Below are 57,671 nucleotides of genomic sequence, written 5' to 3' on the forward strand. Positions count from 1 at the left end.
CACCCACTGCAGTGGGCGACAGAAGCCAAAGGGGTACACCGAACCATCAAAGCCACTGTCAGTAAAACAATGATTCAACCCAATGGGCTGTTGCGCTTGGTGTTTAAGCTGCCCCAGACCAAACCCTTCAGTGAGTTAGATCAGTCCAAAGACGAGCGGGTGGTGGGGATGGCAATCAGTGGCATGAAGTTGAACCCAATGAATTGAATTGACAAAAAAGTGGCCTCAAAATCGTCGATTAGAAAAAAACTTAAAAAAACAAAAATAAATTGACCGAAAGCCAGAATCTTTGCGTTTATAATCATAACAATCCATCGTAATGGTGGCTTAATCAATATTATACAGAGGAAAATTACAATGAAATTATTAAAAGTTACAGGAACATGCGCCTTATTGGGTTTGTCTTTGAACGCTTTAGCGGGCGGTACATGTCCTGATCCAGCTGTTGCTTGGGATACAACTAACCAAGCCAATGGTGGTACATATGCAGTGACTGAAACCGGTGCTGCTGGCACAACATGTGCCTTGGAAGTTCAGCAAGGTCCTAACAACAATGGTATTGCCACGGTTCGTGACGACATGGCTGCAGCTGAGCCTAGCTACCGTTTCCGTTTCTACTTCGAAGCCGATGATTTTCTGACTACTTCTACAGTAGGTGCACAACGTTTCAAAGCATTCGTTGCTGGTAACAACAACAACTCAGTCGACCCAGCCATTGATCCACGTGCGCGTCCTGCTTTGTTACAAATGTTCATCGTTGGTACTGCTGAAGGTGCTCGTTTAGGTGGTTTCTGTCGTGACTTCAACTCAACTGGTGCACGTGCCCGTTTTGGTGATGGTGCTAACCCAGGTACAGTTGCTTTGCAAGCTGGCTGGAATGTGATCGAAGGTGAAGTCCAAGTAGGTGCTGGTGATGGTGCTTGTCGTCTATGGGTTAACAATGACACAGAAGCTTCTCCAGATTGGGAACAAACTGGTATTGACAACGATTCAATGGAAGGTGTGATTCGTGCTAACTTAGGTTCTACAGGTTCAACGCAGCGTTTTGCTGATGACTTCGGTACTACAGTTATTCGTTTTGACGAATTTGAATCACGTCGTCAAACATTCATTGGTTCTATTCCAACTCCATAATAGATTCCAATCAATGAAATAATAAAAAGGCGGTTCTAAACCGCCTTTTTTCTTGCCTATGTCAGATAAAAAAGTCACAGTGTTTGTTGGCGGTGCCCAAAAGTCAGGCACACGTTCGGTCACAGAGATGTTCCGTAAGCTGCCTCAAATTGCTGTCCAGCAAAGCAAGGAAGGTCATTTTTTTGATCGCGATGAATGGTTCGATGAACTGCGACCAAATGCAGTGGCCTTACAGACTTATCACGATGACTTTAAGGTAACAGCTCAAACTCATTTCCTCTGCGATGTTTCACCTGATTACATTTTTCGCAACCAAGCTGTGGCAAGAATTCATTGTTATAACCCACAGGCCAAATGGATTCTGCTTTTAAGAAACCCCATAGACCGCGCATTTTCAGCATGGAATATGGAGGTCAATCGCAAAACGGAAAATTTAAGTTTTGAAGCGGCTTTAGAAATGGAGTTATCAGGACAAAGTGACAGCCGGTCACACGACCGATTTGCTTATATCGGCAGAAGTCGTTATCATCAACAATTGGAACATTTGTGGCGCTTTTTTCCCAAATCACAATGTCATATTTGGCCGGCCGAATGGGTGTGGGAAAATCCAACACAATCAATTTACCAAAGCCTTTCAGCACTGGGTATTTCAGGGCTGCAAACCACTCAGATGAAGCACGTACATAAGGGCAAATACCGCAACCAAGCCACTGCTGTTGCCAACGATATATTGCAGCAAGAATTGGCCTTTGAGATGAACCACCTGCATCAGTTGTTGGGTTGGCATCAAAACCCTTGGATGACAGAGTAATAAGCCATGCAAACCCTACCTTTTTATATCATCATCACGCCGCGTTCATTAAAGTACCTTAAATTCGCCGTATGGTCATTACAGGTCCGAAAAGACATGACAGTGATCCTGGTCGCCAATGGATTGGATCAAACAGAGTCAACCGATTTGACTCTGTTTGCAGAACAAATAGGTTGTGACTTGATTAATTTGCCGACTAAAAAAGTCATGTCGCATGGTGCCTCGTTGGACTATTTATTGGCTCAACACAGTGCCCCATGGTTTTGCTTTTGTGATTCAGACATCATTTCACACGACGATGATGCTTGTGATATCTATCCTGCATCAGAATTAAAAGCGATTTCATCTTGTGACGCCATGTTTTGGGATGACAGTGAAGTCAAAGGTGTGCTCGGCCGCTGCAACAAGTGGCCAGATGGCAGTCCCAATATGGCTTCTTTTTTCTGTGTGTATGAAACCAGTACCTTAAAAAGGGTAAGAGCAAAGTATGATATAGGTTTTGATAACATCACCTACAATCAAATTCACTCAACTGACCTTCGTCAGCTGTTGTTAGGCAAGGGCATCAATGAGCAGAGCAGGAAGTTGGACACCGGCAAAGCCCTGACTGCAGCCATGGAGTTAGAACAAGTTCCGTTCGAGCATAAAAACATCGCCAGCTTGTTGCATGTCGGTGGCTTAAGTTCTTGGATGTTGAATGGCGACAGGAAGTTGGTACACAGTGCTTATCACTTAACTGATGAAGACTTGTATCAAATTGCCGGTGCTGATTCATGGCTGTTCAACCTTAACTCACAACGCGAACCAGAGCATGCCATTTTTTATCTGCGAAGACAGCAAAGATTGGCAGCTGCCAGGTACTGTTTTCAATTAATTTCTCATCATGTTGACCATACTCCCATGCCCACTCATGACCTCTCAGACCAAGATTTCATTGCTAAAATCGGTTTAATATCTGATGCCATAGGGCGTTATTATCAGGAGTTTCCGTGAACGTTCATATAGTCCATTTGCCACATACTTTTCCCTATCTTTTGAACCTGTCTTTGGCTTTTCATCAACACGGCTTTGAGCGGGTAACTTTGGTGGCTAACGGATTTGATCAACAGCAGTTCCAACAGTTGCAAGAACTAACAGCAGCATATGATTTTGTGCGCTTACTGGATATCCCCTCCAAGCGCATTTTAAGTCATGGACAAGCATTGAACCATGCCTTTGCTGTCAGCGATGATCGGTATTTCTGTTTTGCCGATCATGACATATTTCCAACCCAAAACTTGGCAGATTTGATAGGCGAGCATACCGCAAAACATGATGTGGTCTGTTTTGGTGATCGGCCTGAAAATACAGCCGTCGATTACAAAGGTTTTGCGGCATCAGCGACCCGCACTCAATCCGGGACTCCGCTGGCAACTTCGTTTTTCTCTGTTTATAACAGAGCCGCTACAAGTGCGGCCATGGCACAGCAAAATATTGGTTTTGAGCAATATTTTCGCCGCAGCCAAATGCCAGGTAATTGGGCTAAACATCCTGATATTGCTATGTTGAAAGAACCGTTTTTGGTTGATACTTGTAAATTGTTGTCGCTGGTAATGCATCAAATGGACTGCTCTGTGTCACACCTGGGAGAAGGCTATGTTTGTCATTTAGGTGGCCTTTGTGGTGCCATTAACCGATACACCAACAGTGGAAAAAAACAGGTAAAAATATTTTCGATTAATGATGTCCCTAATGAAAATGAGCTGCATGAATATTATCAATTACACCAAAAGCGTCATCCTAAAGTGATGGAAATCAAACGTGCCATCTCAGATTATGCCCTACAATTATTGATAGCCCATCAGGGTGGTAAGGAGTTGCCCCAATTCCAGGTTGAACATGAAATGATCCGTTCTGCAGTGACAAGTATTGAACAAGAAACGGCGCTGGTTTTCAAATCAACGCCGTTGTTGTAAATTTGGCAGGGCGCTGAATTAAAAGCTGTCTGGCCCTTTTCTTTGAGTGATGGGCTTTGTGCGGCGTTTCTTTTCCAAAACCACAATACTGTCAAAATAATGCATGCCAGCAATATTTTCGGTGTAATAATTTGGCTCTAAGTCATCGTTGAATCGCTTGTGCCAACCGTGCATGTAGTCAATCCAATTCTTGCTGTACTCAACAAATGTATCTGGTTTTTCCAGGCCACCACCATGCTTCTCAGAGTAACTGGTGTGTAAGTCTTCAACAATGTAAAGCCCACCTTCTTTCAGTCTTGGAAACATACACTCAAAAGTGACTATTTGTTCATGCATGTGGTGACCACCATCATCTAGAATGATGTCGAATTCACCAAACTCATCGTGGATTTTGTCATGGGTTTCAACATCACCTTGGTCGCCAATTCTGATCACAATGCGATCCTCTTCCAAAGCTTTGCAGCGGTCTTTGATATCTACACCGACGATTTGTGATTTTTTATGAAAGTACCATTTCCACATTTGTAATGAACCACCGTGACCAATGCCGTATTCCAACATTTTGATAGGTTTATTTCGGTAGGGCCTCAGATAGGTTTCATAAACAGGAAAGTAGTGTAACCATTTACTGATTCTTCGGTGTTTTCCATTGGTAAAAAAATCAATCAATTTTTTCTCAAACATGGTTGTTTCTCCTCTCCTGGGCAGTGTTGCAATAAACAGTTTTATGATTGTCTTAAAGCGGGTTAGATCAGGTCAGTTTATCACCTTGATTTTTTGGGTTTTTGTGTTGCAGTTATAAAATCATACCACAACCAAACACCCCAGTAGTTTTAAGACGTTGCGCGAATTTTAGCAGCCTCAAAGGGTTTTACCCAGAGATTTTAGGTGAATTCAGAACAAAATAACAGATAACAGAAAAAAGCCACGCCGCAGTTCTGCTTTTAACCGGCACGGTGCTTATTACTATTGATAGTTGTGTTCAATTTTTGCCACAAAGCTTCAGTTTCAGCTTTAATCCATTTAATCTGCTTGGTGCTGAATGGCGGGTAACTGATTTCTTCTGGGGCCGATGCTGAAATACTGAAAGATTTTTCTCGACGTAATAACACGTTTTTTGACTCCAGAGAGCCGCCTTTTTTGAATTCATCGTCCATACAAGTTAACTGCTCAAATGGTAAGGATATTTGTTGCGCTGATTGTCCTAATGTCGAGGCAATTTGTTCTAAGTGGTGTTGTGGTGACTCACAGAATTGTTGGTAGTTTATGAACATGTCTACGTGTTCAATGTGTTGCAGTAAAAATTCAAAAACAGCCTGCCACACAGCGACAATTTGTTTCAATGCATCTTCATCAATCAGTTTTTGCCAGTTGTTGGGTTTGACCCCCCACCAAAAGTCAGCAGCGGACTGTTTTTCTCGGTAAAGCTTTTTGGAAAAAGAATAAATGTTAGCAACAGGCTCGCGCAGTACCACCACGATTTTGCATGTGGGAAAGACTTTTTTAAGCCACGGCAGTCGGACGATTAAGTTGGGGTTTTTATTCATCAAAACAGGTGTTTTAACTGCGGCTCGTTTAATCTTTAAAGTCAACAATTCATGTTGATCAGGTGTGAAGTCATCGGCTAACATTTGATGTCCCTTTTGACCCAAGTGTTTTTGGTAAACAGTACCACATGGTGCTGAGGAGGGATTGGTAACTGGGTCATCGCCCCAAAACAACTTACCTTCAGGCAGGAATGGGTTTTCTATGAACCCTTGAGCCATAAGTACCCTGTTCAGTAACGAAGTCCCTGATTTTTGGATGCCTGTGACAAACATGAGTTTCGGGTTCATTTCAGGGTCAGTTTTTTTATCTGAGTATTGGTTCATTAATTACTGTATTGAGTGCCATGCTTGGTCTCAGTGCTTGGCTTTTGTTGAATAATTTCATTCACACCTTGTTTGAGGTTTATTAGCGGCGACCACTGGGTTAAGCGCCTGAATTCGCTGGCATCAAGAACGGCCTCTTTGACGTCACAGCTGCGTCCCCTTGAGTTTGTTATTTGTGCTGTTTTTCCTAAGTTTTCTTCAATTAAACCAATTAATTGGTTGATGCTGGTACCGATACCGGTTCCAATGTTGAATGTGCCATTCAATGTAGTGGCTTCTATTGCTGCACAAAAGGCAGCTGCAATGTCTCTTACATGTATAAAATCCCTCACCACTTCGCCATCACCCCATATGTTTACGGTTATGTTTTGCTTCAGTGCTGAGATAAAAAAAGGAATCAGTCCGGTGGGTGTCAGATTGGGAGCAAGGTGTAAACCATAGGCATTACCGATGCGTAAAACCACCGGTAAAGTGGCAGTTCCTCTGCTTAATAAGTTCAAATACTTTTCACTGGCCAATTTTGCGATGCCATAAGAAGAGATTGGCTCAGTGGGGCAGCCTTCAGTCAAGGGTGATTTGCTTGAGTTGCCATACACTGAACCGCCACTTGATGCGAAAACTACTTTGCTGACTCCAATATCAATTGCCAAGTCGAACAAAGCGGCCGTAAACGCCAAGTTTTCGGTGATGTCCTTTTGGTAACTTTGGCGGTTGTCATTGGGCACTTGAGACCAGCCCAAGTGGATCAATACATCCCCCTGATCTAATGAAGGAGCAACCGCAGAGGCGTCACTATATGGGTACTCAATGACTTTTTTGAGGCAATTATGGTTCAGAAGCCCTTGGGGTATTTGTTTGATGCGCGATGAAGAGTCAAGCAAAATGACCCTCTGGTTGTTCTGTGTCAATTGATGAGCAATATGCAATCCCAGAAAACCAGCTCCCCCTAAAATAACTACATTGTTGGTTTTTGAATGAAAAAGGTTGGTTGTTTGGGGGCTTGACATAAGTTAATGGGTTAAGTGAATTTAATTGTAAAGACAACCACTGCAAAAATGGTGCTTATGGGTTCAATTATAACCTTAATCCTGCGAAATTTATCGAAAGATGCTATGTAAGCACATGCCACATCTGGATTATTTATGGTCTCATGAGTTGGCATTCGATTGTCGAGGACTTTGATGTATACTACTGCAAGCCAACCAATGGGTTTCAACTTAATCCAATGGCTGCGTTATTTGAACTTATTTATTTGTCATTCACAACACAGGAAAACAAGCTTCATGAGTGAAGTAAAGCACAAAACAGCTATTTTGTTGGTTGTTGAGAAAGGCTATATTGAACATCAAGCCAAATTGTTGGTTGAGTCTATTCATACTTTTTACGGTGGTGATAAAGCCACACTTGATGTATTTTCTTTCTCCCCCAGAAAAAACTTCAAGCCTGATGCGTCCACCTATGAGTTCTTGTCACAATATGTTACCCATCACTTTGATGAAAATTTAAATACCGAGTTTGAAGAGTTCCCATTGATAAATGGTCACATCGGAGCCAGCTTTTTTGAACAAAATTTTCCAGAATACAGCCAAATCATGTTGCTAGATACCGACACGGTATTCTTACAAGATTTTGATTTTTTATTACAGCAAGCAGGCAGTGGCTTGTATCTGGCCCCAGTGGATAACAAAGGTGTTGGTTCGTCAGGAGTGGCAGATGAAAACCATGCCTTTTGGCGGCAGCTTTATGCTTTTCTTGCTATTGATGAGCCCACCAGTAAAGTGGTCACTACAGTTGGTCAGGACCGAATCTGGCCTTACTACAATGCAGGCTTTGTTTGTGCCAGAGGTATACCTGGTTTTTATACCCAATGGCTGACTTACTTCAAAACGATATATGCATCAAATATTCGCAGTGTTTTTACTGGTAAACATGGTTCAAAATCAATATTTTTAGAGCAAGTGGCCTTGGCCTTGACCGCACAACAACACCGGGAATCTATTATTGATTTACCCAAAAGTATCAACTACCCCATACCATTTCACCCGCGTTTGAAGCATCGATCAGATGCTTTGGCCTTGTCTGATTTGGTGCACCTCCACTACCACCGATGGTTTCAACACCCTGGGTTTTTGACTCACATTGCTACGCCTGAGGAAATGAGCACAGAAAGTATCAAGTGGCTCGCTGCGCGCTTGCCTTTATCGCCGCGCATCAACGACCCCTTTAAGTGTTGATTGTTTAAATCAAACCTTAGCGGCACTGAGCACTGCTCAAGAACCCTGCAATCAGTTACAATAAGTGATTTGAACAGACCTTATATTCATGCCCAATAAAACCCTTTACCTTGTTGATGGTTCGTCCTACTTGTTCCGCGCCTTTTTTTCACCCGGCTTGAATCGATTGAAGAGTAAAGACGGCCACCCCACAGGCGTGATGTATGGCGTGACCAACATGCTACAACGGATGTTGGATGAATATGATCCTGAACACATGGTGGTGGTATTTGATGCCAAAGGCAAAACCTTCAGGCACGACATGTACCCAGAATACAAAGCCAACCGACCGCCCATGCCGGATGACTTGCGCATGCAGTTGCAGCCGACCAAGGATCTGATCAAGGCGTTGGGTATACCGATGCTTGAAGTGCCGCATGTAGAAGCCGATGATGTGATTGGCACATTGGTAAAAAAAGCAGAAAAACTGGGTATTGAAACATTGGTCTCTACCAGTGACAAAGATTTAGCACAGTTGGTCTCTGCACATGTGACGCTGGTCAATACCATGTCTGACTATGTGATGGACGAGGCCGGTGTGGTTGAAAAATTTGGTGTAGAGCCTGACCAAATCATTGACTATTTGGCGTTGATTGGTGATTCTTCTGACAACATACCAGGGGTCAATAAAGTAGGACCAAAAACCGCGGTCAAATGGCTTGAGGAATACAAAACAGTTGATAACATCATTGCCCATGCCGATGACTTCAAAGGCAAAGTAGGTGAATACCTGCGAGAAGGCATTGAACAACTTAAATTATCCCGTGAACTGGTGGTGATTAAAAAAGACTGTGATGTTGATTACCAAGTAGGCGATTTTGAATTGCAGGCCAAAGACGTCAAAAGCCTGAATGAGTTGGGCAATAAGTTTAATATGAAACGGTTTGCCGAATTGTCAGAGGAGGATGCAGCGGCTGATGAACCCGCAGAAAAAATTGAATATACATGTATTCAAGACATGGATGAATTAGGCCAGTGGCTGGAAAAAATTAAAAAAGCCGGGTTGGTGGCATTTGACCTGGAGACTGACTCACTGAATCCAATCGGCGCTAACATCATTGGCCTGTCTTTTGCTTATGAAGCAGGTAACGCAGCTTATGTGCCCATTGCACACGAACAAATGAACCAAGACAGCAAAGCAGAGCAATTGGATTTAACAGAAGTTTTGGCCTTGGTCATACCGGTGCTGCAACAAGTTGATGTGGTGGGGCAACACTTTAAATACGATTTAAATGTTCTGTCTAATTATGACATCAACCTAGACAGTCAGAAATTCGATACCATGCTTGAGTCATATGTGCTTAATGCTTCGGCTTCCAGGCATGATATGGACTCCTTAGCCGACTTCTATTTGCATAAAAAAACCGTCAAATATGAGGACATCTGTGGCAAAGGGGCGAAACAAATTCCATTCGCTCAGGTCGCCATTGAGGATGCCACACATTATGCCGCTGAAGATGCTGACATCACTTTACAGCTACACCAAGAACTTTGGAGCCAGTTAGAAAAAGCGGATCAAGCCAAAGTTTTTACTGATTTAGAAATGCCTTTGGTACAAGTATTGGCTGGTATGGAACAACGAGGTGTGCTGATAGATCGCACAGAACTGGCCAAACAAAGTAAACACCTTGCACATGCCATGAACAAGCTACAGCTGAAAGCTTATGACATAGCCGGCAAAGAATTCAACCTTGGTTCGCCCAAACAATTACAGGTGATTTTATTTGAAGAGCAGGGCATCCCAGTATTGAAAAAGACCGCCACTGGACAAGCATCGACGGCAGAGGATGTTTTACAGGATTTGTCAGCGGACTATGAGTTACCAGCGGTGATTTTAGAATACCGCTCATTGAGTAAATTAAAGAGCACTTACACCGACAAGTTGCCCCTGGAAATCAACGACAAAACGGGTCGGGTTCATACCTCTTATCACCAGGCCGTTGCAATCACCGGCCGCTTGTCATCGTCAAATCCAAACCTGCAAAATATTCCTATCAGGACAGAGGAAGGCCGCAAAGTACGCAAGGCCTTTGTGGCACCAGAGGGGTGGCAGTTGATGGCTGCTGACTATTCTCAAATTGAATTACGCATCATGGCGCATCTGTCACAAGATGAAAATTTATTAAGGGCCTTCAACGAGGATGTTGATGTGCACAGTCAAACCGCTTCACAGGTTTTTGATACGCCACTGGATGCGGTCAGTGGCGAACAACGCCGTGCAGCCAAAGCAATTAACTTTGGTTTGATGTATGGTATGAGCGCATTTGGTTTATCGAAACAACTGCATATCGGCCGCAAAGAAGCCTCTAACTACATGAAGCAGTATTTTGCTCAATACCCCAAAGTCAAAGGATTCATCGATTCAGTCAAAGAGCAAGCGGCTGAACAAGGCTATTTAGACACATTATTTGGTCGCCGATTGTACTTTCCTGAAATCAATAACCGCAACGCCAGGGTTCGTTCTGGTGCTGAACGAGCAGCCATCAATGCGCCGATGCAAGGCAGTGCCGCTGACATCATCAAAAAAGCCATGTTGGCAGTTGAGGACGCAATCAAAACAGCTGATGACATTCGTGTCATCATGCAGGTACATGATGAATTGGTGTTTGAAGTGAAGCAGGGTGTGGCAGAAAAATGGGCCAATAAAATCAAAACAGTGATGGAATCAGTGGTTGAGTTGGATGTACCGCTGGTGGTGGATTATGGCATTGGTGAGAACTGGGACGAGGCCCATTAAAAGTTTGTTGCAGTAACGTTCGGCCTACATGGATGTTAGTCTGCCGCTTGAGCAGGGAGGCGTAAGCAGCCTTTTTATTTATTGGTGTTAACCTATGAAGCGGAAGCTTGTTGCTTGAATAAAACATTCAAACCTTTCCTTACCCTAAGGGGGTGCGACAAGTGCCCTTGAACACCTTAAAAGGCAACAACCTGTGGCAATGAGCTGCTGCTGTGTTGAATTCAACCTGTGATTACTTGTGGCTTGAATATTTTAAAAAAAGTGTTGACACTGTTTATTTATTCACAGTTGTTCATTGGCGTGTCACAAAACAAGAATTTAGCCAAATACATTCGGCTAATACATTTAAAAAATCTCATAACCTATTGATAAATATGGGATATGGTTGCTGGTTAATTATTAACCACATCGTCCTTCGGTCAAACAGGTAAAGACTCAAACCAGAAAAAACCAAAGTTATTAACAAAGTTATCCACAGCTTTTGTGGATAAGTGAAATTTTTGTGAAAAGGAATTGTTATGGTATTTTATTAACTAATCAAAAGTCAGGTACATGCGCACGGCCAGTAGCACGATGAGTAATGCAAACACCCGCTTCAGCAACATAACTGGTAGCTGATGGGTGAGGTTGGCACCCACAGGAGTGGTGAGTAAACTGCCAGCTGAAATGGCTAAAGTGGCGGGCCAATAAATATAGCCCATGCCGCCATTGGGTAGCTGGCTGTTGTTGATGCCTTGCATCACAAAAACCATTGAGCTGGCCAGTGCTATGGGCAGGCCGACACTGGCTGCAGTCGCAATGGCCTTTTTGATATCAATTCGGTACCAATTGAGAAAAGGCACGGTCAATGAGCCGCCACCAATCGCAATCATTGCTGAAAGCCAACCGATGATGAAACCAGCAGGCATCAACTTAAAGCGACTCAATGCTTTGGGTTGCTTGGCCTGAGGTTTAAAATCAAGCAGCATTTGAGCAGCGATCAGCAGCATCAAGCACATGAATATGATGGCGATGGCACGGGAATTAATTTGAATCACAAAATAACTGGCCAGCGCGCTGCCCAACAACACCATAGGGCTGACTTGCGCGGTGATGTTCCATATGATAGCCTGGTGTTTTTGGTGGGTATGAATACTGAGTATGGATGTAAAAATAATGCATGACATGGAGGTTGCCAATGCCATGTGCACCACCACTGCTGGGTCATATTGTTGCCACAGAAAATAACTGGTCAATGCCGGCACCATGATGGCGCCACCACCGATGCCTAACAAACCAGCGAAAAAACCAACCACCAGTCCCAGAATCACTAACAACGACAGTTCAATCATGCTGAGTTAATTTGTTTTGATGGTTCAAGCATGAATTAGTGGAGTCGGGTGATTTAACGTTTACGACCGAACAAAGTGTTCCAGATGGCATTGACGGCCTTTGTTGTTAATCTGCGTTGTATCGATTTACCCAATTTAGTTGCAAATGAATCGGCCGGTCGTCCGGGTCTGCGTTTGGTTTTTGCTGCTTCAGCTTTTTGTGTTGCTGCATCCAATCGAGCCTGTTCTTTGGCTTTTTGTTCGGCCAATTGTTTTTTCCGCGCGATTAATTTTTCATGCGCAGATTCACGATCCAAGTTCTCATCGTACTTGCCCCCAACTGGAGAACGAGACATGACCACTTTCCTTTCAGCATCAGTTGCTGGTCCCATGCGGCATCGTGGAGGTGCAATTTTAACCCGTTCAACCACCGCCGGTGCGCCTTTGGCTTCTAAGGTCGAAACCAACGCCTCACCCACGCCAAGCTCAGTGATGACATCGGCTGTTTTAAAGGCTGGGTTTGGACGAAATGAATCGGCCACGGCACGAATTACTTTTTTATCTTTCGGCGTATAGGCACGCAGTGCATGTTGTACCTTGTTACCCAGCTGGCCCAAAATGTCCTCTGGGATGTCGCCCGGTGATTGGGTACAAAAATAAACCCCAACACCTTTTGAGCGAATCAGTCTGGCCACTTGTTCAATGCGTTTGAGCACCTCTTTGGGAGAGTCTTCAAATATCAAATGAGCCTCGTCAAAAAATAGGATGAGTTTGGGTAAAGGTAAATCACCCACTTCAGGTAAGGTTTCAAATAATTCAGTCATCAGCCAAAGTAAAAAAGAAGCATACAACTGTGGCTTCATCATCAAGTCCCTTGATTCCATGATGCTGATGATGCCTTTGCCTGACATGTCCTGTCGCATCAAGTCTGACAAGGCCAAAGCGGGCTCACCAAACAGTTCATCGCCACTTTGTGATTCTAAGCTTAACAAGCGACGTTGGATGGCGCCAATGGATGCATTGGTAATGCGCCCATAGTTTGTTGATATTTCTTTGTGGTGCTCACCCATGAACTGTAACAGTGACTTGAGGTCTTTTAAATCCAACAAAGCCATGTCATTTTCTTCGGCGTACTTAAAAGCCACCGCTATCACACCTTCTTGAACATCAGACAGTTCCAGCAATCGACTCAAATACATGGGGCCAATTTCTTGGATGGTGGTTCTGACAGGGTGACCATGCTTTTTGAAGATGTCCCAAAAGATTGTGGGAGAGCCTTCATAGCGGTAGTTTTTTATGTTCAGTTCTTTGGCACGATTATCTAAGAATTCTTTTTGTTTGCCAGCTTGTGACAGGCCAGACACATCACCCTTGATGTCAGTGATGAATACCGGTACGCCCAGTGCTGAAAAGTTTTCAGCCAAAACCTGAAGGGTAACTGTTTTTCCAGTACCTGTGGCGCCGGTAATCAGACCATGTCGGTTGGCGAAATGGCCTAAGATTTCGGTCGGTTTTTTGTCCGCCCCTTGGCCTTGTCCAAAGTGAAGTTTTTTTACGCTTTCATTCATGCTGTGTATTTTCCCTTCAGCCAGTTAAAAACAGCCACCATGCCCAGCGCCTCACCGCCTTCAGTGCCGCCGGTGCGATCGCCGAAGTTCCAGCCATAAGTGTCGATATGTACCCATGGAATATCAGCGCCAACAAAATGCTCTAAAAACAACGCAGCAGTGATACACCCACCTTGGGGCAATGATGCTGAATTATTGAGATCTGCTATGGATGATTTAATGTATTTTTTATAACTTTGCTGTAAAGGCAAAGGCCAAGTCTCATCATGGCTGATTTGGCCATTAGCGAAAATCTCATCACTGATTTCTTTGCGGTTACTGAAAATTGGAGTAACGGTGGGGCCCATGGCTACTCGAGCGGCGCCAGTTAAAGTGGCGTAATCAATAATTAATTCAGGTTCGCCTTCGCTGGCATAGGTCAATGCATCAGCCAAAATAACCCTTCCTTCGGCATCCGTATGGCCAATTTCAATTGTTTGACCAGAACGGGTTTGGGCCACATCGCCTTGGCGGTAAGCGCTGCCTGATACTGCATTCTCTACCGCAGGGATTAACACTTGTAAGCAAACCGGTAAATCATGGTCAATGATCAGTTGGGCCAAGCCCAGTACATGCGCGCCACCGCCCATGTCTTTTTTCATCCAACGCATGAATTGTGCGGATTTCATGTTATTGCCGCCGGTATCGAAACAAACGCCTTTACCTACCAAAGATATTTTAGGGTTGTTTTCATCACCCCAATTTAATTCAATTAATCGTGGTGCTTTGTGGCTGGCACGACCGACTATATGAATGGATGGGAAGTTTTCACTGAGCAATGAGTCACCCACAATTTCAGTGAATGTTGCATGGTTTTCTTTGGCAAATTGTTCTGCATAATCAGACAGTTCAGTTGGTCCCATGTCATCAGCAGGTGTGTTGATTAAATCACGCACCATACTTGTGGCTTTGATGGTTGCGAGTTCGGTGTGATAGGCGCCTTGGTCTTTAACAACCAAAGTAGGGGCTTGTTTTTGATTCAAATACCGATCAAAACGATAACTGCCAAATCCCCAGGCTAAAATTACCGCCTTAATCACTTCTTCGGTGTCACTTTCTACATGGTACTGACCATCGGGAAATGATTTACATGCATGACAAAAATCATAAGGGTTCAAGTCGTCACTGACCAGCATATAAACTTTGCTGATGCGGCCACTTTTTTTGCGATCGACGATTATATTACCAACATCTTCACCTAATTTTTGTTGGCTGGCTACAGCTCGTAAGAATTCATTTTGTGCGGCCAGCCAGGTCTCATAAGTGCTTTTTATGATGGGTATGATGGGTGTGGTTTGTTGGTCGTTTGCGGTGCTGATGTAGTGTGTCATGCGCTGATTATCATTGAATGTCAATTGATTATACTGAAGCTGAGGATGAATATCGACACCGTTGTATATTGTTCACAAATCCGTGTTAATTCAGGCTTGGTAGATCATCTTTTGGTGCGGTATGTCATCCTCTAAATAGAATTCGCCGGTATTAACATAACCCAAGTCTTGGTAGAAGCGGCTGAGGTAAGTTTGTGCTGAGATAATGATGGGTTGATCAGCATAAAGTTTCTTGGTTTGCACCGTGGCTTGTTGCATCAGTTCTTTACCTAAATGTTGTGCTCGATGTGCTTGATCCACCACCACACGACCTATGCTGACGTGGTTGTTGCCACATTGTTCGGGTTTAAGTATTCTGGCGTAAGCAATAATTTGATCACTGTCAGAATTTTTGAACAGGTGTAAAGCGCCTTGATCCAGATCATCCATGTCTTGGTAAGCGCAGTTTTGTTCCAACACAAAAACGGCACTGCGTAAGCGCAGAATTTGGTACAACTCAATATTTGATAAAGCGCTGAAGCCTACCAATGAATAGTGCTCAAGATCAGTCAAGATGGGTTGCCTTGTAGTGGTGATTTAAATGCAGTTTCATAATCGCTTCAATTTGAGGCGGTGATTTTAGGGAAATGTTTGGCCTTAAGTTGAGTATTCAATGGCTTTTGTTCCATGGCGGATTCAATCAAGTTCATGGTTAACTGCACCGCACCGCGGTTTCTTTTGACCAATTCATAAGCGGCTTGCCCCATTTTTATTCTGGCTTCTTGGTTCTCAATCAAATACTCCATACTGCGAATGATGTCATTGGCGTCGTGCACTGTTTGAGAGCCGCCACAATCATTGAGGATTTGGGTGATTTCAGTGAAGTTGTGGGTGTTGGGCCCAACCAACACAGGCAATGAAAAAACCGCAGCCTCAAGCACATTGTGTCCGCCAATGTTAGCAATTGAACCGCCAACAAAAGCAATGTCAGAGGAGGCATAGAACTCAAGCATTTCGCCCATGGTATCGACCACAAAGACATCGCCTTCAATGTCAACCAATCCATTCTCGCTGCGTAATTGGGTGTTGAAACCTTTTTGACGGCAAGCTTGGGTGGTGCTTTGAAAACGTTCAGGGTGCCTGGGCACAATGACTAACATCAGTTTGGGGTGGCGCTGTTTCAATACGGCATAGGCATCCAAGACTTCAATTTCATCATCTTGGTGGGTGCTGGCCGCAATCCAAACCAGTCGAGAGTTCTGGTAGTGATCACGAATCTCTTGGCCTTTTTCGATGATGGGATCTTCAATGATGATGTCAAATTTAAGTGAGCCAACCACGAAAATCTTTTCAGGATAACAGCCTAATTGAATCATGCGCTTGGCATCGGTGATGGTTTGTGCCGCGACATAAGCGGTATCATTGAATGCTTTTGCTGCAAGCGATTCGACCCAGCGATAGCCTTTCATCGAGACTTCAGACAAGCGGGCGTTAGCAACCACAATGGGTATGTCTCTTTTTTTACAAAAGCGGAATAAGTTTGGCCAAATTTCAGTTTCCATGATGACCGCTAAATCAGGTTTGGTTTTGCGCAAGAACCTTTTAACTGCGCCTGGTAAATCATAGGGCAAATAAACATGAAAGACTTGATCGCCAAATATCTGTTGTACACGATCAGAACCTGTTGGTGTGATGGTGGTCAGTACAAAGCAATGGTCTTGGTATTTTTCCATCAAAGCTTTGATCAATGGGATGGCTGCATTCACTTCACCAACAGACACAGCATGGACCCAAATCGATTTGGTTTTGAATTTGGGTGATTTAAACCAACCAAAGCGCTCATGCCAACGTTGCAGATAGGCCTTTGTTTTGATGCCACGAGTGGCCAATCGAATTAACACCAAAGGCGTCAATATTGTGGTGACTAACGAATAAAACCTTGAACGTAACTCCAGTTTCATTTTTTTACCGCCATGGCGCGTTTAAAGCAAAGGTCGGTGTATTGCTTACCCCAAGCTTTCAGGCAAAATATCAACGATCGCTTATGACAAGCGGCATACAAGTGAACCATCACAGACATAATTATTTTGAAACTTTCTTTTTTGTGGCCTTTTTCTTGGCTTTTTTAGTGGTTTTCTTGGTCGTCTTCTTAGTGGTTTTTTTCTTCGTGACTTTTTTCTTAGTCACTTTCTTCTTCGCCACCTTCTTTTTAGCGACTTTCTTTTTGCCACGTTTTTTCTTCTCTGGTGCGTTGGCTATGATTTCAATACATTGTTCATGTGTCAGCGCTTTGGGGTCTTGGTCTTTGGATATTTTGCCATTTTTGTTACCGTCGGTCACATAGGGTCCCCAGCGACCATTCAAAACTTGAATGCCGTCATCAAAGGTCTGTATGATTCGATTGGCGTCGGCAATTTTCTTTTCTTGAATCAGTACCAAAGCTTCTTCAAGCGTGATGGTGTAGGGATCACCTTGGTCTTTTTTGATGCTGACGAATTTGTTGTCGTATCTGACATAGGGACCAAACCTACCAATGTTGGCTGAGACTTTCTCACCCTCTTTGGTCTCTCCCAAATCTCTGGGTAAATCAAACAGGGCCATGGCCTCATCATAAGTGATGGTGTCAAGCTTTTGTCCCGGAAGCAAACCAGCAAACTGTGGTTTTTCCTCATCATCTCGGGTGCCTATTTGCACGAAAGTACCGTATTTACCAATCCTTACTGACACTGGTTTGCCGGTTTTGGGGTCAGTACCTAACTCTCTTTTATACTGTGCCTCATCACGTGAAACCGTCTCTTCTTTTTCTTCAACCAACTTGATAAAAGGTTCCCAAAACTCCTTCATCAATGGCTTCCATGCTTTTTCACCACGTGAAACGGCATCGAGCGCATCTTCTAATCGTGCGGTGAATTCATAATCAACATAATCTTTAAAATGAGCTTCTAAAAATCGAGCAACCACTTTACCGACATCAGTTGGAATGAATCGTTTGGCATCAAGCTCAACGTAATCACGGTTAAGTAAAGTTGAAATGATGCTGGCATATGTTGATGGTCGGCCAATACCAAACTCTTCGAGTGCTTTGACTAATGTAGCTTCTGAATACCTTGGAGGCGGTTCAGTGAAGTGTTGGACGCCGTTGATTTCTTTGACTTCGACCACATCGCCTTTTTTCAAATTAGGCAGGTGTTTTTCTTTGTTTTTGTCCTTTTTCGCATCATCCAGGCCTTCTTCATAAACTGACAGGAAACCTTTGACCAGTATGGTGGAGCCAGATGCGCGTAGGTTGTGCCCATCACCGAATGTGAAGTCGGCTGAAACTGTGCCAATAGTGGCATTGATCATCTGACTGGCAAGGGTTCGTTTCCAAATCAAATCATACAAACGAAACTGGTCGTTGTCTAAAAACTTTTTGATTTCCATTGGCACCAGCTTGGCAGATACGGCACGGATGGCCTCATGCGCCTCTTGGGCATTTTTTGATTTACTTTTATAATGATTAGGTGCTTCAGGTACCAGTTCATTGCCGAACTTTTCTGCAATGACATTTCTGATGTCACTGATGGCGTCATTGGCTAAATTTAATGAGTCTGTTCGCATGTAAGTAATGAGACCCTGACTTTGACCATTGATTTCCATACCTTCATAAAGCTGCTGTGCTATTTGCATGGTTTTACGTGCGGTGTAACCCAGTTTGCGGGCAGCTTCTTGTTGTAGCGTTGAGGTGATGAAAGGCGCTGCTGGTTTCCGTTTTCGTTCTCGTTGGGTCAGGGCTGTCACTGTCAGCTGCTTACCCGCCTGTTGACGCAACTGCGTCAAAGCTTCATCAGCATCCTTCTGGTTGTTGATGTCAAACTTCTTGAGCTTGTCACCGGCATAAATATTAAGGTTTGACTCAAAGGCTTCATTGCCTAAAGCCATTTGTCCGTGGATGGTCCAATATTCTTCTTTTTCAAACGCAGCAATTTCATCTTCGCGTTGCACAATCATACGCAAAGCAGGTGATTGTACCCGTCCTGCTGACAGGCCTCGGCGGACTTTCTTCCACAGCAAGGGAGATAAATTAAAACCAACCAAGTAATCCAAGGCACGACGTGCTTGTTGGGCATCAACCATCTCAATAGAAATTTCTCGGGGGTTGGCCACGGCTTCTTGAATCGCTGATTTGGTGATTTCTGAGAACACCACACGCTTGACGTCTTTGCCTTTCAGTAACTTGCGGTCTTTGAGAATTTCAACCACGTGCCAAGAAATGGCTTCTCCCTCACGATCCAAATCGGTTGCGAGATAGATGGTGTCGGCTTTTTTTGCAGCCCTTACTATGGCGTCAATGTGCTTTTTATTTTTTTCTACATCAACGTATTTTAATTCAAAGTTATTTTCTGGAATGACCGCGCCGGTTTTCGCCAACAAATCACGAACATGGCCGTATGAGGCCAGTACTTTGTGGCCTTTGCCAAGGTATTTTTCTATGGTCTTTGCTTTCGCAGGTGATTCTACTATCAGTAAGTTTTCAGCCATGTTTCAGTGTTCATGATCGACCGGTGGATCAAACATCAAACTTTCCATAGAAGCAAAGGCTTGTTCCTCATCCGGTTGTGAAAATAAAATAATCAAAGCGAGCCATTGTAAATCATCCACGTCAATATTGTCAGTATTTAGATTGAGCAAACCATTGAGCAGCAGTTCGCGGGTGGTTGGGGTCAGGATTTCCGTTGATTCTAGGTAGGCGATGAAGTCAATTCCTTCTTGGTCTAAGATTTCGATTTCAGTCGGGCTATATACCCTGAACCCATCTTCAGATTGATTGACCAGAGGCTGTGGTTCGTCATTGATGGTTAACAACCATTCAATGGCGTGATCGATTGTGGAGGCTTCAAAGCCGGCCTGTTCGAGGCCTTGGTATATACTGTTTTTGGTGTACTGTTCGTTGAGGTTGGATTGTTCGGATAAGTAGTTTTCAAATAAATAGACCAATACGTCAATGATATTTTCATTCATAGTTTTTGATATTTCGCACCTGGTAACTTTTCAACCAATCCAGACAGTTCCAAGATTAACAGATCAGAAGCAATGTTACTGCTGCTTAATTTGGTTCGTTCTACGATAGCATCAAATGACGTGGGATTAAAGTCTATTTGATTGAAAATATGCTGTTGAGTTTCTGAGAGCTCAATATTGGGTGTTGTGGTGTCTTTTTCAAGGGTGGTATCTGGCAACTGGTCAAATGAAGCCTGCAGCTGGTCAGTCAACATCTCAATGCTAGGAGTCAGCTCTTCCATGATGTCTTGTGCGGATTCAACCAGTTTGGCACCTTGTTTAATCAAATGATGGCACCCTTTGGCCAGCGGATTGTGAATGCTGCCTGGAATGGCCATCACTGGTCGGTTGTTTTCCATTGACAGTCTGGCGGTAATCAATGTGCCGCTTTTTTGCGCCGCTTCCACCACCAATGTGCCCAAAGACAAGCCGGCTATGATTCTATTTCTGCGCGGAAAGTTATAAGCATTGGGTGGTGTGTTGAAAGGGAACTCGGAAACCACTGCGCCTTGTTGGGTGATTGATTTGGCCAAGTTTTGATTTGATTTTGGGTAGATTGCATTGATGCCCGTGCCCATAACTGCAACGGTTTGACCGTTGGCATCTAAGGCCGCTTGGTGTGAAGTGGCATCCACACCAGCCGCTAAACCGCTGGTGATAACCAGACCTTTTTTGGCTAAGTCAAAACAAAATGCCTGTGCATTGTTCAGGCCACCTTGGCTGGCGTTCCTGCTACCAACAACAGCAAGTTGCGGTAATAATAAAGTATTAGGATCGCCCTTCACGAACAATAACATCGGTGGATCTGAAATTTGTTTCAGCTGTGGCGGGAACAATGGATCATCTAAAGTCAGCAAATGATTGCCGGGTTTATTTAACCAATCCAACTCTGTGCGGATGTCATCGTCACTGGCAGCGATTAAATGGGTTACTGCTTTGGTGGGGATTTTGAGTTCTGGTGAGAATGATTTTTGTTGAAAGATGTGTTCAATGGATCCATAGGCATCAAGTAATCGTTTGATACCAGCAAAGCCCAATCCTGGCGCATTGAGTAAATGCAGCCAGGATGCTTTGTTCTGTTGTGACATTTAAATCAAGGCAATTTGACGTAGTCGTACATTTTCACCGGACGATTACCATCAGTGATAATGGCATAGCTGATGTTGTCAAATGTTTTGAATACCATGATATGACCTGCGTACTCCATGGGCAGTGTCACCTTTGCTTTAGATGGTTTGAGTAATGTTTTGAGGTCATTCTTAGGATGCATCACTTCATCACGAATAACTCGTTCGGGAGAATGGACTGAAAATACATCGCCCACAGAAACACCTTGTGACGAACCATTGCTGATCGCGACGATCTGTCTGCGGCCACTTCCAAATAGCGCATTGTTAAGTGCCACAATTCGAATGTTTTCATCATTCACTTCTGCTGCTTTAGGCTGGAAGTACGGATCAAAGTTGAACTGGTCTATGGGTAATATTAGATCACCTTTCTTGACTTCCGTTGTGGCCTCGATAACTTGAACAGTGGTGATGTCATCGGTACCCACTCTGACCACTTCGGCGACACCGGTGTCAGCCACTTCATAACCCAGGACTTTGACATTTTCCCAGTAAGTGCGGTCAATGTACTTTTTCCAAAAGCGTGACAACACGGCTGAGGTGGTGTAATCCGAAGATTTTTGCCATTCAACAGATTCAATTGCATGGGTGTCTGAAGTTTCCCAAGGGTAATCAGTGGGGATTTCTCGGTAAATGACAGTCGGCCTAACGATGGCGAGACGATCGCCTTGTCGAGCATTTTTCAAATTTCGGATGTAGATCAAATCACTGGTAGCTGAGACATTCCGGTCTTCTTCTGCCGCAACCACATAAGGTGCTAAGTCAATGTCTTCCTTGTTCAGGATGCGTAATTTTCTTAAGAAAGGTTCGATGTCTTTCAGTGGAATGGTTTCGACGGCGCTGTTATTGTCTACAGCTCTGACTTGTGGACTGAGTTTGACAGTAGGATGTGAACGGTTAACGGTTAATGCTGGTTTGCCGTTGAGGTAAACCAGGTTGATTTGGTCACCCGGATATATGAGGTGTGGATTTTCTATTTGTGGGTTGGCATGCCAAATCTCTGGCCACAACCAAGGAGATTTTAAAAATACTGCGGAAATATCCCATAACGTATCGCCTTTTTGAACGACATATGTATCTGGATGAGATGGATTCAATTCCACTTCTTGTGCCAGAGCAGAAAAAGCAAACCCCAGCAGTAACGCAATAATTAAATGTTGTTTTTTAAACATCATCGGCAAACCCTTGATTTTCCTAAAACTTTAGTTTATCCATTTTATTTAAAAAATTAAACAAAAATGTGAATCAAACTGCAAAATGGCGAAAAAAAGTCAGTTTTAACCCAATTTAATTCAATTTTAAAGCCAGGGTGTTGGCAGAAAAACAAGCAAATTTGAAGGTATTATGAGAATAATGGCCCTGGTTTGTTGCCAATTTAATGATTAAAACTATAATAATGAAGTTCAAAATATCCACAAACGACACATTATATAATGACTCAACTTAACATCTTGACCTTACCCGACTCAAGACTAAAGACCAAAGCCGAACCCATCAAGGTCATTGATGAGGCAGTGAAACAACTGGCCAAAGACATGTTGGAAACCATGTATGCTGCACCGGGCATTGGCCTGGCTGCGACGCAAGTTGATCAGCATGTGCGTTTGGTTGTGATTGATGTTTCAGAAGAAAAAAACCAGCCTTTGGTTATGGTCAACCCCGAAATCATAGAGAAAGCGGGCATTCAAACTCACGAAGAGGGCTGTTTGTCTGTTCCCGGTATATATGCCAAAGTGAAGAGGGCTGATCAGATTGTCGTCAGTTTTCAAGATTTGGAGGGGAACCAACAAGAATTAGCAGCAGAGGATTTGTTGGCCGTGTGTATACAACATGAACTAGACCATTTAGAGGGCGTGGTTTTTCTTGATCACTTGTCGGCCCTGAAACGTAAATTAGCCATAAAAAAATTAGCGAGGGCATAAAGCACAATGAGATTTCTTACTGCGGTTTTGCTTGGACTGCTGTTATCAGTTAGCCAAGCATCTGATAATGAACACAGCATTGAACGTTTTTCTGAAAGCGTTATCATCAAAACACCGACCAAGGCAAAGATAGTCAACCCTTACGGTGACATCAGAATCAGAAAAGCCGATGATGAGGAGTTCATCTACCATGGGGTGGCGCAATCCAGCGCGGAACAGGAGGTTAAGTTTTCATTCACACATGAAAACGGTGTGATCACCGCTTCGGTGCAATACAGTAACCCAGAGCAATTAAGTCCGCAAGACCGTTATGATTTAGCCATTGTGGTGCCAGCAGGGGTTGAGTTGGATATTGACATTGAACGTGGACGCCTCAGCTCAAAGGGCCTTGATAATGTGGTTAAAGTGCAATCAAAAACATCCGATATCACACTTAAAACTTCACAAGCTGTGGACTTGTTTACCGAGACAGGAGACATCAGTTTAACAGTGAAGGGCAGCGATAAAAATGTGAACAGTACCATTCAATCCTACCAAGGCAGGGTGACAGTTATGTACAATCAGCAGATGCCACTGTTCCAGGTCAAAACGGGCAACCACATTACCAGTAACTCGGTGGCATTATTACAAACCAAAACGCAATCACAAAGAACCCAATTGATGGGTCAAAAAAATGCCAACAAAACCATACAAATTACCACAGATTCAGGGGCCATCAATTTAATTGATTTGGCCCTTTAACACAGAGAAAAAGAGGAAAATATTTTGCAAAATAAAACATTAGTAAAAGCGACACTGTTAGGTCTTTCATGCCTGGCAAGTTGGTCAAATGTTGCTGCATCGGAAACCCGGACGGGTGCTGAGTTTGTAGGGCAGCCTGTTCATCCGGCACATTCAACAGTAGATCCCAGAACTTTGGGTCGCACCGAAAAATGGCAACCGGGTGACCCCATCAAAGAAATTCCAATGCGATTCAGGCGACCAAAGGATTGGCAAAGACCCGCGGCATTACCGCGTGGCTTTGGTGTTGATCCGTTGGCAGTGAAACAGAACGCAGTGGCTGGTCCCGAGAATGGTTTCGGCGCAGGGGATGAATTTGATAACACCATCATCAATGTAGATGGTTCAGCATTTACCGGCTCGAACCCAGCTGACACCAATGGTGATGTGGGAATCGACTACTACATTCAGTCAGTCAATGGAGGCTTTGCCTCTGGTTCAAATATCTTTGTGATTAACAAAGCTGACGGTTCTTTGGAAGCAGAGTTTGGTTTAGAGGATTTGGCTCAGGGCAGTGGCACAGGTTGTACTTCAGGCAGCGGTGATCCGGTAATCATGTTTGATCAAAACGTGGATAATGGACCCGGTGAACCACGCGGCCGGTGGGTATTGACTGAATTCACTCAAACTTCATTATGTATTTATGTTTCAGCCACGTACAGTCCATTTGATTTAGACCCCAATGATGGTGATGATGTGGTTTGGTATGTGTATGAGTTCACCTCAGAAACTGGTGGCTTGCCAGATTATCCTAAATTTGGTGTATGGAATGATGCCTATTATATGGGTGCCAACGAAAACAACCGCCAATACGCTTTTGACCGAGACAACATGCTCAATGGTGACACAGCCAGAGGCTATCAGGTTTTTCAAACCGTTGGTTTGCCTGGTTTTGGCTTTCAACATTTGATGCCAGCCGATGCCGATGGTGAAATTGAACCACCAGCAGGAGCACCGGGTATATTTATGCGTCACCGTGATGCACAGTACCATGGTGATGCGGGCAGTGATGTGTTGGAAATTTGGGAGTTCACAACCGACTTTGATACCCCTACCAACAGCGCCATCACCGGTCCTATCAATGTTGATGTTTCTGATTTTGATACCAACTTGGGCGGCACCAACTTTGGTGATCTATCGGTACCACAACCTGATGGTGCCACCAACTTGTTCCCGTTGAAACAGCCATTAATGTGGCGTGTTCAACATCGCACCATTGATGACAAGCAGTACTTGGTTGGTAACATGGTCACTGACGTCAATGGCAATGATTACCACGGAGTCAGGTGGTGGATTTTAGAAAGACCTGCTGCTACCACTTCAGGTGGCTGGGTGCTTTCAGATGAAGGTACTTACACTTCAGGTAATGGTGTAGACAGTGGTGATGGCGTTCACCGCTGGATGGCCAGTGCCGCCATGGACAGTTCTGGTAACTTAGCCATCGGTTATAACACTTCTGCCGTTGCTGGAAACAACAACGCTGCAGCAGATGTTTATGCTGGCATGCGTTATGCCGGAAGGTTGAAAGATGATCCCCCTGGCACTTTGCCACGCGGTGAAGTATCAATCATTGAAGGTTCGGCTTCCAACGGTTCATTCAGATACGGTGACTACACTTCTTTAAGTATTGACCCGGTAGATGAGTGTACGTTCTGGTATACAGCTCAATACAATCCAGCCACAAACTGGTCAACCCGCATCGCTTCATTTAAGTTTGAACAGTGTGGTTGTTTGTTGAGCATTGATCCAGTGAACTTAACCTCAGTGAATGCTGACAGTGATAACAACATCAACATCACTTGGGACGATGCGCCAAACGGTGAAATAACTGAATACAGGGTTTATCGCTCAACCACTCAAGGATCAGGTTATGTATTGATTGATACGTTGGTTGATACCAGTCCCGGTGTCGCTGATTCCGGTACATACAGTTATGATGATGGTACAGTTTCTGGTGGAACTACCTATTATTATGTCGTCAGATCTTCTGATGGTGCAGCTTGTGCCAGTGCTAATTCAACTGAACAATCTGCAACCGCCACTGGTGTTTGTACCCTTGCACCGACTTTCTCTGGTGTCTCAAGTGCCACCAACAATGCCACCAATACATGTGGAATCACAGTTGATTGGGCGGCTGGTAGCAGCTTATGTCCAGCAGGTACCGGTGAGTTGTCATACACATTGTATCGATCTACAGATCCAAGTTTTGTACCATCAGTTGCCAATGAAATTGCTTCAGGTTTAGATGTTTTGGTTTATGACGATCAAGACCCTGCGTTGGTTTCAGATACGGACTACTACTATGTGGTCAGAGCCACAGACGCGGATAACAGTCTACAAGATGACAACACACGATCAGCCTCAGCCTTTCCAACTGGTGAAATTACCCCTGAGGTTTTCGATGACGCTGTCGACTATGTGGATTTTGCAGATGCAGAAGCCAATGGTGATTGGTCAACTTTTGCAGATGCAGGTGCCACAGATTGGCGTGTAGAGTCTGGAGATGACAACACTACGGGAACTGGTTCAGCCTTTGTTTCATCAGATTTAGATGCAGTGGCAGATAAATCATTACAGACCAAGCAGTTTTCACCATCAGCAACCTCGGTATTGAGTTTCTACCACAAGTATGAATTCGAGGCAACCTACGACGGTGGTGTGTTAGAAATATTGGTCGACGGTGCAGCAGACTGGGTTGATTTGGAGTCTAATTTCTTACCTGGTTCAGCGTATGACGTGACCTTGAATGGTGGTTTTGGCCAACCCTTGGGTGCCAGACCCGCTTGGAATGGAACACAGGCGGCGTTCACATTGATCGAAGTGGACTTATCTGCCTATGCAGGCCAATTGGTCAACGTCAGGTGGCGCATGGGAACAGATTCCAGTGTTTCAGCCGGTGACTGGAAAGTAGATGACATCGTCGTCACTGACTCAGGCACGTTTGGTCAATGTCTATCAAGTGACCTTATTTTTGCCGATGGCTTTGAACAAGTTTTGCCATAAACAGCAAAACTTTTCATAAGAAAAATAAAAAGGCCTTCAATTTTGAAGGCCTTTTTTTTGGACTGTTGCTTGAAGTTCTTTAATTCATTGGGTCAACCAACAAGATGTTCTCACTGCGATCGGGACCGGTAGAAACCATGTGAACTGGAGCGCCAGTGAATGTCGCAATGTAATCCAGTAATTCTCTGGCCGCGCTGGGTAAATCATCCAGTTCTGTCATTCCACGGGTTGATGATTGCCATCCTGGAAAAGTTTTGTATTCGGGTTTGACGTTTTCCCATTCATCGGCTGAGCCTGGGAAGCTGCTGTTATAACTGGTGCAAAGCTTGATTGTTTTGAACGTATCCAAAACATCTAACTTAGTCACACAAAGACCAGTAACACCATTGACTTGCACCGCACGTTTCAACGCCACCAAGTCCAACCAACCACAGCGTCTTGGGCGGCCAGTGGTGGCACCAAATTCAACGCCTCTCTTTGCCAGTTCCGCACCGTCATCATCGAATAACTCAGTTGGAAAAGGTCCGCCACCCACTCGGGTGGTATAGGCTTTGGTGATACCCAAGACATAATCTATTTGGGTGGCACCCAAACCAGAGCCAGTTGATGCACTGCCAGAAGTGGTGTTGGAGGAAGTCACAAAAGGGTAGGTGCCATGATCAATATCAAGCAGTGAGCCTTGGGCGCCTTCCATCAACAGTTTCTCACCCTCATCTAAATGTTGGTGCAGGGCTCCGGTGACATCCACGCACATGTTCTTAATGAAAGCGGCCTGTGCCAAGGCGTCCTTGTATACCTCATCAAAATCCAGTGGTTCGGCCTGGTGGTAATTCTCGATAACGAAATTGTGGTACTCAAGTACCGTTGTTAGTTTTTCTTTCAACACTTCGGCATTCAATAAATCACCGACGCGAATACCACGACGTGCCACCTTGTCTTCGTAACTTGGGCCTATGCCGCGTCCAGTTGTACCAATGGCCGCTTTGCCTTTTTTGGCCTCACGCAACTGATCCAGTTTGATGTGATAAGGCATGATGACGGGTGCTGATTTTGATATGTACAATCTGGATTGAACATCCACGCCTGAGGCTTCCAAGTTCTTGATTTCCTTGATCAAGGCATTGGGCTCGATCACCACACCGTTACCAATGTAGCATTTAACCCCAGCGCGCAAGATGCCTGATGGAATCAAGTGCAGTACGGTTTTTTCATCGTTGATGATGAGGGTGTGACCGGCATTGTGCCCACCTTGATAGCGAACCACAGCATCAGCGCGTTCGGTTAATAAATCGACAATTTTTCCTTTGCCTTCATCACCCCATTGGGTGCCTAAAACAACAACAGATTTTTTCATGACTGGATGTAATTAAAAGTAAAGGTGTATGGCTTTATTTTGCCTACACCAAAAAAATGCGCAAATGCATTGTATGCATTTGCGCCTATGGTTGTAAATGAGTTTTTCGTTTTGGCTATTTTAACCGATGGTCACTCAATTTTTTTTTCATTATTAAAGTATTTGAAAAACTCAGAATTTGGGTCCAATACCATGACATTACCCGACCCTTCTTGGAAGCTCTTTGAATAGGCCTCTAGGCTTCGGGTGAACGAGTAAAACTCTGGGTTTTTGTTGTAGCTTTCAGCAAATAGTTTGGTTGCTTCAGCGTCGCCTTCACCACGTAATACAGCGGCTTTTTGTTCGGCATCGGCCAACATGATGCGAATCCTTTTATCAGTGTTGGCACGGATATTAATGGATTCTTTGCGACCTGTTGAGCGGTGTTCTGCAGCTTCTACCAGACGTTCTGAACGCATGCGGTTGTAGACCGATTCATTGACTGATTGGTCCAAGTTGATTTGCTTGATTCGCACATCAACGATTTCAATACCGTAATCCTCAGAACGAAGCTTGGTTTGTTCACGCAAGTTATCCATCAATTCAATACGCTGGGTTGAGATGGCTTGGTCCAATGTACGAATAGAGAACTCTTCCAGTAATACGTTTTTAACCACACCTGTCAGGTTGGCATTGGCTTTGGCTATCAAACCACCGTTGGAAGTGTAGAACTGTTTAACATCTTTGATGCGCCACTTAACAAAGTAATCCACCATCAAATATTCATTATCTGTATTAAAAACACGTTCCGGTGCGTTATCCAATGTCTGGATGCGACGATCGAATTTAACAATGTTATTCACCACTGGTGTTCTGTAATGCAAACCGGGTTCATAACCAGCTTGTACCACCTCACCAAAACGCAGCTTGACCGCGGTTTGTTTTTCGTCGATGGTGAACAAGAAGAAACTGGCAAGAACGCCCAATACCAAGACACCAAATATAAATGCAATCAGTTTATTCATTGTTGGCCTCCTCTACCACGACGCGTGGTGCGGTTGTTGTTTCTGTTGGTGTTCGAGTTTTGCATGTTGTTGGTCTGCGGTGTAACCACAGATGTACCCAGATCCAATGTGTCATTGGTCATTCTACGGGGCTGGTTTTTCATCAACTGATCCAGTGGTAAATACATCATGCTGTTGCCTGAGTTTTGATCCATAACCACTTTAGAGGTGTCACCTAAAACGCTCTCCATGGTTTCTAGGAACAAGCGCTGTCTGGTCACTTCAGGTGCCTGTTCGTACTCAGATCTTAATAAGTCAAAGCGATCGGCTTTACCAGCAGCCTCTGCAATGATAGAGGCCTTGTAACCTTCGGCTTCTTGTAAGATCTTCAGAACTCGACCTTCGGCCTCTGGAATGCGTGCGTTTTCATACTCTTTTGCTTGGTTGATAAAGGTTTTCTGGTCTTCTCTTGCTTTAACCACGTCATCAAAAGCTTCCTTCACGTTACTGGGTGGATGTACTTCAGTGATGTTAAGCTGAGTGATTTGCACACCCGTTTTGTATTGGTTCAACATGGACTGAACTTCTGCACGGGCTTCTTGGTTAACTGCGGTACGGTTTTCATTGATGATAAAATCCAGTGTACGAGTACCGGCCACTTGACGCATGACACTTTCAGAGACTTGCTTAACGGTATTCTCTGGGTTGGTTACACTGAATAAATAGTCATTAACACGTTCTTCATCGATGCGGTACTGTAAAGAATAATCTATCTCAATGAGGTTTTTATCCTCGGTTAACATTTGGCCGCTGTTGTCTTCTTGCCTGATGGTGTCAACATTAACGCGCAATACCTGAGCAAATGGCCTTGGCAAGGTGAATCTTAAGCCAGGCTGCATGGTGTGTGAGTATTCACCGAAAACCAAAACAACACCCCTTTCGGCTTGTTGAATTTGGTAGGCTGAACTGTAGAGTGTCAGGCCCAACAGTCCAATGATCAGTATCAAAACAGGGGCTTGGCTGCCTTTGGCACCGCCGCTGTTGTTTGAGCCGCCACCAAAAGCACGTTTGATTGAGTTGAATAAATCACTCAGTATTTGATCAAACTCAGGCGGTTTATTGCCACCTGGCCGGTTGTTGTTCGGCCGATTGTTATTGGGCTTGTTGTTGCCCGAATTGCCAGGTTCATTCCAAGGCATAGGTTTCTCCAGTTAGTTACCAGTTTTGTGGGTTTTCGTTAATTGCGATGTCGTTTTCATTCAGTAACTCACTCACAAAATGAGCACCTTCATCATCGCCTTTGGCTAATTGTCGCCATTTTTCTATCGGTAATTCTACCTCAAGTTGCCATTGACCTAAATCATCAAAGGACTCATCGCGTATGGCGTCCAGTTGATAAAACTGAGCCCGCAATTTCGCTTGATTCATAGGTAAGACAAAGCTAAGAGCTACATGGGTACGATGCAGCCGTTCTTCAATGGCTTTAAGCAATAAATCGATGCCTAAATTTTTATGGGCTGAGACCCATACCCGGTCCGGCGATCCTGCTTCACCGGGCTGCCATGCTGGTTTGGCACCGGATTGATCAATTTTGTTGAATACTTCAATCACCGGCACATCATCAATTTCTAATTCGCCCAATACCTTATAAACCTCATTCATGTGATCACGGTGTTCTGGGTTGCTGTCATCAATCACATGTAACAGCACATCGGCATCCAATGCTTCTTGTAAGGTGGCACGGAATGCAGCCACCAGCTCATGCGGTAAATCACGCACAAAACCAACGGTGTCACTGATCACCGCTTGGGAACCTTGAATCGCGGTGAATTGTCTGACGGTAGGGTCCAAGGTGGCAAACAGCTGGTCTTTGGCATACACCTCAGCATCAGTGATTAAATTAAACAAAGTCGATTTACCCGCGTTGGTGTAACCCACCAGTGCCATCATTTTGGTGCCTGATTTTTTACGCTGTTTGCGGCCTTGTTCACGTTGACGCATGACTTTATCCAGCTTGGCATTCAGAGACTTAACCCGTGCATTGAGTAAGCGGCGGTCAGTTTCTAGTTGGGTTTCACCGGGTCCCCGCATACCGATACCACCTTTTTGTCGCTCTAGGTGAGTCCAGCCACGTACCAAGCGTGTAGACATATGTTTTAATTGCGCCAGTTCTACTTGTAATTGACCTTCGTATGAGCGGGCTCTTTGGGCAAAAATATCAAGGATTAGGGTGCGCCGATCCAGTACGCGTGCCTTAACCAGTGCTTCCAGATTACGTTCCTGAATGGGGCTCAATGCGGCATCGACCACCACCACATCAGCCTCGTGAATTTTAACTGCTTCGGCCAGCTCTTCTGCTTTACCGCTACCGATGTAGTATTTTGAATCGACTGTTTGACGGGTACTGGTGATGACATCAAAAATTTCTGCACCAGCAGTGGTCACTAATTCGCGAAACTCAGCAATGCGATCGGGTTGTTCAGCGCGTTGTGAACGTTGCATCGGTGTGGGACACAGTAATACCGCGCGGTCACCTCTTTCGGAACGATCAAACATCGTAGGTGTCTCGCTTGCCTTCTTTCGTCGTTCCTCCGAAAACCGGCCGTGCTCGAGAATTCAATGAGCCAATCTCTGATTCGCTTTGCTCACCAACCGATTGCCATGGGTGCGTGTCTCGCTTGCCTTCTTTCGTCGTTCCTCCGAAAACCGGCCGTGCTCGAGAATTCAATGAGCCAATCTCTGATTCGCTGAGCTCACCAACCGATTGCCATGGGTGCGTGTCTCGCTTGCCTTCTTTTCTCATGCTTCGAAAAACCGGCTGCGCTAGGTTAATTAAATAAGCCTGGGTCGGGTTGGATTTGACTTTGTTCATACCTAACAAAAGATGGGTCATTCTGGGTTGTTTTATCATCAGTGGGTTTATGACGTTCAATAAAAAAGCAGTTCCAATTTTTGAAACTGCTTCAATCAACTTGCTATTGAGTGGTGTATCAGTCTTCGTCATCCTGTTGGATTTTATAAGTGCTGACATTTTTCGCAGGTACGATGGTAGAAATGGCATGTTTATAAACCAGTTGGTTGGTGGTGTTGTTCAACACGATGACAAACTGATCAAATGATTCAACCGTTCCTTGTAATTTAATGCCATTCATTAAAAACACAGAAACCGGAATGCGGTCTTTTCTCAGTGCGTTTAAAAAAGGGTCTTGTAATGTTTGTGATTTAGACATGATGGTTACCTTACTCATTATTATTATTTGATGTTATTTTAACACAGCTTGGAATCGACCAATAGCTATCTGTATGAATTCAATGTATGGTTGAATGACATAATCTCAACTTTGCCCAATCAATTTGAGCTGATTCTTTCAGGAAGTGTCTTTTCCTACAGAACAATAAGTATATAATTCATTCAAAAAAATCCTTGTAACTGATGATAGTAAACAAAATTCATAACCACGAACAATACACAGAGTATGCCACTGATCAGGTTGAGGTTTTTAAACAAAGGTACCTAGAAACTCTAGAACTCGAACAAATAAACTCGAATAAAGACCTAACATTTACATTCAAAGGTTACTCGATACCGGCGAATAAGGAAGTGGACTTCTTGGTTGATTGGCAGCATTCAGATGGTGTAAATATTAACTGGCGTGAACGTTTGGTGTGTCCGGAGACCCAGCTGTGTAACAGGCTCAGAGCAAGTTATCACTTAATGATTGATCATGTTGAAGTTAAACCGGAAGATTGTATTTATATCACAGAGCAAGTCACACCGTTTTACCGTTTTTTGAAGCAAAAATTTCCCGATATAATAGGCAGCGAATATATTGAAAGTGGTGTTGCAAGTGGACAAAAAAGTGAACAGGGTGTACGTCACGAAGACTTGACTGATTTAAGTTTTAAAACCAATAGCATAGACCATATATTTTCCTTTGATGTTCTAGAACATGTCCCAAATTACAATAGGGCACTGAAGGAATGTTTGCGGGTGTTGAAGCCGAACGGATCGATACTGATGTCGTTTCCTTTTGATTGTCAGGCTGAAAAGAATTTAGTCAGAGCGAGTATCAAAAAAGATGGTTCAATTGAACACCATGTTGAACCTGAATACCATGGTGATCCGACCAATGACAGCGGCATTCTCAGTTTTTATACATTTGGATGGGAGTTATTGGATGAAATGCGAAAAATGGGCTTTAAGGATGTGTATGTTGCCTCATATTGGTCGCATGAATTTGGTTATCTGGGACCAGAACAAGTTTCAATCATTGCCAAGAAATCAAAACTCAGGGGGTTTATTCACATGCTAAAAGGGATGCTTACAGACGCATTAAATTATTTCAAATAAACTTATAGCTCACTTTTGTCTGGGTCTGGAGATCAATCACAACCACTTACGTTACCCGAGGTTTGTTGGGTTAAATTATCAATGACTTGACCACCGTCATTGCATAGAATGGAAGCACCATTTTGTGCGATTACACCAGCCATGTTTTTAGTTATGGTGGTATTGCTTATATTGACTTTGGTGTTTTCTCCAGTGGCGCTGATTCCCCATCCCAAACCATACTCTATTAAACTGTCAGTTAATGTTAAACCTCCTCCTGATCGAAGGTAAAGGCCCTCCTTTTCTTGACGATTTATATGTAGGCTTTGAGCTGTAACTTTTCCATTTTCAGAAATGGTCAAACCTTCACCCAGGTTTTCAAGCATTTCTAAACTGTTGATATTCAGCGTGGCGTTACTTACAAAAATGGCATGGTCTCCAGTATTTTGGTTTACTGCTATAGTGTTAGCGTTAAATATATGAGAATCATTTCTGACAAAAAGACCTATATTGTGGTTGTTGACGATTTCATTGTTTTCAAAAACGGCAACGTCCGCGTTGTTCGCCACTTGAACCCCACTTGAGTTGGAATTAAAGGTATTCCAAGCCACCTGTTCTACGGATGCATTATTAAGAATGGCAAGCCCATTTTTAGCATCCAAGCAATCTTCACATCGGCCATTAAAATTACTGAAGTTGCTATTTATTTTTGATGTTGTGACATCAGACGCAAGAAAGATTCCACTGAGGCCATTTTCTAAAACTTCGTTACCAGAAATTGACTCAATGGCTGATCTTTTTTGAATAGCAATCCCATTGCCACTGTTAAAGTTCACTTGATTACTTAAGATGTTTGTTGCGCTTGAATCTTCAAAGACTGCGATGCCACCCGGTAAATTATTATTAACGGTATTATTGGTTATGTTTTTTGCATGTGAAAACTCGGTAACTAAAATACCAGTGCCCACTTGAGAAAGTTGGCCACCGCCGTTGTAATAAAGAGAGTTACCGATAATGTCACCGGTTAATTCAGGCCTAATACCTGTGCCAGTATACCTGTTGTTGATTTCAATACCCGAAATACCGTTATGATTGGCTTTGTTGTTGATGATTGAGTACTGACCACCTTGGCTGACCAAAATACCATCTGCACGTTGGTCATTGGCTACGTTCTTGTAAATACACACACCAAATAGCTCTGGGCAGCCTGGCGCAGCCGGGATGACACCATTGTTACTGCTGATATATGAGGCGCTGGCCACAATGCCAGATTCACTGTTAGCAACAACATAATTATTGTCTATCATCAAACGATCCACTGAGTTGGCGCCAACACCAAATCTTGCATTGCCAGTTAAATAATTATGATCTACTCTTACATTGTCTGAATTGTTAATAAAAATACCCGCTGCCTGAGAGTTTTTGATGGTTAAGCCAGAGATTCTGACATTTTCTACATTGCTGATTTGCATTGCAGTTACCCTTGAACCATCAAATCGGAATGAGTATTCAGCATCGATAATTGTGTTTTCTGGATTTTCACCGCGAATCCACACATTGTTCTTAACAGGGTTTACATTGGGGTTTCTGCTGCCGATTGGGAGAGTTTCATCGGTTGTTGAAGGAGCGTATGTTCCTGACCTGATGTGGTAGACAACATTTGAACTATTGGTTTTTGTGATAGCTTTAGTTATGCTTTTGTAAGGCCTTGAGCTGGTACCTAATTGAGGCCCATTGTAATTAGCATCGACAAACACATGTTTTAAGGGAGTTGTTGTAAATTCAGCAAGTGAGTAATCTGGTGATTCAGGAAGGCTAACAGGTTCAATAGGTTCTGGCGTATTAAGTTCAGTTACCAGGGTTTCTCTTGAGCGGTTAGCTAGAGAAATAACTAAGTTACTGGCACCTTTGTTTCCATAAGTGGGTGCTGCAAATGAATTAATAGTTACATCTTGTGATTGCTTCACACAAAATCCTGCAAAAGCTTTTTGGTCAGCAAAAGTTTCATACTTTGAGAAATGGCCACCAATAACAACCCCGCCCTGAAATCCGCCACCAGCACGATTGATAAAGCTTGTTGAAATATCTGCCAAAAACTCTCCTGCAGGCGCTCCTGATTTGCTCCTGACGCTGAAATAGTAAAACCCAGGTGATAGTTCACCACTTAAATTCAAACCTGAAGAGCCAGAAACGGTACCCAGAATATTTTCACCATCCAGGTTTTTTAAACTGACATCGACAAGCGGTGTAGCGCCTGTGTAAGAAATAACTCGAGTAATTTCAATATTGATACTTTGCTTTTCACCAGTGCTGTTAGCAATGTTAAAGCCACCGTATCCTGGTGAACCGCCATTTTCTTTGAAGTTTGATTTTAAAATAAGGCCACCTTGAAGAGTACGGTCTGTTCCTTTCAATTTGATTTCTTTACCCCACACACCTCCACTGGCAAAACGTTGTTGAAAGGCCTCAGCAAAATAAAATCCGGGACAAGCTAAGGAGGTATCAATACCTAAAGTGTAGTTAATTTGTGGCTCACCCGGACTATCAAACAGTGGCAACTCTTCAGTAATCAACTCATCGAAATTTAAAGATGACAAGTTGGCATTGGGTCCTTTTTCTATGGCAGCAAGCTTGCCATCAAATACAGCCAGAGCTGTGTAGGCCAGATTTTCATCATTTTTAATTCTAACAGCGGTTGTTGATTTTTCACTCAAATCAACCTGTGTTAACCAATAACTGTTTGAGTTTGCAACCATGAAAACATCGGGGTCAGAGGTTGGAATGACATCAGTTGGTGATAGGCCAACGGGCCACTCGAGCTTTTGTTTGTGGTTTAATATCGCTTGTGGTTGCGAGCGAAGACTAACATCAAAAATGTTGACACTTCGACCATTCAGATTAGCCACAATCAATTTAGTTTTGTCTGAATTTAAGGTCATGCTAGATGGGTCATAGCCAACATCTATTTTCTTTAAAATTTTCCACCGCGGTCTCTGGATAACAAAGCCGGTTGAATCAATTTCTATGACAGCAATGGACTTTTCACCACCCAAAGATACATATGCATATTGAATCGTATCTGAATGTCGGTAAATTTCAAAATCTCTGGGATCAACACCAATTCTTGGTGATGAATAATAGTAGCTTAAATTATTCAAGTTGATGACATTAACATCGCCTGTTGTACTGCCTGTGATGTAAGCTAAATTACCCATAATTTTTATGTTGCTGGGCCGAGGTGTGGTGCTGATGTCTTTAATAACATCACCTGTCTCAGGATTAATAATGGTTAGCGAACTTTGGTCACCAAATAAAGCTGCCACTGCTAAACCATCTAATTCTGAACCTGGGTTGTTGGTATAGTTTTCATTGTTTTCGATAAAAACAGCTTTCGTCATCCTCAGTCTAATGCGGTGAGACTTAATGATCTGGTTGGTTGTCAAGTCAACAATAACCAGGTTAGGAGTTGTTGCAGTAGCTGGTGAATGCAGTGAGATAACGGCAAAATTTTCATTTGAGCTGATATCAATTGACAAGGGGCTGCCGCCAATAAACAGTTCTTCTAGGGCGTAACTTTGATAAGGTACAAGTAAAAAAAATAAGAATGAAATACAGGCTAGTTTACGATTTTCCATTACAGTCAGTCCTTGTGTGTGGTGAGAACATCTTATTTTAAAGTTGTCTTGGTGTTATTACCATTAAAACTCAAATTCTACAGCTTTAAAACCCAGAAACAATAACCCGTTGGTTATTTTTATCTGTAACAGTATTATCATGGTTTTCGTTTGGTTTGATGCAAACCATATAGGTTTGACAGGTGAATTCCTTATACTCAACCTTTAACTGGTCTAAAACTTGCCGGTTTTCTTCTACATCAATTCCAAACAGAAGTAGGGTTGATTGACTGTCACTGGGAACTCGTTGAAGGAAAGTTAGTAGACTGCTCAATTCGGAAAAATTCAGCATATGTTCAATTATTTGTGTTTGATGATTGATATTGATTAAAAACAAACCTTTTCTCCCATACATCTCAGGGGTTAACACAAATCCATTATTTCTGAAATTTGGTTTTAAACTATTACCTCCAATGGTTATATCAACAATTTTTGTGTAATCTTTTTCATACAAAATTTCAATGACAGAATTGGCCTTGTATCGAAACTTTGATGGAATATTGAATCTTTCTGTGTATCCATATAGTTGGTGAATAACAGCCCGTTGGTCACAAAGATCAATGTCTTTACCTGGCTTAACTTTTTTATTCAAGTCAAATTGACATTCAAAAGATAAAGGTTGAGCTTTACCATTGATATATAATTCATTTCTGGTCAGCATCGGACTACCGACCTCTCTACCGAACTCATCACCCATAATAAAAGATACGTTGTGGTCAACCTCAAGTAAGCTAAGTATTGTGGGTGGCAAGTCGTAAAGACCCATGTTTGATGTTTTGATGTCATTTTTTTCATCAATGATCAGTCCAAACAGATTTTTGTCATCAATTTTGTTTCCAAACAGATCTTGGGTATATGAAGTGCTGAACAAAGTATGGTCTCCGGTTATGATAACCGTGGTGTTTGTCAGCAGTCCTTGATTCACCAAATAATCCAAAAAATCACCCACTAAATAATCTGTGCAATGGATGGCATTTATGAACAAGTCTTCTGAGTCTTTGTATTTTGGGCATGATGGTGATGGGTAGCCTTTTAAGTGAGTGCCTAAAGTAAGTAAACTTAAGTGGTATGGCTGGTCAAGTTGCTGAAGCTCATGAACTCTTGACTTGGCTTGATCAAACAAATCTGAGTCTTCCAAACCCCACCATGTCATTTGTTCTCCGAAATCTGCGTAGAAATCTTCGCTACCCCAAACTTTATCATAGCCGTGATCTGATAAAAAATCCCCTTTGCCAGCAAAAGATTTCTTTGCACCCCCTAAAAACTCTTGATGATAGCCTGCGACCGATAAAACATCAGTAAAACATGGTATATCATAATAATACCTTTCTCCTGATGCCAAGGTATTATTACCCATTAACATGTTAGGTATAAAGCCACAATGTGATGATATAAGGCCATCCATTGTGTAATGAGCCGTTGATATGTATGGTGAAATCAGGTGGTGTTGTTTTGCCATTTTGTCAAATTTAGGGGTCAGATCAGGGTAGTTTGGGTTGCCGACAAACAATGCGCTGAATGATTCTAAATATATAACAATTAAATTTTTATCTTTGTTCGTGTTGGCTACGATGTTTGACTTGCTGGTTTTGATGTGATCGATGCCAATGAATTTCAGCTTTTTAATTTCACTTTCGTGCACACCACGAATGTTCATTAATTTGTTATATTCAATATAACCTTCATATAGGCGCCCATATATAGTTTGATTAAAAAACAGGCCTATTAAAATAATAGATATCAACAACAGTAAAGCCCGAGTAATGGCTTTGGAGTTTTTATTCATGCCAAGAATAAAAACATTGATGGCTGTGGTGAGCATGATAAACACTAATAATGGCAGTTTATATTGCTTCACACCCAAAACAAAAGCATCCCAGTTGAGATGGGTAATGACTTCTGGACCAAAACCAATGCCTGAAAAATCAACAATCAAAGCCTCAACTAAAATGATGAAAACTGTGGATGTGATGACTAATACTTTGAGGACTTGGCTCAGCAATCTGGCTGGCTTTTTACCATGACTGACTGGAAAAAAGAACACAAAAGCAGCTACACCTAATGAACCCAGAATTAATTCAGTAAGAGTTAGGTTTTCAAAAAAAATATTTTTATTGTTTAGGTAGTTGGTCTCTGCAAAAACATATAAGAAGAAACCTATAAAGATGACTGATCCAATTATTTTTTTCATAAATACCAGTCCATTGAGGCGAGTGAAATAAAATTAAAAAAAAGCGATTTTATCATGTTTTTGTCACAGTTTTTTTTGTAAGGACTTCAAACATTTGTTTTTCGCTATAATTGTTATGAGAAATTTAATAACAACCTGATGTGAAAATAGAAATTGTTCTCACCTAATTCAGAGAATGGCAAGTTCATGGCTCACAAAACTGGGCAGAGGGCATGGCATGATAATTACAGCGGAAGTAGTTGGAAAATATAATCAATTCCAATTGGTCAGACATTTACTGGTAATGTGGCGCACATGGTCTTTGAGGTGATGACGAAACCACACCAGTCTATCAGAGTGTTGAATACAGACGCACTCGTTAAATTAATTATTAAATGTAGGGAATATAAACACATCCGAAACATCGGTGTTTATTATATTTTATTACCTCAGTGGACTGGGCGGTTAGTTAAAAATCATGCGCTAAAAAATCTGTATAAACCGATGTTAAACCATGTTCCTTTTGATAGTTTTTGGCTTCGGCCAGATTGTTTATGGTATGAACGTAAGATGGAATATAAGGTTCATTTAGCATTTTAGCCAAGCCTTGTTTGGCCCTGTGCTGTGGCATGGTTATAGCATATAAATCCATTTGTCTATAGGCATCAATTACGGCTTTGTTTTCCTTCGGGAATTGATACAATGTCCAAATTAATAACTCATAACCCAAGTCTTTAGTTGCTTGATACTCTTCCGGCTGGTAAATTTGTGGTATCACTCTTTGATTGGCATTTTCAATGCTATGTTTGATTAGCTTAAGTCCCTGAATATTGTTATGTTTTATATCGGTCACAATATAAGCATTTGGATGACTAATTAGCCATTGGTTCAAGCTTTCCAGGTTACATGGCTTCAGTGACAAGTTTGGATGAAGCAACTGATTGAACTCAGCCAAAGTTAAGGGCTTTTCACCATGGTAATCAAGTAACCATTTGGGCGTTCTGTCCCAATCATGTAAACAGACCAGTTGTGAGTCGCTGGTCCAAGAAAAGTCTATTTCAAACAACTCATAGCCTCTTTCATAATTGAAGTTTAATGCTTGAAATGAGTTAGTGTAGGTTTTTCCATCAATACCACCGCCAGCATGTGCTATGGCTGTAATTTTGGGTCCTTGCTGTTTGTTACAACTCAGCAAAAAAAGGCAAGATGAGAAGAAAAAAAGTTGAATAAAGCTTCTGAAAAGTTGCATCAAAAATGTTGAATGTCTTAAAAAGCTGCATTTTATCAAATTATCCAATACTGAGTTTTAATGATTAAACCATGTGTTTCTGAGGCTTTATTGTGGGCTTAAAGTTGCCTGAAAATCATGTAACTTTTCTCTGGTTAAAAACCTGAGTCTAGAGCTGGCAATTGGATAAGGTTTATCACCAACTTCGGCATCGTATAAATCCATTTCATCGGTGGTTGGGAAATCCAATCCCCCGCCTTCCAGCAGCACTGTTTTTATGCCCAAACTTTCTAATTCAAGGGCTATGGTGATGCCAGCAGCACCTGCACCGAGAATGCAGGCATCACAATCAACAGTTGTGCTTTTTAAATTATGGTAAAGGTCATTTATCATGTTAATTTTTTTTAAATTACTCAAAACACTGTCGTTTACTTATTTAATCCATAATTAATAAGCACGAATGGTATTTTTAGCAAGTATGTTGTGTTGGTTGTTGGGTTCAACATTTCCATCTGAGTTCATCACAGCCAACATCATGGTTGGTTTGATGGTGCCATCAGCCATCAATGCCTCGTCTGATTTTTGGACGTTATCAATGAATGCCAAGTCTTCGGGGTCATCGATGCTGAAGTTCGGTCCAAAATTTCTATCTACAAAAATGAGTATCAAGTTGGCGAAAGGTATAAACAGTTCAAATTCGAATCGCTCAACCAGCAAAGGTAACACATCTTGAGCCCTGATGCCTTCAAAACCTTCTCTGGAACAGTCGTGGTTGATGTATTTTTTTTCGTGTCGGTTAAAAGCGTGGTTGTGTTTGTATTTATCCGGCATTTTATGCCAAATTTTATTCAATTCATCCAATGCTTCCGGCCAACGCATGTGACCATTTCTGCCAATCACATCTGAGGTGATGAACTTTCCGTTTTTCCGCATGGCTGATTTGATGTTGTCGAACAAATGTTCCAGCTCAACCACATGGTGAAGGCTTTGGTTGGCGATCACCAAGTCATATTTTTCGGCAGCTTTCCAGTGATTAAAGTCAGCCTGAAGAAATACCAAATGATCTCTCACTCCCTCGGTCTCAGCAAGCCGCATGCCGCGTTGAAACATGGCTTCATTGATGTCCATACATTGAATGATGAAGTTGCTATGTCCTGAGCTGGCTAGGCTTTTTGCTAACTTTATTTCGGTGTCACAATTACCCGCACCAATGCTGAGAATTTGGACTTTACTTTGTTCGCAGTTCTCAATGGCCATTTGAGCGTATTTGAAAAAAAACTCATCAGGGTTGGAAAATCCGTAGGCTTGAAACTTGGGTACCAGATATTTGTTTGACCAGTAATGAAATATATCAGGTAAATCATTAACTTCCTCCTCTTGTGAAAACCTATTTATTTCAGCATTGAGTTGATTTGCGTAGGTTTGGGGTATCACTTTGTTTGCCAGTTTTTTATAGCGATGATAAAAAGGCCTCAGCACTGCTTTAATTGGTCTCGGCAGGATTTGTTTCAACTTTTCAAAGAGCTTTGTCATTTGTTATTATTATCCGTTGGGCGGCTGAAATTCATCGACCAAATACAACGGTCGTTGTTTGCTTTCATTGAACATGCGTCCCAGGTATTCACCAATGATGCCCAAGGCGGTTAATTGGATGCCACCCAAAAACAAGATCACCACCATCAGGGAAGGATAACCGGGCACATCGCTGCCAAAAATCAGGGTTTGGGCGATGATGAAAGCACCATAGATAAAAGCAAATATCGCCACCGTCATGCCAATCCAAGTGGCAAAGCGCAGTGGCAGGTAGCTGAATGAGGTGATACCATCCAGCGCAAAACGCCACAGCTTGTTGTAGTTCCATTTGGTTTCACCGGCAGCCCGCGGTTCGCGCTCAAAGAAGATTTGTTTCTGTTTGTAGCCGACCCAAGCAAACAAGCCTTTCATGAAGCGGTTGCGTTCGCGCAGTTTGTTCACTGCTTGATAGGCTCGTCGGGACATCAGACGAAAATCACCGGTGTCTTTGGGAATGTCAATTTTGCTCATGGAGTTGATGGTGCGATAGAACAAATTGGCCGTGGCTTTTTTGGCCATTGACTCACCGTGTCTGGCTTTGCGGGTGGCATAAACCACGTCATAGCCGGCATGCCACTGGGCCACCATTTCGGGAATCAGTTCAGGCGGATCTTGTAAATCAACATCTATCACCACTGCGGCATCACTTGAGGCATGATCAAGCCCGGCGGTGACAGCGTATTCTTTACCAAAATTTCGACTCAAGGAAAGAAAACCAAAACGGGTATCGGCTTCGTGAATGGTTCTCATCATGGCCAAAGAGTCATCACTGGAACCGTCATCAATGAATATCACGCGCCATTCAACATCGCAGTTTTGCATGGCAGATTGGATGCGTTCTTGGAACAAAGGCAGCACCGTTTGTTCATTAAAAACTGGGACAATGATGTCAATGGATGGCATATTAGCACAATGAATAAAAAAGGTATTTTAACCAATTTTTGAATTAAGTACGCCAATTTAAAAAAATCAGTTGTTGATGTCGATGTAACTTTTGGCGGTGTGCAGCGTTTATGAAAATGACCCTGACAGATTTAAGGCATGACAACCTTTACACTCTCCTCTTATTGTCATGCCTTCGACCGGTCAGGGCCAAAGTGGCAGCGTCGAATTCGCTTATCCTTCCAATTGCTTGCGGATTTCGGCGCTTTTTTGGTGGTAAACCAGCCCTTCAGCAGCGGCCAGTTTGGCAGAAATATTAGCCAACACACCGCGACCGGTGCCATTGATTTTCTGCGTTGATAAAACTTTCAAGAACTGATGCACGCTCAAACCACCTGAGAACTTGGCAGCACCTGCTGTTGGTAGGGTGTGGTTGGGGCCGGCACAATAATCACCGAAAGCCACGGCTGAGTTTTCACCAATGAATAACGAGCCGTAGTTGGTGAACAGTGACTGCTTCAAGGATTCATCACACACCATCAAATGTTCAGGCGCGTAATCGTTGATAAATGCTATGGCCTGATCTTGGTCATCGGCATGAAGCAGCACAATGTTGTCATTATCCAATAAAGCTTGGCCATCAGGATGATCAGCAATTAATTGGTTCAAGTCGGTTAACAGCTGTGATGACTCACTGACCACAATGCTGATGGCATTGGCATCGTGCTCGGCTTGGGCCAAAGCATCAAACATCAACCATTCCGGTTGTTTCACTTGGTTGGCATAAATTAACAACTCACTGGGGCCGGCCAAAGTATCAATCAAAGTGCGGTGCTGGACTTGGGCCTTGGCCTGATTGACGTAAGCATTACCTGGGCCAACAATCAAATTAACCGGTGCGGTTTCGCTGAAACCATAAGACAGGGCGCCAATGGCTTGCGCACCACCCAAGTGTAAAAACTGTGTGGCCCCAGCCAAACTGGCAGCGGCCAACAATGCAGGATGGTCGGATGGTGAACAGGCCACCCGCACTGGACAACCAGCCACTTGTGCTGGCGTTAAAGTCATCAGCGCGGTAGAAATCAGTGGAAATTGGCCGCCAGGAATGTAGGCGCCTATGCGTTCTATGGGTTGGTAAACAAAGCCAAAGTCACCCATTTCATCACTGAAGGCATCGCTTTTGAGGGACTTAATTTGAAATTTACAGAATTTTTTGATGCGCATGTGAGCGCTTTGGATGGCTTCCTTAAGCCCAGTTGCTAATTCATACTCATCGAATGGTTTCAGTTCGATGTAGCTGGCATCTTGTTGGTCAATTTTTTGACTGATGGCCTGGACCGCTTTGTCGCCGTGGTCCTTAATTTTACCCAAGATATTGGCAACGGTTGTTTCAACTTTGCTTTGGTCTTTGAAACTGGGCCTGATGTAGGCCTGAACTGATTGGAATTTATCGCTCATTGTTGCGGCTCCTCAAATCATTGACGATTTCTTGAAAGCTGACCCCTTTGGCTTTGGCCATCACCAAGGTGAAGAACAACAAATCAGCCGCTTCCCAACGCACGTGGTTGTGGTCGGTGGCCTCAATCAATTCATCGCATTCTTCTTTCAGTTTTTCAATTTGCAGTTCGTTGCTGGCGAAAAGTTTTTGCGTGAAAGACTGACCTTCATTTGATGCCAAACGTTGTTCGAACACTTCATCGAGGTAATCCAATGAATAGTTTTTACTTTGGCTGGCAAAACAAGAATAGCGCTCGAAATGACAGGCATTGTTGGTTTGTTCGACCAGAAACAGCAGCGTGTCACCATCGCAATCAACATCAACTTGAAGCAGTTTTTGGGTGTTGTTGCTGGTTAATCCTTTGGTCCACAGTTCCTCTCTGGATCGTGAGTAATAAGTGCCGGTGCGATTTTCTAAAGCATGTCGCAAAGACGCTTCAGATGAATAAGCCATCATCAGCACTTTTTGTGTTTTGGCATCTTGTACCACGGTTGGAATCAGGCTCATTTTATTGAAATCGACCAATGACATGAACGCATCGGTCAAGGACATCTTGCCAGAATAAATGGCCATACCAATTTGTGAGTTGGCGCCTTTGGCGTTGATCCATTGTAGGTCTTCATAACTGGTGATGCCGCCGGCCACTGTGACCGGAATGGGTGAGGCCTTAATCACGTCAGCGATGCGCTCTTGATCAATGCCTTGCATCATGCCTTCTTTTTTCACTTGGGTGTATAAAAATTCACCACAGTTTTGCGCCCAATCAGCGATGATGTCGAGAACTTTTACGTCTTGGGTTTTTTTCCAACCATGGGTGGTCAGGTAATCATCCTTGGCATCAATGGCAAAAATCAATGCCTGTCTGGGTAGCTTTTTGACCCAGTCCTGGCTGGCTGAAGTGCCTAGAATGATTTTGGTGGCACCGGCAGCCAAGTAGTTTTTGGCGGTTTCTAAATCTCGAATACCACCGCCGACACGACATGGTCTGCGACGCAGTAATTGTTCTATCAAGGCTTGGTTGGAACCTTTGCCCATGGCTGCATCCAAATCAATGATGGCCACTTCACCGTACATGGCGAACTCATCCAATAAATCGAACACGTCCTCACGTTCGATGATTTTTTTGTCGCCTTGTTGTAGTTGAACGGCCTTGCCATCCATTAAATCAATACTTGGTATCAGCATCCTGTTTTCCTGATTTTTATGTTGTTGTCTATTAAAAATGATTTGATTTCACCCACCGTGTACTCACCGCGATGGAACAAACCAGCTGCCAGCACGGCATCGGCGCCGGCATGAATCGCATCTAAAAAGTCTTGTGGCCCTTTGGCACCACCTGATGCAATCACTTGTACTGGGAAGTCAGCGCCGAATTTTGCCAGTAAATCGGTATCAAATCCACTGCCAGTGCCATCTTTGTGCATCGCAGTTAATAATATTTCGCCGCATCCACGGTCGACCACTTGTTGAATCCATTGGTGGTAATCAACATCGACGCGCCTTGAGCCGCCATGGGTGTAGATGGCCAAGCTGCCATCGGCTTCGTGATTCACATCCACCGCCACCACAATGCTTTGTGAGCCATATTGTGTTGAGATTTCATTGATCAAAGCAGGCTTTTCCACTGCCATGGTGTTCAAAGTGACCTTGTCAGCGCCGGCATGAAAGAATTTGTGCACATCATCCAAGGTTTTGATGCCACCACCGACTGCAAAAGGTATTGACAGCTCACAGGCCACTTGGCGCACCATTTCCAGTGCCGACTCTTGACCATCGACCGAGGCTTTGATGTCGAGAAATACCAGTTCATCAGCGCCTTGTTGTTCATACAGTTTGGCCAGCTCAACCGGGTCGCCCATGTCCAGTAATTGTTTGAAGTTGGTGCCTTTCACAACGCGGCCATAAGCCACATCCAAGCACGGAATGACCCTGGCGGTTAAGTCAGAGTTTGAGTTTTCATCATCCACATACATGTTTGATCAGCTCCCGGCCAAATTGGCCTGATTTTTCTGGGTGAAATTGAAAGCCATATAAATTGCCTCGTTGCACAGCGGCACAAAAGCTGCTGCCGTAATTGACTTTAGCGGTACCAAAGGGACATTCGGTGATGGCATAAGAATTGACAAAATAAGCGAACTGATCTTTCATGGTGAGCTTATATGAGTTCAGTTGAGCCCATCCCACCATCGGTGTTTTGGGGTGTTGTAATTTGTGGCAGCGGCCATTGAATAAGCCCAGCCCCGTGGCTTCAGGGTCTTCATCGCTGCCTTCAAACAACACCTGCATGCCGACACAAATACCCACCAGGCGTTTGCCGTTGCGCACCCACTCCAACAGAAAGTCGTACCACCCCAGGTCTTTGATCTGTTGCATCACGTAAGCAAATCGGCCTTGACCGGGCATCACCAACACATCAAAATCACTGAGCATTTTTAAGTCTGGTTTTTGTACCGTTTTCAGTTCACAACCGGCGGCTTCAATGGCCGTTTGTAGGCTGAGTAAATTACCTGAATTCAGATCAATCACCGCTACTCGGGTTTGGCTTCTGCCAACCAGCGCATTCATAACACACCTTTGGTTGAACGTTCACCAGCCACCGGAGACAGTGCTTCTTTCAGCGCATAAGCCATGGCTTTGAAAGCACTTTCTATCAAGTGGTGGTTGTTACGGAAATATTGGTTTTTTAAGTGCAGCGTGATTTTGCTGTTGATGCTGAAAGTATAGAAAAAGTGTTCCCACATTTCGGTGTTGATGCCACCCAGCATCGGTTGTGAGAAGGGCAGGTCGATCACCGCATAAGGGCGACCGCATAAATCAACCGCACATTGGGTTAAGGCCTCATCCATCGGTAATAAACGCTGACCGTAGCGCTGGGCTGGCATGGCTTGTTGCCATGCTTGGTAAAAAGCCTCACCCAAACAAATCGCCACATCCTCAATACCGTGGTGATCATCGACCTCTAAATCGGCTGTGACCTGCAGTTGCATATTCCAGCCCGCATGCGATGCCAATTGATCTAACATGTGATCAAAAAACGGTAGGCCGGTGTTGATGTTTTTGTCTTTGGCATCACCGTTGATGTCGAGACCGAGCTCAATTTGGGTTTCCTTGGTGGATCTTTTGACTTCTATCATAACAATGTCTTCAGTTGGTTGATGTCATCCAGAACCACATCGGCTCCGGCTTGGTATAAATTGTCTTTGGCAGCAGTGGTGGTGGCACCGATTCCGATACAGATGCAGCCTGCAGCCGTGCCGGCTTGCATGTCATCCACAGTATCGCCACAAAACCATGCGCTATTTGCTGTCAGATTTCGCATCACTTTAAACAAGCCTTCAGGGTCTGGTTTTTGTTGCGCCACATCATCGGCACTGACGATGAAGGCAGGCTCAATGTCCAGTTGTTTTACGCCTTGTAGGGCTTCTTGTCGCGGTCGGCCGGTGACCACCGCAGTTTTGGGATCATCATGGGTGCCGAACAGTTGTGCTTTGAGGGGTTGTTGCAACAGGTCTTGTTCTTGTTCAACCAAGCCTGGCTTGCCTTCACTGCCCAGGTAGAGGCTTTGAAAGGTGCTGACTACCTGCTCATAAGGTACTTCAGCGCCTTGGTTCTTGATCAATTCAGCAGTCAAAACCCAATCATTATTGAAGCCACCTTGAGCACGAACGGCCGCAACATCTTGGATGGTGACCATTTGTTCGGTGAGTAATTTAACGCTTTCGATGATACATTGGTCATAGCTTTGTGAGGTATCAATCAGTACCCCATCCATATCAAAGGCTATCAACTCGGGTTTTAAAACTGCCTGTAGTACCGCCATAAATCGGTCCATGTTCTCAGGAATGGTCAAACGCACCGCATTGGGCAGGCCACCCAGTTCGGTTTTGATCTGGATGTCAGCTTTGGCCATGGCACGGCCGAGCAATGATTTTCGTTCCAAAGTGGTTTCAAACAGCAAAAAATTACCGCGACTGGGGCAGGGTTTGAGGCTACAATCAGTTAAAAATGCTGCCACCAGTTCGCGGTTTTTAGCGATTTGTTGACAGTAGCCTTTGATTTCATCGCGGGCGTTCCAAGCGGCTGTTGCCAGTTGTAGATTGGCTCTGGATACATTGAAAGGCATGGCTATTTGTCGCCATTTCTCGACCAATGCCGGCTGACCAAAAATGTAACCAATGCGGGCACCAGCCAAGCCAAAGGCCTTAGAAAAGGTGCGCATGGTGATCAGGTTGTCATAAGCGGCATAGTTGATGGGTGCTGTCTCGCATGCAAACTCAACATAAGCCTCATCGAGGAATACTTTGGCGTTTTTGGCCGCAGCAGCTTCAATCAAGTCGACCAACACCACATCGTCTAAATACTCGCCAGTGGGGTTATTGGGTCGGGTCAGTATCAACCATTGATCGGCTTGTAGGTTGGCCTTAAGTGCCTCCACATCAATCGATAAGTCGTCCTTTGCTGGGGTGAATGTGGTGTCATTCTGCCACACCATTTGGTTGTGGGTGTATTGGCTGAAGCAGGGTTCAGGCACCAACAAGGATTGGTCATTGAGCTTGCAGTGTTTGTACAACAACTCGATGCTCTCATCACCGCCGTTGGTCAGCATCACACTGCCAGCGGCCAAGCTCATGTCAGCAGCCATCAGCTGTTCTAACTGACTGCGATCAGGATAGCGCCACAAGGCATCAACATCCAGCTGAAAATCTCGCAACCAGCGTGGTTGAGAGTCAGCCCGTTCGTTGAAGTCGAGTTTTAATGGCGCTTTGTTTGCGGTCGGCTCGGACATTTTTTATACCACTTTACGAATTGGCAATTCAAGGATGTCGGTGGCACCGGCTTGTTTCAGTTTTGGAATCAAGTCTCTGGTGGCATTTTTCATGATGGCTGCGCGCACCGAATAGGCATCTGAATTGAACAGCTGACTGACGGTGGGTGAACGCATCGCTGGCAGCAGAGCAACGATTTTTTCGATGTTCTCACTCTGACAGTTCATTTCCAGTAACACCCTTTGGCGGGCATTCATGACGCCATTAATCAATAACAGCATGTCATCAATGATGGCTTTTTTCTCAGGATCTTGCAGCGCTTGTTTGTTAGCAAAAAACTGCGTGGCACTCTCATAAACCACATCACAAATCTTCAAGCGGTTGGCTTTGATGGTGGTGCCGGTGCTGGTGTTATCAATGATCATGTCGGCATCTTCAGGAGGGAACACTTCGGTGGCGCCGTAAGAGCGAATCAACTTTGCATCAAAGCCGTTCTTTTCCAAAAACTTTTCAGCCAGATTCATGTACTCAGTGGCGACAATGATTTTGCGTTGTTTCAGCGCTACATAATCCCAGTCTTCAGGAATACAAGCCACAATCTGTACCGGATTGAAGCCCAAAGGTTTGATGATTTCGACATCAGCGCCTTGCTCTGCAATCCAATCGAGACCGGCGAAACCAATGTCATGCTGTCCCAGTTCAACCATGGATGGGATGTTTTGACCTTTCAGTAATTTGATTTCAAAACGCTCGTCGTTGCAGCCTGGGCGGTAGTTGCGGTCGCTGCCCATGACGTTGATGCCAATGTCGGCCAGAAGTTGGTCGATTGCGATTTGTAGCTTGCCTTTGGGTATGGCCATTTTAATTTTCATTGTGTTCGTCTCAGTCTTAAGTTTGTCGGCTTTAAATTTAGCCAAAAAAAACCCCGTATTTTCGACGGGGCTTCGTGAATTATATGCGAATCTCAGCAGCACCGTCTATGTATGTCGAAATGGTGATGGTGGTTGTTTCCAATGGTTTTGGTGTTGTTATTAATCATTGTTGTTATTGGTGTTTGTTGTTGGTTATTTTCAAAGCAAAAAAAAAGCCCCGTTTCGATGACGGGGCTTTTATAAGAATTCTTTTTCAAATTGGCACTAAGCCACCCCGTTGGCAATTAACGTATGGTGATGGATGTGTGCGAATCTTGTTATCATGCTTCGCATATTAAAGAAGCGCAATTTTTTTGTCAACACCTAAGTTGGCGTTTTAACCAAAAATCAATAACGTGTATAATCCGAATACCCAGATATACTTCAGCAAGGAGGCATTTATCAGTTATGAAAAATTTTAGGAATACAATATACAATCTAAGTTTAGTTATGCTGTTTTGGAGTTCGACAGCCTTTGGGTTTGACCAAACTCAAGCATGTTGTTCATTGGAAACAGCATCAATCGATAACACATTAATAAGTAAACTAGAACCTGCAGTTGAAGGAAATGGCGGAGAATCTACTCGTTTTGCTGAACATGTGGTCGTTGGTGATCAGCACTTATTCGTCGGTGCCCGTGGCATGGCAGGTACAGGCGTTGTCAATGTTTATCAAAATGATGGAGTAACTTGGCAACTGAGCCAAACGTTGCAGCCAGAGGATTTATATTCTCATGATGAATTTGGTGCATCTATCAGTTTATCTGGTGACTTTTTGATGGTTGGAACAGGCCAAAACAACCGAAACTTTTTTGACTCGGCTGGTGTTTACGTCTATCGATATGATGGCAATGAATGGGTTGAGTTTCAGAAGATAGTCAACCCGAATGATGAGTTGGAGGGAATTTTTGGCTATCCAGTGGTGGCCAATGATTCCATGGTGTTGGTTGGTTTCAGAGGCACGTCTTTTGGCGTAGCCAGCAAGGTTTTTGTCTATCAGTTCGACGGTGACTCATGGTCATTGTCACAAACTCTGGAAGACGAACATGGCGAACCCAGTTCAGCATTCAGTTACAGCATGGCTCTGAATAACGAAAGGGCTGTGATTGGCGCACCAGTGAATGGGTCGCAGGCAGACAGTAAAGCAGTCATTTACAACATCTTGGATAATAACTTGGTGTTTGATGAGGTCATTGCTTCACCAACGGCAGAAGCAAATACACCATTCCCAACCACCATTACGTTGGCAGCGGATGAAATATTTTTAGGTGCATGGTCTGATAATGTTGCAGGCTCTTTCTCTGGGTCAGTTTATGTTTATACCAAGACCAATGAACAATGGAACCAAACACAAAGATTACTTCCAACTGGTCCGGGTGCCAGGTCCGGTGATTATTTTGGTCGCTCACTCAGTTATCTGAATGGTGAATTGGTGGTGGGAGCCAGTGGTGATGGAGATGGTGTCGTTTATCTCTTTCAAAAACAGAACGAAAATTGGGTTGAACGACGCAGAATTACGCAACAAGATTTAGGCCAAGTAGCAGATGGTGTTTCTGATTTTGGCCGGTCAGTCGGAGTTTTAAATGACAACCTGGTGGTTGGAGCGGTTGGCGGATTCGACAATCCAGGTTCTGTTCACACCTTCAGCCGACCTGAAAATGGAGATTGGTCTGTGACATTCACAGCATATGCACCAGTAGGAGCGGCAAATCATAATTTTGGCAATGCCGTAAGCATGCATGGCAACCACCTCATCATAGGCGCAATGCGGGACAAAGAAATTTATGAAGAAGGCGGGTCAGCCAGTATTTTTCAATGGCTAGAAAACAGTTGGCAATTGATGCAAATATTAACCCCCAAGGATTTACAAACCAATTCAAGAGTGGGCTCAGCAGTCGCTATTCATGAGGATACTGCTGTGGTGGTTGCACATGACGGCTATTCACCCTCTGCAGACACCAGCGTGTTTTATGTTTACAAGCTTGAAAAAGACACTTGGATTGAACAGCAAAAGGTGGTCATTCCGCAAAGTCAAGATTCTGAGTATTACTATGCATCGGTCTCCTTGTTTGATGATGTTATCGCCATAGGCGCCATTGGTTTCGAAAACCAACCTGGCAACATTGGTGCAGTATTTGTATTCAAAGAAGTGGCGGGCAGTTGGGTCCAGCAACAACAACTGATACCTGAAACCACCTCGAATTATTATCGCTTTGGTAAGTCAGTCAGTGTACAGGGCGACAGGCTTGCTGTTGGCAGTCAGACTGATGTTTCAGGTCAAGGAGCCGTATATATGTTTGAGTACAATATGGACAGCAGTTCATGGGTTCAAACCGACAAACTGCTGGCCAGTGATGGCGCAAGTGCTGATGAATTTGGCTATTCAGTCAATTTATCAGGAGATGACCTCATAATCGGCGCACCTGGAGATAATTTGTTTTATGAAATCTACCGCAAAGGTTCAGCCTATTTTTTTCATAACAATCAAGGCCTGTGGACAGAATCACTGAAAGTTGAGTATGACGTCGCTGTACCAATGGCATATACTTTTGGTTCATCTGTCAGCCTGGACAATGACACAGCGGTCATTGGCACAGGGTATTTTGATAGAAATTCGAGTCTACCTTATTACGATATGGGCGAGGTTTTTGTCTATAAAAAGACCAATCAACTATGGCAAAGAGCCATGATTTTGGATAACCCGAACCCACAAGAGCTGGGTGGCTTTGGTCTGGCCGTTGATATATCCAATGATAAGGTGGTTGTGGGGTCACGTTTTGATGATGCGCGAGGTACCGATTCAGGTGCTGCTTATGTTTTCGACATACCGCCTGACGCGATCTTTTATGATGGATTTGATTGATCTGTTCCTTAAAAATTCCGTGAGTCGCGGTGAAGTTGATTCATGTTTTTAGCAGCAAACAATGGTTTTTTTAGAGTTTCAGCGGGTTGATAGAGTAAGGTGTATTTTTGTCGGTTGAATCATTTAAGCAATGTATAAATTGGTTTAATCATCAATGAAAATCCTATTTTTAATTGCAGTGTTATTCCTATCAGCTTGTGGCGCGCGTCATTCAGCAGCTGATTCAGCCAGTGTACTTGATCAACTCTATGCGCAATTTCAAGGCTGGCAGGGGACACCTTATCGCCTCGGCGGTTACGATAAGAGCGGCATTGATTGTTCCGGTTTTGTGGTCCAAACATACAGTGATTTATTCAATCGCCAGTTACCCAGAACCACCACTGCCCAGTCTAAAGTGGGTAAAAAAATCAAACGCCATGAGTTGCAGGCCGGTGATTTGGTGTTTTTTAAAATAAAAAACCGCGGCAAACTGCGCCACGTCGGTATTTACCTCTCGGGTGATCAATTTTTACACGCCTCCACTTCAAAAGGAGTAACGATCTCAAGTTTACAAAACAGCTATTGGCGTGAGCACTACTCCCTAAGTCGACGCATGCTATCAATTGATTAAAGTGTTTGAGAGTGACTGCTATTCCAATTGAATCATTGTTCAAATAACCAAATCATTGTCCGATTCCTCTTCCCTGCTTTCGTCTGTTGAAGAAATGGCTACTCCAAAAGTCATGATGCCAACCCTGCCCATGAACATCAAGAGAATAATTATGACCTTACCCAACTCAGTCAGGTCAGCAGTCAAGCCCATGCTGAGGCCAACAGTACCCATGGCTGAAATTGCCTCAAAAGTAATTACTTGAAGGTTGTGATTTTGTGTTAACAGCAACAGAGTAACTGCAATAAAAAGTACAGTCAGATAAAAAACCAACGAGGCCGTCGCTAATTGAACTCGATCTTGAGTAAGTGGTCGTTTTTTTAATCGAATCATGTCACGACGTTTTAAAGTACTTTTCATAGAGGCAAACAAAACGGCCAAAGTGGTAGATTTCAAACCGCCTCCAGTTCCTGAGGGCGATGCACCAAATACCATGAGAAAATATAAAATCATTATCATTGCTGCTGAGATTTCACCGATAGGAATGGTATTAAAACCAACTGTGGTGGTGGAGGTCATGACCTGAAAAAAAGCAGCGAGCAACCTTTCCCAAGGCATCAAACTTTGAATACTTGGCTCGAAAGCGAACAACAAAAAAGTGCCTGCCATGGAAAAATACAGGGTGATTTGTAGGATGACTTTACTGGAAAAATGTAGGTTCTTGATTTTACCTGTGATGCTGTTCCACACGTCAGCAACCACAATGAAACCTATGGCGCCTAAATAACTCAATGCAGCGATGGTCAGGTTGAGGTACGCGTTGTTGCTGAAACTTTCGAAACTGTTTGAAAATAAACTAAACCCTGCTGTACAAAACGCAGAAATACTGTGAAATATAGCTGTCCATAGGGCTTGGTCTACATCATTGAAACTAAATATCAGGTACAGTAAAAGCGCTCCAACTGCTTCACAAATCAAAGTGAAATAAATCACCACTTTGATAAATTGTAATGGGTTAAAGTCAGCTGGCAGTGAAAAAGTATGCTTGGTCAGTTCTTTTCTGGCTCCCGTGAGTTTAGAACGCATGGCAATCAAAACAAATGAACCGAAGGTCATATAACCAATACCACCTATTTGGATACAAAACAGGATAATCAATTGTCCGAAAAAAGAATAATTACTGCCAGGATCGACCGTAACAAGACCTGTGGTTGAAACTGCCGAAACGGCAATAAATAAATTGTCAAGCCCAGTTGTGGCTTGATTTTGTGCCCATGGCAATGACAGTAAAACCCAACCCAAGAGCACATAGGACAGGTAACCGAATACAAGTAAGGTCGCAGGATCAAAGTTTTTGATGCGTTTGATGTTAGGCATAAATTTATAAGTAATTTGGCTGTAAGCATAATAACTAAAATAAACGATTAAATCACATAAATTTTAATTCTTCTTTATGTGCCATAAGTGACTGTTTTTAGAAAGTATGTGAACCTTTCACTGATTATGTAATCTATCAAGTATCTATTTATTTAAGAGGTGATGGCATGAATGGTTTTCATATGGACTACGAAGTGTTTTTATTCATTGGCGTGGTGCTGACTTTGGCGGCTTGGCTGTGGACTAAATTCAAAAAGCTGCAGCGCAGTGACAACAAGCGCTTACAAACCATCGTCGCTGTGGGCAGTTTCTTTCCCTTGTTATTGATCGTGTTCTCGTTTCGTTCCTTTGCTTATGAGCCGTTTCGCATTCCATCCTCATCAATGATGCCAACACTGCTCACTGGCGATTTCATTTATGTCGATAAAACCGCCTATGGTGTTAAGTTACCGATTGTACACAACACCCTCATAGAAACCGGTACACCACAACGCGGTGATGTGATGGTGTTTCGTTCCGTCGAAGATCCCGCCACCGACGTGATCAAGCGCGTTGTTGGGATTCCTGGTGACCACATCAGATATGATGAGCGAACCAAACAAATATTCGTTAATGGTGAAGCCTTACCCGAAACATTTGAAGGTCCTTATAACGGATTTCATGATGACATCAATCCCAACGGGCTCAATCAAAGGGCTACCATAACGGGTGAAGTTGAGCACAAAATACTGCACTCTGATCGGGTCAGGCATCGCTACGCACACCGTGAATTGGTGGTGCCCGAAGGGCATTATTTTGGTATGGGTGATAACCGCGATTTCAGTGCCGACAGCCGGGTTTGGGGTTTGATTCCAGAGCGGAACATAGTTGGTCAAGCCAAAGGCATCTGGATGCACTGGCGCCCCAGTGCTTTTATCGACGGTTTAAAGCGAATTGGTACCCAGCTTTGATATAATAAGTGCCATGTGCGGTGCTTATAACGTCATCAATAACCCATTCACTGATTCGATCACTGAAGCCTTGGGTGTTTCCTCAGTAGAAACCCGAGGCATCCGTGCGCCGGCATCGATGATTCAGATAGTCACCGAAGATGCCAATGACCGTTATTTAGAAGAGGCCAAATGGTGGTTGTTACTGGGTAAGGACGGTAAACCCAATTACCAATACGCCACTTTTAACAGCCGCTACGACAAGCTTTACTCATCACCCCTGACCAAAGGCTTGTTCCGAACTTCACGCTGCCTGATTCCTGCCTCCAGTTTCATTGAGGGCCAAGATAAAAAATACCACGAAATCACCACCGAACGCGGCGCATTGGCACTGGGCGGTATTTATAAACAGTACCAAGTGGATGGTGAAACCCTGACAACCGCTTCCATCATCACCTGCCCGGGTAACCCCAAATTAGAAAACATTCACCGCAAGTCGATACCCTTGATGATTGATGTGGATGATGAGTCCTTGGTCGATATGTGGTTGGATAACAGCATGACCAACAGCGAGGCTTTCAAGCCACTGCTGAATGAAAAAATCACCCAAAACCTGATCGCGATACCTGTGCAAGGTGCGCGCGATTTAACGTCCAGAGATGAGGCCATTGAGATCACTGCCGATGAGTAAAGTTACCCTGATTAAACCCAAAACATCCCGTGTTGATTTACCTTTTTACGAATCCAAAGTACCCGCTGGTTTCCCCTCGCCAGCCACTGAATACCTGGGCGACACCTTGGACTTGAACGATTATTTGATCAACAACAAAACCGCCACCTTCTTCGCCAAAGTCGAAGGTGATTCGATGATGGGTGCGGGTATTCTTGAAGGTGACTTACTGGTTATCGACCGCTCCAAACCACCCAAACACAACAGCATTGTGGTCGCCGTGGTCGACAATGAATTCACCGTCAAACGCCTGTGCACCGAAGACGGCATTGAATTGCGCCCCGAAAACCCCGCCTACCAACCGATCAAACTCACCGGCGAACTAGAAATGCAAATCTGGGGCGTGGTGACGAGTATCGTTAGGAAGTTGTGAGGGAGTTTAAAAAATAGCCGTAGGATGGGCTCCGCCCATCAAAACTCGGTCTAACAACGGCAAAGTGTTGAAAATTTGGTGCTTTCCCTACTTTAAAAAAAAGACAACTCTAAATTAAGCTTGAAACAATGATGTAAAATTTCATAATGATGGGCAGAGCCCATCCTACAGTTCTACAGTTCTTAGACATAAACATGAAAACAGCCAACCCATACTCAAAATCAAATGGACCAATTATTCAAAGAAGAAAACCGTTTCAAGACATCAGACTCCTTAAAGCTGCTCGTGATGGTACAGTTGAAAACGTTCTGGGGCTGATCAATCGTGGATGCGATGTTGAAGAACATGACAAGAATAATTTGACGCCGCTGCTTATTGCCTGTGCTTACGGTAACCTCCAAGCCGTTAAAGCATTGATAGAGTCTGGTGCAAATATTGCGCATAAAGATAAAAAGGGCTTTGACGCTTGGTCTATCACTACTTCGTATGGAGATTTTAAAGGAATTGTTGTAAGCCCCTATACTGAAATAATGCCTTTGATTAATAAGCAGAAGTCAGATGAA

Annotated in this window: 48 protein-coding genes and 1 pseudogene (2 of these 49 cut by a window edge); 17 read left to right on the forward strand and 32 right to left on the reverse strand. The window is 43.6% G+C overall.

All coding sequences use genetic code 11. The annotated features are described in order from the left end of the window. The 5 genes from QNI24_RS01840 to QNI24_RS01860 form a co-directional block, all read left to right on the forward strand. Window positions 1-207, forward strand: partial view of a sulfotransferase family protein gene (locus tag QNI24_RS01840; RefSeq protein WP_267175712.1) — the end only. It extends 1,077 nt beyond the left edge of the window; the window shows 207 of its 1,284 coding nt (coding positions 1,078-1,284); its start codon lies beyond the left edge, outside the window; its stop codon occupies window positions 205-207. A 150-nt stretch (window positions 208-357) separates the two neighbouring features. Then, complete coding sequence (locus tag QNI24_RS01845; RefSeq protein WP_267175713.1) at window positions 358-1,134, forward strand: hypothetical protein; 777 nt, start codon at window positions 358-360, stop codon at window positions 1,132-1,134. A gap of 58 nt (window positions 1,135-1,192) precedes the next feature. Beyond that, on the forward strand, window positions 1,193-1,945 hold the full coding sequence (locus tag QNI24_RS01850; RefSeq protein ID WP_267175714.1) for a sulfotransferase domain-containing protein: 753 nt from the start codon (window positions 1,193-1,195) through the stop codon (window positions 1,943-1,945). A 6-nt stretch (window positions 1,946-1,951) separates the two neighbouring features. After that, the gene (locus QNI24_RS01855) at window positions 1,952-2,938 is read left to right on the forward strand and encodes a hypothetical protein (protein ID WP_283708468.1); all 987 of its coding nucleotides are present in this window, start codon (window positions 1,952-1,954) and stop codon (window positions 2,936-2,938) included. Further along, window positions 2,935-3,900 (forward strand): hypothetical protein, encoded by a 966-nt coding sequence (locus tag QNI24_RS01860; RefSeq protein WP_267175716.1) that lies wholly within the window; start codon window positions 2,935-2,937, stop codon window positions 3,898-3,900. Before QNI24_RS01855 ends, QNI24_RS01860 begins: the two co-directional genes overlap by 4 nt. Window positions 3,901-3,918: 18 nt before the next feature. Here the strand turns inward: QNI24_RS01860 and QNI24_RS01865 are convergent, their stop codons facing one another. The 3 genes from QNI24_RS01865 to QNI24_RS01875 all read right to left on the reverse strand — a co-directional run bounded on the left by QNI24_RS01865 (window position 3,919) and on the right by QNI24_RS01875 (window position 6,778). Then, window positions 3,919-4,584, reverse strand: a complete 666-nt coding sequence (locus tag QNI24_RS01865) for a class I SAM-dependent methyltransferase (protein ID WP_267175717.1) — start codon at window positions 4,582-4,584, stop codon at window positions 3,919-3,921. A 260-nt stretch (window positions 4,585-4,844) separates the two neighbouring features. Then, on the reverse strand, window positions 4,845-5,771 hold the full coding sequence (locus QNI24_RS01870) for a sulfotransferase family protein (RefSeq protein ID WP_267175718.1): 927 nt from the start codon (window positions 5,769-5,771) through the stop codon (window positions 4,845-4,847). Then, on the reverse strand, window positions 5,771-6,778 hold the full coding sequence (locus QNI24_RS01875) for an NAD-dependent epimerase/dehydratase family protein (RefSeq protein ID WP_267175719.1): 1,008 nt from the start codon (window positions 6,776-6,778) through the stop codon (window positions 5,771-5,773). Before QNI24_RS01875 ends, QNI24_RS01870 begins: the two co-directional genes overlap by 1 nt. Window positions 6,779-7,054: 276 nt before the next feature. On the opposite strand from QNI24_RS01875, the gene QNI24_RS01880 reads away from it, so the two are divergent. Both QNI24_RS01880 and polA read left to right on the forward strand, forming a co-directional pair. Continuing rightward, window positions 7,055-8,005, forward strand: coding sequence for a hypothetical protein (locus QNI24_RS01880; protein ID WP_267175720.1), 951 nt, complete (start codon window positions 7,055-7,057; stop codon window positions 8,003-8,005). 88 nt (window positions 8,006-8,093) lie between these two features. Then, window positions 8,094-10,781 (forward strand): DNA polymerase I, encoded by a 2,688-nt coding sequence (gene polA, locus QNI24_RS01885; protein WP_267175721.1) that lies wholly within the window; start codon window positions 8,094-8,096, stop codon window positions 10,779-10,781. A gap of 533 nt (window positions 10,782-11,314) precedes the next feature. Here polA and QNI24_RS01890 read toward each other — a convergent pair. The 9 genes from QNI24_RS01890 to QNI24_RS01930 form a co-directional block, all read right to left on the reverse strand. Next, entirely contained in the window at window positions 11,315-12,112 is a 798-nt protein-coding gene (locus QNI24_RS01890) for a sulfite exporter TauE/SafE family protein (RefSeq protein WP_267175722.1), read from the reverse strand. A 53-nt stretch (window positions 12,113-12,165) separates the two neighbouring features. After that, complete coding sequence (locus QNI24_RS01895; protein ID WP_267175723.1) at window positions 12,166-13,659, reverse strand: helicase HerA-like domain-containing protein; 1,494 nt, start codon at window positions 13,657-13,659, stop codon at window positions 12,166-12,168. Beyond that, window positions 13,656-15,029, reverse strand: a complete 1,374-nt coding sequence (locus QNI24_RS01900; protein ID WP_267175724.1) for a leucyl aminopeptidase family protein — start codon at window positions 15,027-15,029, stop codon at window positions 13,656-13,658. Before QNI24_RS01900 ends, QNI24_RS01895 begins: the two co-directional genes overlap by 4 nt. Before the next feature lie 90 nt (window positions 15,030-15,119). Continuing rightward, on the reverse strand, window positions 15,120-15,581 hold the full coding sequence (locus tag QNI24_RS01905; protein ID WP_267175725.1) for a GNAT family N-acetyltransferase: 462 nt from the start codon (window positions 15,579-15,581) through the stop codon (window positions 15,120-15,122). Between the two features lie 47 nt (window positions 15,582-15,628). After that, window positions 15,629-16,969, reverse strand: a complete 1,341-nt coding sequence (waaA, locus tag QNI24_RS01910; protein WP_267175726.1) for a lipid IV(A) 3-deoxy-D-manno-octulosonic acid transferase — start codon at window positions 16,967-16,969, stop codon at window positions 15,629-15,631. A gap of 121 nt (window positions 16,970-17,090) precedes the next feature. Beyond that, window positions 17,091-19,529, reverse strand: a complete 2,439-nt coding sequence (locus tag QNI24_RS01915) for a DNA topoisomerase I (protein ID WP_267175727.1) — start codon at window positions 19,527-19,529, stop codon at window positions 17,091-17,093. Between the two features lie 3 nt (window positions 19,530-19,532). Then, window positions 19,533-20,009, reverse strand: coding sequence for a Smg family protein (locus QNI24_RS01920; protein WP_267175728.1), 477 nt, complete (start codon window positions 20,007-20,009; stop codon window positions 19,533-19,535). Further along, on the reverse strand, window positions 20,006-21,136 hold the full coding sequence (gene dprA, locus QNI24_RS01925) for a DNA-processing protein DprA (RefSeq protein WP_267175729.1): 1,131 nt from the start codon (window positions 21,134-21,136) through the stop codon (window positions 20,006-20,008). Before dprA ends, QNI24_RS01920 begins: the two co-directional genes overlap by 4 nt. Before the next feature lie 5 nt (window positions 21,137-21,141). Next, window positions 21,142-22,350: a LysM peptidoglycan-binding domain-containing protein gene (locus tag QNI24_RS01930; RefSeq protein ID WP_267175730.1), complete on the reverse strand. Its 1,209-nt coding sequence runs from the start codon at window positions 22,348-22,350 to the stop codon at window positions 21,142-21,144. 258 nt (window positions 22,351-22,608) lie between these two features. Here QNI24_RS01930 and def point away from each other — a divergent pair, with 258 nt between their 5' ends. From def to QNI24_RS01945, 3 genes are read left to right on the forward strand one after another with little or no spacing between them, the layout of a single operon-like run. Beyond that, entirely contained in the window at window positions 22,609-23,097 is a 489-nt protein-coding gene (def, locus tag QNI24_RS01935) for a peptide deformylase (RefSeq protein ID WP_267175731.1), read from the forward strand. Window positions 23,098-23,103: 6 nt separating this feature from the next. After that, window positions 23,104-23,838, forward strand: coding sequence for a hypothetical protein (locus QNI24_RS01940; RefSeq protein ID WP_267175732.1), 735 nt, complete (start codon window positions 23,104-23,106; stop codon window positions 23,836-23,838). A gap of 24 nt (window positions 23,839-23,862) precedes the next feature. Next, window positions 23,863-26,880 (forward strand): fibronectin type III domain-containing protein, encoded by a 3,018-nt coding sequence (locus tag QNI24_RS01945; protein WP_267175733.1) that lies wholly within the window; start codon window positions 23,863-23,865, stop codon window positions 26,878-26,880. Window positions 26,881-26,959: 79 nt separating this feature from the next. Here the strand turns inward: QNI24_RS01945 and QNI24_RS01950 are convergent, their stop codons facing one another. The 6 genes and pseudogenes from QNI24_RS01950 to hfq form a co-directional block, all read right to left on the reverse strand. Then, entirely contained in the window at window positions 26,960-28,234 is a 1,275-nt protein-coding gene (locus tag QNI24_RS01950; protein ID WP_267175734.1) for an adenylosuccinate synthase, read from the reverse strand. A 131-nt stretch (window positions 28,235-28,365) separates the two neighbouring features. After that, window positions 28,366-29,238 (reverse strand): protease modulator HflC, encoded by an 873-nt coding sequence (gene hflC / locus QNI24_RS01955; RefSeq protein ID WP_267175735.1) that lies wholly within the window; start codon window positions 29,236-29,238, stop codon window positions 28,366-28,368. After that, window positions 29,235-30,416, reverse strand: a complete 1,182-nt coding sequence (gene hflK / locus QNI24_RS01960; RefSeq protein WP_267175736.1) for an FtsH protease activity modulator HflK — start codon at window positions 30,414-30,416, stop codon at window positions 29,235-29,237. The genes hflC and hflK overlap by 4 nt, the downstream gene beginning before the upstream one ends. A gap of 16 nt (window positions 30,417-30,432) precedes the next feature. Beyond that, window positions 30,433-31,773 carry a ribosome rescue GTPase HflX gene (hflX, locus tag QNI24_RS01965; protein WP_267175737.1) on the reverse strand — a complete coding sequence of 447 codons (1,341 nt, stop codon included), beginning with the start codon at window positions 31,771-31,773 and terminating at the stop codon, window positions 30,433-30,435. Continuing rightward, window positions 31,766-32,221, reverse strand: coding sequence for a hypothetical protein (locus QNI24_RS01970; RefSeq protein ID WP_267175738.1), 456 nt, complete (start codon window positions 32,219-32,221; stop codon window positions 31,766-31,768). The genes hflX and QNI24_RS01970 overlap by 8 nt, the downstream gene beginning before the upstream one ends. Before the next feature lie 22 nt (window positions 32,222-32,243). Continuing rightward, a pseudogene (gene hfq, locus QNI24_RS01975) lies at window positions 32,244-32,447 on the reverse strand (RNA chaperone Hfq); the annotation flags it as partial. Window positions 32,448-32,650: 203 nt separating this feature from the next. On the opposite strand from hfq, the gene QNI24_RS01980 reads away from it, so the two are divergent. Beyond that, a complete protein-coding gene (locus tag QNI24_RS01980; RefSeq protein WP_267175739.1) occupies window positions 32,651-33,568 on the forward strand; it encodes a class I SAM-dependent methyltransferase in 918 nt (305 codons plus the stop codon). Window positions 33,569-33,600: 32 nt separating this feature from the next. Here the strand turns inward: QNI24_RS01980 and QNI24_RS01985 are convergent, their stop codons facing one another. From QNI24_RS01985 to hisG, 13 genes are all read right to left on the reverse strand, one after another. After that, entirely contained in the window at window positions 33,601-37,182 is a 3,582-nt protein-coding gene (locus QNI24_RS01985; RefSeq protein WP_267175740.1) for a right-handed parallel beta-helix repeat-containing protein, read from the reverse strand. Window positions 37,183-37,267: 85 nt separating this feature from the next. Next, entirely contained in the window at window positions 37,268-39,412 is a 2,145-nt protein-coding gene (locus QNI24_RS01990) for an LTA synthase family protein (RefSeq protein ID WP_267175741.1), read from the reverse strand. Between the two features lie 448 nt (window positions 39,413-39,860). Further along, a complete protein-coding gene (locus tag QNI24_RS01995; RefSeq protein ID WP_267175742.1) occupies window positions 39,861-40,640 on the reverse strand; it encodes a glycerophosphodiester phosphodiesterase family protein in 780 nt (259 codons plus the stop codon). An 87-nt stretch (window positions 40,641-40,727) separates the two neighbouring features. Then, a complete protein-coding gene (locus tag QNI24_RS02000) occupies window positions 40,728-41,012 on the reverse strand; it encodes a hypothetical protein (RefSeq protein WP_267175743.1) in 285 nt (94 codons plus the stop codon). A 54-nt stretch (window positions 41,013-41,066) separates the two neighbouring features. Continuing rightward, window positions 41,067-42,152 (reverse strand): class I SAM-dependent methyltransferase, encoded by a 1,086-nt coding sequence (locus QNI24_RS02005; protein ID WP_267175744.1) that lies wholly within the window; start codon window positions 42,150-42,152, stop codon window positions 41,067-41,069. Between the two features lie 9 nt (window positions 42,153-42,161). Continuing rightward, complete coding sequence (locus QNI24_RS02010) at window positions 42,162-43,094, reverse strand: glycosyltransferase family 2 protein (protein WP_267175745.1); 933 nt, start codon at window positions 43,092-43,094, stop codon at window positions 42,162-42,164. A 213-nt stretch (window positions 43,095-43,307) separates the two neighbouring features. Then, window positions 43,308-44,531, reverse strand: a complete 1,224-nt coding sequence (gene hisD / locus QNI24_RS02015) for a histidinol dehydrogenase (protein ID WP_267175746.1) — start codon at window positions 44,529-44,531, stop codon at window positions 43,308-43,310. Continuing rightward, window positions 44,521-45,756 (reverse strand): phosphoribosyl-AMP cyclohydrolase, encoded by a 1,236-nt coding sequence (hisI, locus tag QNI24_RS02020; protein ID WP_267175747.1) that lies wholly within the window; start codon window positions 45,754-45,756, stop codon window positions 44,521-44,523. Before hisI ends, hisD begins: the two co-directional genes overlap by 11 nt. Further along, window positions 45,750-46,544, reverse strand: coding sequence for an imidazole glycerol phosphate synthase subunit HisF (gene hisF, locus QNI24_RS02025; protein WP_267175748.1), 795 nt, complete (start codon window positions 46,542-46,544; stop codon window positions 45,750-45,752). Before hisF ends, hisI begins: the two co-directional genes overlap by 7 nt. After that, window positions 46,531-47,136: an imidazole glycerol phosphate synthase subunit HisH gene (gene hisH, locus QNI24_RS02030; protein ID WP_267175749.1), complete on the reverse strand. Its 606-nt coding sequence runs from the start codon at window positions 47,134-47,136 to the stop codon at window positions 46,531-46,533. The genes hisF and hisH overlap by 14 nt, the downstream gene beginning before the upstream one ends. Next, a complete protein-coding gene (hisB, locus tag QNI24_RS02035; protein ID WP_267175750.1) occupies window positions 47,133-47,705 on the reverse strand; it encodes an imidazoleglycerol-phosphate dehydratase HisB in 573 nt (190 codons plus the stop codon). Before hisB ends, hisH begins: the two co-directional genes overlap by 4 nt. Continuing rightward, entirely contained in the window at window positions 47,702-49,357 is a 1,656-nt protein-coding gene (locus tag QNI24_RS02040; protein ID WP_267175751.1) for an aminotransferase class I/II-fold pyridoxal phosphate-dependent enzyme, read from the reverse strand. Before QNI24_RS02040 ends, hisB begins: the two co-directional genes overlap by 4 nt. A gap of 3 nt (window positions 49,358-49,360) precedes the next feature. Next, on the reverse strand, window positions 49,361-50,209 hold the full coding sequence (gene hisG / locus QNI24_RS02045) for an ATP phosphoribosyltransferase (protein WP_267175752.1): 849 nt from the start codon (window positions 50,207-50,209) through the stop codon (window positions 49,361-49,363). 546 nt (window positions 50,210-50,755) lie between these two features. On the opposite strand from hisG, the gene QNI24_RS02050 reads away from it, so the two are divergent. Next, window positions 50,756-53,110, forward strand: coding sequence for a hypothetical protein (locus tag QNI24_RS02050; RefSeq protein ID WP_267175753.1), 2,355 nt, complete (start codon window positions 50,756-50,758; stop codon window positions 53,108-53,110). 154 nt (window positions 53,111-53,264) lie between these two features. Beyond that, window positions 53,265-53,720, forward strand: a complete 456-nt coding sequence (locus QNI24_RS02055) for an NlpC/P60 family protein (protein WP_267175754.1) — start codon at window positions 53,265-53,267, stop codon at window positions 53,718-53,720. A gap of 39 nt (window positions 53,721-53,759) precedes the next feature. Here QNI24_RS02055 and QNI24_RS02060 read toward each other — a convergent pair whose 3' ends face one another. After that, window positions 53,760-55,076, reverse strand: a complete 1,317-nt coding sequence (locus QNI24_RS02060; RefSeq protein WP_267175755.1) for a TrkH family potassium uptake protein — start codon at window positions 55,074-55,076, stop codon at window positions 53,760-53,762. A 167-nt stretch (window positions 55,077-55,243) separates the two neighbouring features. On the opposite strand from QNI24_RS02060, the gene lepB reads away from it, so the two are divergent. From lepB to QNI24_RS02080, 4 genes are all read left to right on the forward strand, one after another. Then, window positions 55,244-56,026: a signal peptidase I gene (gene lepB, locus QNI24_RS02065; RefSeq protein WP_267175756.1), complete on the forward strand. Its 783-nt coding sequence runs from the start codon at window positions 55,244-55,246 to the stop codon at window positions 56,024-56,026. A gap of 13 nt (window positions 56,027-56,039) precedes the next feature. Next, on the forward strand, window positions 56,040-56,696 hold the full coding sequence (locus QNI24_RS02070; protein WP_267175757.1) for an SOS response-associated peptidase family protein: 657 nt from the start codon (window positions 56,040-56,042) through the stop codon (window positions 56,694-56,696). Then, on the forward strand, window positions 56,689-57,108 hold the full coding sequence (locus tag QNI24_RS02075; RefSeq protein ID WP_267175758.1) for a LexA family protein: 420 nt from the start codon (window positions 56,689-56,691) through the stop codon (window positions 57,106-57,108). The genes QNI24_RS02070 and QNI24_RS02075 overlap by 8 nt, the downstream gene beginning before the upstream one ends. A gap of 194 nt (window positions 57,109-57,302) precedes the next feature. Then, window positions 57,303-57,671 carry the 5' portion of an ankyrin repeat domain-containing protein gene (locus tag QNI24_RS02080; protein ID WP_267175759.1) on the forward strand. The gene runs 333 nt beyond the window's last position, so the window shows 369 of its 702 coding nt (coding positions 1-369); it begins with the start codon at window positions 57,303-57,305; its stop codon lies beyond the right edge, outside the window.

Source organism: Marinicella marina, assembly GCF_030065545.1.
Taxonomy (GTDB): Bacteria; Pseudomonadota; Gammaproteobacteria; order Xanthomonadales; family Marinicellaceae; genus Marinicella; species Marinicella marina.

Coding starts and splice junctions, on each gene's coding strand:
- QNI24_RS01845 (WP_267175713.1), top strand. CDS start 358: ATGAAATTATTAAAAGTTACAGGAACATGCGCCTTATTGGGTTTGTCT.
- QNI24_RS01850 (WP_267175714.1), top strand. CDS start 1,193: ATGTCAGATAAAAAAGTCACAGTGTTTGTTGGCGGTGCCCAAAAGTCA.
- QNI24_RS01855 (WP_283708468.1), top strand. CDS start 1,952: ATGCAAACCCTACCTTTTTATATCATCATCACGCCGCGTTCATTAAAG.
- QNI24_RS01865 (WP_267175717.1), bottom strand. CDS start 4,584: ATGTTTGAGAAAAAATTGATTGATTTTTTTACCAATGGAAAACACCGA.
- QNI24_RS01870 (WP_267175718.1), bottom strand. CDS start 5,771: ATGAACCAATACTCAGATAAAAAAACTGACCCTGAAATGAACCCGAAA.
- QNI24_RS01875 (WP_267175719.1), bottom strand. CDS start 6,778: ATGTCAAGCCCCCAAACAACCAACCTTTTTCATTCAAAAACCAACAAT.
- QNI24_RS01880 (WP_267175720.1), top strand. CDS start 7,055: ATGAGTGAAGTAAAGCACAAAACAGCTATTTTGTTGGTTGTTGAGAAA.
- polA (WP_267175721.1), top strand. CDS start 8,094: ATGCCCAATAAAACCCTTTACCTTGTTGATGGTTCGTCCTACTTGTTC.
- QNI24_RS01890 (WP_267175722.1), bottom strand. CDS start 12,112: ATGATTGAACTGTCGTTGTTAGTGATTCTGGGACTGGTGGTTGGTTTT.
- QNI24_RS01895 (WP_267175723.1), bottom strand. CDS start 13,659: ATGAATGAAAGCGTAAAAAAACTTCACTTTGGACAAGGCCAAGGGGCG.
- QNI24_RS01900 (WP_267175724.1), bottom strand. CDS start 15,029: ATGACACACTACATCAGCACCGCAAACGACCAACAAACCACACCCATC.
- waaA (WP_267175726.1), bottom strand. CDS start 16,969: ATGAAACTGGAGTTACGTTCAAGGTTTTATTCGTTAGTCACCACAATA.
- QNI24_RS01915 (WP_267175727.1), bottom strand. CDS start 19,529: ATGGCTGAAAACTTACTGATAGTAGAATCACCTGCGAAAGCAAAGACC.
- QNI24_RS01920 (WP_267175728.1), bottom strand. CDS start 20,009: ATGAATGAAAATATCATTGACGTATTGGTCTATTTATTTGAAAACTAC.
- dprA (WP_267175729.1), bottom strand. CDS start 21,136: ATGTCACAACAGAACAAAGCATCCTGGCTGCATTTACTCAATGCGCCA.
- QNI24_RS01930 (WP_267175730.1), bottom strand. CDS start 22,350: ATGATGTTTAAAAAACAACATTTAATTATTGCGTTACTGCTGGGGTTT.
- def (WP_267175731.1), top strand. CDS start 22,609: ATGACTCAACTTAACATCTTGACCTTACCCGACTCAAGACTAAAGACC.
- QNI24_RS01940 (WP_267175732.1), top strand. CDS start 23,104: ATGAGATTTCTTACTGCGGTTTTGCTTGGACTGCTGTTATCAGTTAGC.
- QNI24_RS01950 (WP_267175734.1), bottom strand. CDS start 28,234: ATGAAAAAATCTGTTGTTGTTTTAGGCACCCAATGGGGTGATGAAGGC.
- hflC (WP_267175735.1), bottom strand. CDS start 29,238: ATGAATAAACTGATTGCATTTATATTTGGTGTCTTGGTATTGGGCGTT.
- hflK (WP_267175736.1), bottom strand. CDS start 30,416: ATGCCTTGGAATGAACCTGGCAATTCGGGCAACAACAAGCCCAATAAC.
- hflX (WP_267175737.1), bottom strand. CDS start 31,773: ATGTTTGATCGTTCCGAAAGAGGTGACCGCGCGGTATTACTGTGTCCC.
- QNI24_RS01970 (WP_267175738.1), bottom strand. CDS start 32,221: ATGACGAAGACTGATACACCACTCAATAGCAAGTTGATTGAAGCAGTT.
- QNI24_RS01980 (WP_267175739.1), top strand. CDS start 32,651: ATGATAGTAAACAAAATTCATAACCACGAACAATACACAGAGTATGCC.
- QNI24_RS01985 (WP_267175740.1), bottom strand. CDS start 37,182: ATGGAAAATCGTAAACTAGCCTGTATTTCATTCTTATTTTTTTTACTT.
- QNI24_RS01990 (WP_267175741.1), bottom strand. CDS start 39,412: ATGAAAAAAATAATTGGATCAGTCATCTTTATAGGTTTCTTCTTATAT.
- QNI24_RS01995 (WP_267175742.1), bottom strand. CDS start 40,640: ATGCAACTTTTCAGAAGCTTTATTCAACTTTTTTTCTTCTCATCTTGC.
- QNI24_RS02000 (WP_267175743.1), bottom strand. CDS start 41,012: ATGATAAATGACCTTTACCATAATTTAAAAAGCACAACTGTTGATTGT.
- QNI24_RS02005 (WP_267175744.1), bottom strand. CDS start 42,152: ATGACAAAGCTCTTTGAAAAGTTGAAACAAATCCTGCCGAGACCAATT.
- QNI24_RS02010 (WP_267175745.1), bottom strand. CDS start 43,094: ATGCCATCCATTGACATCATTGTCCCAGTTTTTAATGAACAAACGGTG.
- hisD (WP_267175746.1), bottom strand. CDS start 44,531: ATGAGCGATAAATTCCAATCAGTTCAGGCCTACATCAGGCCCAGTTTC.
- hisI (WP_267175747.1), bottom strand. CDS start 45,756: ATGCTGATACCAAGTATTGATTTAATGGATGGCAAGGCCGTTCAACTA.
- hisF (WP_267175748.1), bottom strand. CDS start 46,544: ATGTATGTGGATGATGAAAACTCAAACTCTGACTTAACCGCCAGGGTC.
- hisH (WP_267175749.1), bottom strand. CDS start 47,136: ATGAATGCGCTGGTTGGCAGAAGCCAAACCCGAGTAGCGGTGATTGAT.
- hisB (WP_267175750.1), bottom strand. CDS start 47,705: ATGATAGAAGTCAAAAGATCCACCAAGGAAACCCAAATTGAGCTCGGT.
- QNI24_RS02040 (WP_267175751.1), bottom strand. CDS start 49,357: ATGTCCGAGCCGACCGCAAACAAAGCGCCATTAAAACTCGACTTCAAC.
- hisG (WP_267175752.1), bottom strand. CDS start 50,209: ATGAAAATTAAAATGGCCATACCCAAAGGCAAGCTACAAATCGCAATC.
- QNI24_RS02055 (WP_267175754.1), top strand. CDS start 53,265: ATGAAAATCCTATTTTTAATTGCAGTGTTATTCCTATCAGCTTGTGGC.
- QNI24_RS02060 (WP_267175755.1), bottom strand. CDS start 55,076: ATGCCTAACATCAAACGCATCAAAAACTTTGATCCTGCGACCTTACTT.
- lepB (WP_267175756.1), top strand. CDS start 55,244: ATGAATGGTTTTCATATGGACTACGAAGTGTTTTTATTCATTGGCGTG.
- QNI24_RS02070 (WP_267175757.1), top strand. CDS start 56,040: ATGTGCGGTGCTTATAACGTCATCAATAACCCATTCACTGATTCGATC.
- QNI24_RS02075 (WP_267175758.1), top strand. CDS start 56,689: ATGAGTAAAGTTACCCTGATTAAACCCAAAACATCCCGTGTTGATTTA.